Raw genomic sequence first — 56,225 nt, 5'->3', positions numbered from 1 at the left:
CCGTCGCCGGCCGGCACCGCACCGGCACCGGCCTGGTGGTGGCCGCCGCCGCGCTGCTGGTGGTGAGCGTGCTGATGTCGGTGCTGCTGCTCGTCCCGATCAACAACCGGAGCAAGACGTGGACCCCCGAGAACCGGCCCGCGGACTGGAAGGAGCAGCAGGACAGCTGGGACCGCTACCACTACGCCCGCGTGGCGGTCATCGTCGCCGCCTTCACCCTGCTGGTCACCGCCCTCGCCTGAGCCCGCGGGCCCTCAGCGCGTGATGGCCGCGGCGAGCGCTGCCCAGAGGACCTGGGGGTGGCGGATGTCGCTGTGAGCGCCCGAGAAGGGGGACTGGTCGGCGGCGATCACCGCGTCACTGTGCAGGCGGTAGAACTGCCCGGCCTGGAAGCCGTAGGCGGTGCCCGCGTCGAGCAGGTCGACCTGGTTGGCGCCGGCCTGCTGGAACCCGTCGTGGCCCATGCCGCCCCAGCGGTAGGTGAGGTCGGTGGCGCTCTCGGAGTCGCTGTGACTGAGCATCGAGGCGGCCGGGTACCACCAGCCGACCGCCCGGTCGGCCGCCGAGAAGGTGGACACCAGCGGGCCGGCCACCTGGGCCTGGGCGCCGGAGAGGAAGCCGCTGCGGGAGGTGTCGATCGGAAGCTGGGCGGCGAAGGAGAAGTGCGAGAAGGCGCCCTGGATCAGGGTGAGCGACCCGACCGGGGTGGCGGCGCCGGCCGGGAGGCCGGTCAGGGCGAAGGAGACCAGGCGGGCGCCGAAGCTGTGGCCCATCAGGTGCACCCGCACCCCGCCGCCGAGCCGCCCGAGCAGCGGCCCCAGGCCGCTTCGGCCGACCACCCCGGCGCGGTTCTTCATCTCGAAGTAGCTGGCCGTACGCAGCGCCTCCCGGGCACCGTGCCACAGGGTGGTGAACGGGTTCGGCAGGCCCTCGGCGTCCGAGCGGGTCTTGGCCAGGCCGGAGAGCGTGCCGAACACCTGGGCCGTCGGCCCGGTCAGCACCGCCTGCTCGCCGCTGTCCTCGGCCGCCAGCGGCGGGGAGGTGACCAGGGCGCCGATCAGCTGGTGGGCCTGCTGGAGCCCCGCCGCGTCCTGCGGCTGCTGGTCGAGCAGGGTGCCCAGCTGCTGCAGGCCGGCCCGCTGGGCCGGGGCGAAGGCGGGTGCCAGGGCGGTGGCCAGCTGGGCCCCGGTGGAGGGCGTGGCCGGGCCGGCCGGGGCGTCGTCCGGGAAGAGCAGGGAGGGCCAGTGCAGGCCGACCATGCCGGTGTGCGGCCGCAGCTCGGGCGCGAACTTGTCGATCTGCTCGGCGAGTTCGGTGAACATGTCCTGGTAGAGGCCGTCCGCGCTGTCGGTGGAGGTGTTCCAGCCGTGGGAGAGGAGGAACAGGTCGGTCAGCCCGGCGGTGGGCAGCGCCGCGGGCAGACCGCCGTCGTCGAGGAGGGCGCCGTCCGGGCCGAAAGTCAGCTGCCAGTAGGGGAGTCCGGCGATCGGGTCGGCCATCGTACTCACTTCCCAAGGGATCGGTCGGGCGCGCGGTCGGTGGGGGTCAGACGCTGGACATCACCCGCATCAGGTCGAGCAGGCCGTGGCCCTCCAGATAGCGGTCCCGGCCCAGCGAGGTGGCGTTCTCGCAGAACAGCCGCTTGATCTCGGCCGCCCGCCCCATGTACTCCGGACGGGCCGAGAGGAACGCCGCGATCGCGCCGGAGACGTGCGGCGCGGCCATCGAGGTGCCGCTCTCCTCGACGTACGCGGCGAGGGTCGCCGGATCGGCCTTCTCCGGCAGCAGGGAGGCGAGTTGGGCGCGGAGGCCGCCGGTCGCGCAGGAGGTGATGTGCTCGCCCGGGGCCAGCAGGTCGGGCTTGAGGCGGCCGTCCAGGGTCGGGCCCTTGGAGGAGCTGTAGGTGACGCCGAATTCGTGCGGGCGGTCCCGGTGGGTGGAGCCGACGGTGATCGCACCCTCCGCGTTGCCCGGGTCGGTGATGGTGGCCAGCACCGCGCGGGCGTCCGAACTCCCTTCGCCCGGCAGGGATTCACCCCCGAAGCCGCCGTTGCCCGCGCTCACCACGACCACCACACCGCTGCCCGCCAGCAGGTTCACCTCCCGGCAGAGCGGGCTGAGCCCGCAGGCGTAGTCGCGAGGATCCCACGGGCAGCCGAAGCTGAGGTTCACGCCGTGCACCTGCAGCATCCGCCCGCCGGTGTTGAGCGTCTCGCGCACGTAGTAGAGCGCCTCGATCACCGCGCTGGAGGAGGTCACCAGGCCCTCGTCGCGCTCGGCCAGCACCTTCAGGCTCACCAGCTGCGCCTGAGGCGCCATCCCGGCCAGCGTCCGCCCCGGCCCGAGCTCCCGGGCCACCCAGCTGGGCAGCCCGTCCGCGACCGTCTCCACGCTGCCGATCACCGGCCGGTACGCCTCGCCCAGGCTGCCCGCGATGATCCCCGCGACGTGCGTGCCGTGCCCGGCGCCGTCGGTGAGCGGGGCATCGGGCGGGGGAGTGCCGTCGGCGGCCAGCGGCGGGACCAGGCCGGTGAAGTCCCGGTGCAGCCGGGCGACCCGGCCGGTGAGGTTGCCCGCGGCGAAGTGCGGGTGGGCGCCGTCGATGCCGCTGTCCAGGACGGCCCAGACCACGCCCTCCCCGGTCGCGGCGTACGCGCGGCGGACGGCGTCGGCCTTGACGGTGGCGACCGAGCGGTCGATGTGCGCGTGCAGCGTGTAGTCGGGCCAGATCCGGAACAGGGTGTGCGGGCCCTGCCCGTCCGGGGCGCGGTCGGCGGCCAGCAGGCGCTGGATCTCCTCCGGGCCCAGCACGCAGAGCACATAGCTGGCGGCGAGCAGACGGGGCTCAGGCGGCGGACCGTCGGCGGGCTCGCCGAACACCCGGTGGTACAGGGCCAGGAAGTCCCGCCGGGTCTGCTCGGTGGAGGGGTCGCGGGCCAGGTCCATCTCGACCAGGACGGGGCTGCGGCCGTCCGGCCGCACGTGCACCACCCGGTTGCGCTGCGCGGGCGGCACGCCGGGCCGGAGCGCCGGGCTCACCGCGCAGAAGCCGCCGGCTTGGTGGTCGGGCGAGGTCATGGTGGTGGCCTCCCGCCGGGGACGCGGGTGTTCTCACCCTCCACGATGCGCCCCTTGGAGCGCCGAGGCATCCGGAGGGTAAATCCCTTTGCACGGGCCCGCACTGCGGCTCGACACTGTGGCCATGCTCGGATTCGTGCGCACCGACAACGAAGCCCTGGTCGCCGCCCTGGGTGACCCGCAACGGGCCGTTCCCGCCTACCGCGAGCTGCTGCGCCGGGGGGACGACGCGCTCGGCGCGATCCGCGCCGGCCTGGCCGACGGGCGCGCGGCCGTCCGGGAGGGCTGCTGCCGGCTGCTCGACCACCTGGTCGACACGGACTCGATGGACCTGCTGATCGCGATGGCCGAGGACCCCGACGCCACGGTGCGGACCGCCGCCTTCCACGCGCTGGCCTGCGACCGCTGCAAGGGCGACACCTGCGCCCCCGGTGCGGACCGGGTGCTGCAGCCCGGTCTGGTGCATCTCGCCTCCGATCCGGACCCGCAAGTCCGCTCGATGGCAGCGGAGTTGGTGGGCAAGTTCGTCCACACGGACGCGCGCGCGGAGGCCGCACTGGAGGAGAGCCGCCGCAGTGACCCGAGCCCGGCCGTCCGCAAGAAGTCCGGCTGGTACGCCCCGGGCGGGACGATCCACCGGCGCACCGCACCCTGACCCGGCTGTCGGCCCCCTCAGCCGCCGGCGCGTTCCGCGCGTACGGCCTCGGCGACTTCGAGTGCCCGGACGGGGTCGTAGACGGTCAGCTCCGCCTCCGGGGATGTCAGCGCGGCAGCCCGCGGCGTGTACCCGTAGGCGCGGACGCCGTGCCGGGCGGCCAGCTCGTCGACCGTGCTCACAGGAACCTGCCACCGGGTGGCCACCTCGGACGGCGTCCACCACTCGTCCGGGCAGAGGAGGTTCCGCTGGACCTCCGTCTGCAGCTCCACCGGGACACCGGCCGGGCCGAGTTGCTCGGTCAGCCAGCCGATCAGCAGGTCCGTACCGACCTCGGACAGCGGGGCGAAGAGTCCCGGCTCGCAGTCCACCCTGTCGCGGGACGCGTGCAGCACCACCTTGATCGAGGTTCGCCGGCCGAGCCTGAGCCGCTCGTGGACGACGACTCGCCGCAGATCGGCCACAGCCACGGTCGACGTCCGCAGGAAGCGTGCGACCACGAGCTGGGCCGCACTCCCCGAGGGGCGGAACTCGATCCACCGCACCATCGTGGCCGGCGCCGTGAACACCGTGCCCACGACCAGTAAGGCCACGGCCAGGGCCGTGAGCCCCAGGATCACCCAGAACAGGCCCCAGACGAAGCCGCTCCGGTAGAGCGCGGCGATCGCCAGCGCCGGCACCAGGAGCGGGGCCGCCACCCAGAGCGGGACCAGCGCGCTCGCGCCGAACGCATAGCCCAACTCCCGGAACCGCCCAGGGACGAACACCAGCCGTGCACCCGTCGGGGCTGTCTTCACAGCTCCCGCCAGCGAGTCCGCATCTCGGAGGGCCATGGGTCAAAGGTAGGCCGTGGCAGGGGAATTCGTAAGGGAGCCGACGTGCCCGCCCGGGCGCCTCCGGGCAGCTACGAGGATGCGGGGGCGTACTGGTACCTGAACTGGGAGGTGGCCGAAGCCGATTCCGAGGAAGTCCTGCACGCGGGGCCGAGCGCCGGCGGGCAGGGGTACGGCTGAGGCCCGGGGGCGTGGCGGCCCCCGGGCCTGCTACTGCTTACTGACGGTGCGTCAGGAGGCGTTGAGCGCGGTGTCGTCGATCACGAAGCTGGTCTGGAGGGAGGAGTCCTCCACGCCGTTGAACTTGATGGTGACGCTCTGGCCCGCGTAGGCGGAGAGGTCGAAGGCGCGCTGGGTGTAGCCGGTGGCCGCGTCCACGTTGGAGTAGGTCTTGAGCGCGGTGCCGTTGACGCTCACGGTGAGCTTGTCGTAGGCGGTGGTGCCGGTCTCGGCGGTGTCGATGTGGAGCCAGAAGCTCAGGGTCGCCTTGCAGCCGGCCGGGACGGTGACGGTCTGCGAGACGGTGTCGGTGTGGGCCGAGCCGTAGCCGTTCATCCAGGCCTTCCAGGAGCCGCTGTGGGCGGCCTCGGAGGAGCTGTTGTCGACGACGCCGGAGGTGGTGGTCCACGGCGAGGCGGTGCCGGTCTCGAAGCCCGCGTTGCCGAGCAGCTGGCCGCCACCGGTGCAGGTGCCGCCACCGCCGCCCGAGACGGTCCAGGTGAAGCTGGTGGAGCCGGTCTTGCCGGCGCTGTCCTTGGCGGTGGCCGTCACGTTGTAGGTGCCCGCGGTGGTGGCGGTGCCGGTGATCTTGCCCGAGGTGGAGATGGACAGGCCGGTGGGCAGGCCGCTGGCCGTCCAGGTCACGGTGCCGGTGCCGCCGGTCGAGGTGAGCTGGAGGTTGGCGGTGCCGTTCAGCGCGGTGGTCTGGTTGCCCGGGTTGGCCACCGTGACGCCACCGGCCGGCACCGAGCCGACGTTGACGCCCGCCCAGGCGGTCGCCACGGCGGTCGCCTCGGCGCCGCCCGCGCCGTACAGGTCGTTGGCCGCGTTGATGGTCGCGGTCCGCGCGGCGGCGTAGTCGGTGCTGGAGGTGAAGTAGGTGGTCAGCGCGCGGTACCAGATGGCCGCGGCCTTGTCCCGGCCGATGCCGGAGACCGAGATGTTGTTGACCGTCGGGGAGTTGTAGTTGACCCCGTTGATGGTCTTGGCGCCGCTGCCCTCCGAGAGGAGGTAGAAGAAGTGGTTCGCCACGCCCGAGGAGTAGTGCACGTCGAGGTTGCCGACGCCCGAGGACCAGGAGTCGGCCGAGCCGCCGTCCTTGGAGGGCTGGTCCATGTACCGCAGCGGCGTGCCGTTGCCGTTGAGGTCGATCTTCTCGCCGATCAGGTAGTCCGGCGTGTCGGCGGGCAGGTTGGCGTACCACTCCACCATGGTGCCCAGGATGTCCGAGGTGGCCTCGTTGAGGCCGCCGGACTCGCCCGAGTAGGTCAGGTTGGCGGTCGCGGCGGTGACGCCGTGCGTCATCTCGTGGCCGGCCACGTCGATCTCGGTGAGCGGGTGGGTGTCGCTGGCACCGTCACCGTAGGACATGCAGAAGCAGGAGTCGTCCCAGAACGCGTTGGTGTAGTTGGTGTCGTAGTGCACCCGGTTGAAGGCGCCGACACCGTCGTTGCGGATGCCGTTGCGGCCGAAGGTGTTCTTGTAGAAGTCCCAGGTGGCGGCGGTGCCGTACTGGGCGTCCACGGCGGCCGACTGGCGGTTGCTGACCTGGCCGTTGCCCCAGGTGGTGCCGGAGTTGGTGAAGATGGTGCCGTTGCCGGAGGTGCCGTTGTTCATGTCGACCGTGTACTGGTTGCCACGGCTCGGGTCCTTGAGCTGGCCACCGGTGGTGGTCAGCGGCACGGTGCCGACGAAGACGCCGTTGCCGGTGTCGGTCTCGATGCCCTCGACCTTGCGGAGCACCTGGCCGGAGTGCGCGTCGGTGATGACGTGCAGGCGGCTCGGGGTGCCGTCGTGCTGCTTGCCGGTGACCACGGTCTCCCAGGCGAGCTTCGGGGTGTTCTTGTCCATGAGGACGACCAGGCGGGGCGCGACGGCCACGTTCGAGCCGGACTCCTGGGCCAGGGCGGAGGCCTGGGCCTTCGGGGCGGCGAGCGCCGGGGTGGTGGAGACGCCGTTCAGCGAGGCGGTGCTGGCCCGGTCCACGCCCTTGACGCTGCCGTTGGCGGCCTGGTGCACCACCAGGTCGCCGCCGAGCACCGGCAGGCCGCCGTAGGTGCGCTCGTAGCGCAGGTGCGTGGTGCCGTTGGCGTCCTTGACGACATCCTTGGCGACCAGCTTCTCCTGGCTGCCGAGGCCGAGCTGCTGCGCGACGGCGGCGCTCTGCAGGCCCGCCTGGGAGAGCAGCTCGGCGTGGCTGGTGGCGACCGCGGCGCCGGCCAGCGACGGCGTGGCCGCCAGGGCGTGGGCGCTCATCGGGACGGCGGTGACCAGAAGCGCGGTGGAGGTGGCCAGTGCGGCCAGTGCGCCACGGGCGTGGGTGTAGCGGGACATGCGTCTCCTTACCGGCCGTTCGCGGGTTGGCGGACGGCCGGGGCTACCTGGCCGCGGGTAGCGGCGCAGTGGGGGCTTCCCGGGACGCGGTTGCGCGGCACGGGTGCGGTGCGATCGGGAGTTGAACTCCGCCGCCTCGCGGCCGGGGTGAGGGGCCCGGGCCGGTGCGGCAGTCGGAATATTGACAGGCAATGTCCAAGCCATGACAGGTAGAAGCTGGGGATTGGCTGAGAACGGCTGGGAACTCACTGTGTCCGACGCGTAGCGTCCAGCGACGGCCCTGACGTGCGGAGCTGTTCAAGACGGCCCGACCGTGGCCCGGTGGCGGGTGCGGGCGGGCCCGACGGCGTCCGGGGGACCGATCAGTTTCAGCCACCGGGGCGTTGACGGGTCATTCGGGGACGAATGTCCTTTTGGTGATTCCGTTCGCCGTTTTCCGTTGCCTGTTCTGTTTATGGAGACCGCACACACGCAACTCGCGTGGAGTAAAGGGATGGTTCGGCCTGCCGGTGATCCATTGTCCGGCGCACGACGGTCCACTAGCGTCTGCGCCAGTCTCACCAGGCACCACGCTCACGGCTCCCCCCACGCCGCCGTGCCCCTGGTACACCCCCACTGGAGGCAGTCCGTTGCGTACCCCCACGCCCGCGACCCGTAAGGCAGTCCTGGCCGTCGCCGGCTCCGCCGCGCTCGCGCTCTCGGCCCTGGCCACCGCCGCTCCGGCCGGTGCGCAGGCCACCCCGCACGTGTACTCCAAGGGCGGGACGTCCTGGGTCCGGGCCTGCGACACGCTCGCCAAGGGCGACACCATGGCCTGCAACGCGCTGAAGGTCGTCAGCAACAAGGGCGGCACCGTCCCCAACGCGACCCCCTCCGGCCTCGGCCCGGCCGACCTGCTCAGCGCCTACAACCTGCCCGCGAACGGCGGCGCCGGCCAGACCATCGCGATCGTGGACGCCTACGACGACCCGAACGCCGAGGCCGACATGAACGCCTACCGCGCGGCGTACGGCCTGCCGTCCTGCACCACCGCGAGCGGCTGCTTCAAGAAGCTCGACCAGAACGGCGGCACCAAGTACCCCAGGGCCAACAGCAGCTGGGCCGGCGAGATCTCGCTCGACCTGGACATGGTCTCGGCGGTCGCCCCCAACGCGCACATCATCCTGGTCGAGGCCTCGACCGCCTCCCAGACCAACCTCGGCACCGGCCTGAACACCGCCGTCGCCAAGGGCGCGAAGTTCGTCTCCAACAGCTACGGCGGCGGCGAGACCTCTTCGGACTCCAGCTACGACTCGACCTACTTCAACCACCCCGGCGTGGTCATCACCGTCTCGGCGGGCGACTCCGCATACGGCGCGCAGTACCCGGCGGCCTCCAAGTACGTCACCGCAGTCGGCGGCACCGCCCTCAAGCGCGACTCCAGCGCCCGTGGCTGGAACGAGTCGGTCTGGTACACCAACTCGACCGAGGGCACCGGCTCGGGCTGCTCCGCCTACGACGCCAAGCCCACCTGGCAGAAGGACACCGCCTGCGCCAAGCGCACCATCTCCGACGTCTCGGCGGTCGCCGACCCGGCCACCGGTGTCGCGGTCTACCAGACCTACGGCGGCTCCGGCTGGGCCGTCTACGGCGGCACCTCCGCCTCCTCGCCGATCATCGCCTCGGTCTACGCGCTGGCCGGCACCCCGTCCGCGGGCAGCTACCCCGCCTCCTTCCCCTACGCCCACACCGGCTCGCTGAACGACGTCACCACCGGCTCCAACGGCACCTGCTCCCCGGCCGCCCTCTGCACGGCCGAGGTCGGCTACGACGGCCCCACCGGCCTGGGCACCCCGAACGGGCTCGCCGCCTTCACCGGCTGACGGTTGCAGTCAACCTGCGAGTGCCCGCCCCCACCGGCTGTGGGGGCGGGCGCCCGGCGTTGACCGCCCTGGGCGTGCTCAGAGTGTGAACCGTGGTTCACATGCATGGATGAGAGCTCCGCAAACAGAGGTACGGCGACCGCTCGCGCAGGCGGCGGGTCAGCCGCGCCCGGCCCGCTTCGACGTCGTCCGCTCGCTCTGCTCGAGCCAGGTCAGGTACCAGCGCGCGAAGGTCACGGGCTGCTCCTGGTCGTCCAGGAGCGGGATGAGGTCCATGTCGTCCGTACGGTGGTCGGTCCAGATCCGGCCTCGCTCGGGCCCGGTGACGACCAGCCACTCACGCAGGGCGCAGCCGAGGTGGGCGAGCACGATCGCGCCCGCGGTCCGGTCGGGGGAGAACATGGTGCGACCCCAGTGCTCGTCCCACGTTTCCTCGGCCTCGTCGAAGGCCTCGGTCTCCGCGAAGTCCTCCTCCTCCGGGCGTTCCGCCAGGAGCTGCTCGACCTGCTCGGCGGCGGGGTGCCGCACCGGGAACGGCTCGGCCAGCCGGTGCAGGTCGGCGAGGTCGGCGCCGTCACCCTCCCACTGCCACCGGCCGTCGGTGCGCCGCACGGGGAAGACCCCGTACCCCGGCCCCGCGCCGCCGGCTCCGACCTGGAGCAGGAACTGCCGGTACTCCTCGGGCAGTTCGACACCGAGCCGGGCTTCGAGATCCGCCAGCTCCGCGGCGCCCAGCGGGTCGTCCAGCACGAAGCCGTGGCCCACCGAGCCGAACACCCGCGAGCTGCGGGCGTCCGCCCCGAGTGACTGCACGCGCTCGCGAATGCCGAGCCAGGTCGAGTTCTCCATGGCGCAGAGCCTAGGGGGCGGGCCTGACAGCGGGGCGCCCGAGGTGGGCAGGGGGAGACCCTGGTCGGAGGGCGCCCGGTGACGGGACGCCAGCCTGGGGCATGACTCAGTTCCGCGAGGCCGGGCCCGACGACTTCGAACAGATCATGCGCCTCTACCGGCAGCTGCATCCGGGCGACCCGGTGCTGCGCGACGGGTCCGACAGTGCGGCGTTCGCGCGGATCCTGGGCTCACCCGGTCTGCACCTGTTCGTCCTCGACGCCGATGGCGCCATCGTCGCCACGACGTACCTGAACCTGATCCCGAACCTCACCCGGTCGGCAGCGCCGTACGCGGTGATCGAGAACGTCGTCGTCGAGGAGACCCTGCGGGGCACCGGTCTGGGCAAGCAGATCATGGCCGGTGCGCTCCAAGCCGCATGGGACGCCGGCTGCTACAAGGCCATGCTGCAGACCGGCTCGCGCACGCCCGCCACGCACGCGTTCTACCGAGCGTGCGGCTTCTCGCCCGACGCCAAGACGGCGTACCTCGCTCGCCCGTCGTGACTCCCTGGTCCAGCAGCAGGAGCACGGGGCGCTGCGGCTGAGCGGATGCTCCGGCTCGCGCGGGAGGCGGTCCGGCTCGGGACCAACGTCGTGGTGGGTTGCGGGTGTTGGTCGCGGCACGAGCGGTCGGCAGTGCGATGGTTGGCGGAGGCCGAGGGGGCGGGGTTCCAGCTGGTCTACCTGCCGGTGGCCGGTGGCCGTCGTTCGGGTGAGCCCGACTCTGTCGGCCGGCTGGTCCGGGCGCCGAGCATGCTGGTACGTGTCAGTGCCCCGTGATTGACTCGTCTGCCGGAAGGACCGGACCGTTCGAGGCCCTGCTCACCGCGGCCCGGCACAGCCCTCGATGGACAAGGAAGGCGCGATGAAGCTTCTCCTCACCTCCGGCGGCGTCAGCAACCGGAGCATCCGCGACGCACTGGCCGACCTGCTGGGGAAGCCGATCGCCGAGTCCACCGCCTTGTGCATCCCCACGGCGATGTACGGCATGCCCGGGACCGCCGTCATGACGTGGCGGCAGATCGCCGGGCAGTCGCCCACCCCGATGGTCGAGTTGGGGTGGAAGTCGGTGGGGATGCTGGAGCTGGCCGCGCTGCCCAGCATCGCCGAGGAGCACTGGGTCCCCATGGTGCGGGAGACCGACGCGCTGCTGGTGTGCGGCGGGGACGTGCTCTACCTGAACCACTGGATGCGCACGTCCGGCCTGGCGGACCTGTTCCCCGCGCTGAGCGAGACGGTCTACGTGGGGCTCAGCGCGGGCAGTATGGTGATGGCCCCGCACGTCGGGGAGGAGTTCGTCGGCTGGCAGCCGGCCACGGGCGGCGACGCCGCGCTGGGCCTGGTCGGATTCTCGATCTTCCCGCACCTGGACAACGTGATGTGCCCGGACAACACCACGGCCCATGCCGAGGAATGGGCCGCGAAGGTGCCGGTGCCGGGGTACGCACTCGACGACCAGTCGGCCATCACGGTGGTGGACGGCGCCGTCGAGGTGGTCTCCGAGGGGAATTGGAGGTACTTCGACCGCTCCTGACGACGGCGCATCGTCGTCTTCCGCGGGAGAAACGCCGCGATGTACTGCCACGTTGTCGTCGACGGACAGCTCCAACTCCCCGGCGCGCGCATCGGCGGCTACCGGGAGTTGGACGGCGCCCGGAGCTCCCACGAGGAGGTCGGCTCGGCCGCGTAGTCGGGCAGGTCGACGCTGCTGACCCGCTTGCCCATCTCCAGCATCTTGTCGAGGATCCAGCGCCGGTTCAGCAGTCCGTTGCGCACCCGCAGCCCGGTCGAGGTGCCGGGCGCCAGGAACGGGCCGGTGCGGTCCCCGCCCTTCTGGCAGCCCTGGGCGTAGTCGCGCAGGGTGTGCTCGTAGCGGGCGAAAGCGGTGCGGTGGTCACCGCGGGCCCGGGCCAACTCGCCAGCCATGACGTATGCCGCCACTACCGCGGTGCCGGTTCCCATCCCGCCGATGGTGGCCCCACAGGCGGCGTCGCCGAGCAGTGCGATCCGACCGGTGGACCAGGCGGGGACGTCGGCCCGACTGATCGAGTCGAAGTAGAGCTCGGGGGCCTGTCCCAGGCTCTCCAGCAACCGGGGTACCTCCCAGCCGAGGCCTGCGAAGGCGTCCCGGATCAGCGCTTTCTGCTGCGACACGTCGTGGCGGTCGTAACGGAGTTCGGTCGAGGCGAAAACGAAGAAGGCGCCCGCCCGGCTCGGGTCCCGGTGGTCGGCGCCGACGGCAGCGAGCCGGCCGGGGACGTTGAGGCCGACCGAACCGGGAGGCAGGCCCAGGTAGTTGGGCAGCTTCCAGGTGGCCGCGTAGTAGCCGAGGTGGCGGACGTAGCGCTCCTCCGGGCCGAAGGCGAGCCGTCGGACATTGGAGTGCAGCCCGTCGGCGCCGATCACCAGATCGAACTCGCGTGGTGCGCCGTGCTGGAAGGTCACCCGGACGCCGGCGGACGTCTCTTCCAGGGCGGTGATCGAGTCGCCGAAGAGGTACTCGGTGCCTGGGAGGCTTCGCCGGTGCAGCACCTGGGCGAGCTCCCCGCGCGGGACCTCCACGTCCCCGCCCGCGAAGTCGGACGGCAGGTGGAGGATCTGACGGCCGCGCTGGTCGACGAAGGTTATCGGGCTGCCGCCGGTGTCGAGCGCGCGCAGCTCGTCGAGCACGCCCATCCGCTCCAGCACGGTCAGGTGGGTCTTGCCGCGGAAGTCGACCGCCTGGCCGCCGCCGCGTAGGGCGGGGGCCAGCTCGACGACGGTGGTCTCGAAGCCGTGCCGCCCCAGCCAGTAGGCAAGTGCGGGGCCGGCGATGCTCGCGCCCGAGATCAGGACTTTCGTGCTCACGTGAACCACTCCATCCGACGCTGTCGAATAACTGTGTCCGGTGGACACTGTTCATTGCTGTGTACGGTAGACGCAGTTAGGTCGCCTCGCAATGGGCAGCCGGAAACACGGGACGGAGCGGGAAATGGGCGAGGATGCGAACGAGGCGGTGCGGCTGCTCTGGGGGCCGCCTGCCAAGCCGTCCCGGGGACCGAAGCCCGCGCTGAGCCTGGCGCGGATCGCCGCTGCGGGCATCGAGATCGCGGATGCCGAGGGCCTCGGAGCCGTCTCGATGCAGAAGGTGGCAGGGCTGCTCGACTTCACCAAGATGTCGCTCTACCGCTATGTGCCCGGCAAGGCGGAGCTGGTCGCGCTCATGGTGGAGGTCGCGGTCGACGAACCACCGCAGGCCGTGGACGGGCTCGGATGGCGTGAGCAACTGGCGGCCTGGGCAGGGCAGCTGGCGAAGTCGTTCGCCGAGCACCCGTGGCTGCTCGACGCCACCGTCGGACCGCGGGTGATGGGCCCCAAGGAACTCGGCTGGCTGGAGCGGGTGGTCGCGGCCCTGGATGGCCACGGACTGACCGGCCACGAGCGCATGGACGCCGCGGTGCTGCTGGCCGGGCACGTCCGGGGCATCGCCGAGCAGGCCCGCGCGGCCCGGCCGGGCGGCTCGCCCGAGACGGAACTCCTGGCCATCCTCGGCCCCCTGGTGAACCGGCACGCAGACCGCTTCCCCGCACTCGCCGTGGCCATGGCCTCGCCGGACGGCCGGGACCAGGCGCTGGACTTCGGTCTGGAGCGCATCCTCGACGGTCTGGAGGCCCTGATCAGGCGCCGTACCGGACAACTCGGGGAGGATCAGCCGTAACCGGTCCACCCTCGGGTGCCAGGCGTCCCGTTGCCTTCTTCAGCCCCTTGATCGAGGCATTCATGGCCGAACGCAGCGGCGTCGCACTCATCGGGGCACGGTGATCAACCCCGCCCACCCCGTACCAAGAGGATTGACGGCTGGTACGTCGGGACCAGACGACCCGCGCGGAGCGTCCGAGGGACCGTCACCGAATCCCGGAAGGCGGATCAGCGCCAACAGTGGTCCGGCCACTCCCGTAAGCCCTGGTGCTACCGCTAGATTGAGCCGATGTGCGTCTCGGCGAAGCGAGCAGAGTTCTCCGGCACCACGCTCTACACCGGGCGTCGGTGCCACCCGCAGCACGGGGTGATCCACGTCCTGGGGTACCAGAACACGGCGGTGAATCTCTCCGACGGTGCCAACGCGATGCTGCTTCACCTGCCTGGTCGCTCCGTGGGCCCCGAGAACTTCCTCTCCGCGGGCGGCTGCGCCGACATCCTGTCCCGCATGGTGGACGCGGTCCGCCCGCCCAGGCCCCAGAGCAGGTCGCGGGCGGCGAGCACGCTACGTTCGGTCCAGGTGTTCGATCACGATATCTACACGGTGCTGCTCGCCGAGGACGCGACGCAGATCCCGGCCGCGCTGGCCCAGGTGCCCGCGCGCAAGCGCCCCAGCATCGATCCCGAGCTGATGCGGTTCTACGCCGACCACTACCCCGGGCACACCGTCGTGCTCTGCTGCTTCGACAACGCCGAGGCGAAGAAGGCCAGTCCGCTGCTGCTCTGGTACCGGCCCCTGGACCCGGACGTGCTCACCGCCCCGGCCCTGGACTGCCATACGGGCGGCGTACCGGCGACGGACACCCCCGTCGTGGTCGACCACTGGGTGCTCTTCGGTTCCGACGAAGCCCCGGCCGGCTGGGGCACCCCCGTGAACTACCCCGTCGGCATGCCCAGGCAGCTCTACGACTTCCTCCCCGACGCCGTGGTGGGCAGGTACTTCGGCTACGAGCCGTTGCCCAACGGCGACTTCGCCATTACGCACGAGGACCTCCTGGCCGGCAGCCTCGAGCGGATCCACCGGCTGCAACCGGTCCGCTGAGTACCCCGGCACCAGTTGGCCCTCTCCGACGGACAGTTGATCTCCCTGCGTGGTGTGCTGGTGACGCTGCTCAACCGGCTATGTCATCGCGTTGCAGGTGCATGGCATTGAAGGGCACTCCGGCCTTGGCCCGACCGGTCCGTTCGCACAGTGGCTGAGCCGGGAGCACGGCTGGTCGATGGCGTGCGGTTGGGCCAGGGCGATCACTCACCACGCCGAGGGTGAGTCGCCTCTGTCGGAGCTCTTCCGGTAGCTGGACGAGTGGCGGACGAGCACTGCGGCCGAGTGGACCGTGGCAACCGGCTCCTGACCTGACGGGCCACGGTGCTCCATCACGCGGCGAGGGTGCCGGGGTGCGGGCTGGGGCTGTTCGATGCGGGCCGGCCCGGCAGGGGGCTGCCGGGCCGGTGGGAAGGGTCAGTCTGTGGTACTCCGGCGTCTGCGGGTGAGGCGGCGTCGGCCGAAGAGTGCGGCGAGGCCTCCTAGGAGGAGGGCGGCGGAGGCGGTCGTGGTCAGCTCGAGGCTGTCCTCGCTGGTTCCCGTCTGTGCGAGCTCGGTGGGGCCGGGGTGGGTGGGGAGGGTGTGGTGGTGCGGGGTGGGGCGGGGTTGGTCCGCCGGGTGGGAGCACGATGCGCAGGGCAACGGGCGTTCGGCTGGCTGGCTGGCGGGTCCGGGAGGGCCAGCGGGGCCGGCGGGGCCGGGCGGCCCGGGAGGTCCGGGAGGTCCGGGCGGGCCGGGGATGCCGGCTACTGAGACGCCGGGAATGCCCTGAGGGCCGGCAGGGCCGGTTGGGCCCATCGGGCCTTGGAGTCCTGTGGCGCCGGTTGCTCCGGTGAGGCCGGTCGCACCCGTGGCGCCGGTAGCGCCGGTGGCTCCTGCAGTACCGGTAGCGCCCGTGGCACCGGCGGGGCCGACGGCTCCGGTTGCTCCCGTCGCTCCGACCGCTCCGGTGGCGCCAGCTGGGCCTGTTGCCCCAACCGCGCCTGTAGGCCCGGCGGTGCCGGTGCTTCCCGTGGCGCCGGTAGCGCCCGTGGCGCCTGCAGGGCCTGGGGCACCCGTAGCTCCTTGGGCCCCCGTCGCACCGGTGGCACCCATGGCGCCAACTGGCCCGGTTGCTCCCGTTGCGCCGGTTGCGCCTGTGGCCCCGGCTGCGCCGATGGCACCCGAGGCACCGGTCGCGCCTGTGGCTCCCGTCGGGCCGGTTACACCCGTCGCTCCAGTTGGCCCGGTCGCGCCAGTTGCTCCGGTCGCACCTGGTGTTCCAGTAGCACCAGTCGCGCCAGTTGCTCCGGTGGGCCCGGTCGCTCCCGTCACACCGACTGCTCCGGTGGTGCCTGTCGCTCCGGTTGCACCTGTTGCACCTGTTGCACCGGTCGCGCCCGTCGGTCCGGCGGCTCCCGTCGGGCCGGTCGAACCAGTTGCACCGGTTGCACCGGTGGATCCAGTCGGGCCCGTTGCCCCGTCAGCTCCCGTTGCGCCGGTGGCTCCTGTCGCTCCGGTTGCACCGGCTGGTCCGGTGGCTCCCGTCGGGCCGGTCGAACCACTGGCTCCGGTTGCACCGGTTGCACCGGTTGCACCGGTTGCGCCTGTGGCACCAACTGCGCCGGTCGCTCCAGTCGGGCCTGTCAGCCCGGTTGCACCAGAAGATCCGGTTGCGCCCGTCGGACCAGTGGCGCCGGTTGGCCCAATGGCGCCCGTTGCACCGACTGCTCCGGTAGCCCCTGTGGCTCCTGTCGCGCCTGTCAGGCCGGTGGCTCCTGTCGGGCCGGTCGCCCCTGTGGCCCCGGCTGTGCCCGTTGCACCGGTGATACCAGCTGCGCCAGTGGCGCCCGTCGGGCCAGTGGCCCCGGTGGCGCCGGTTGCGCCGGTGAGGCCGGTGGCTCCTGTCGGGCCGGTTGCGCCGGTGAGGCCGGTGGCTCCTGTCGGGCCGGTTGCGCCGGTGAGGCCGGTGGCTCCTGTCGGGCCGGTTGCGCCGGTGAGGCCGGTGGCTCCTGTCGGGCCGGTTGCGCCTGTTGCACCCGCCGCGCCGGTGGCGCCCGTCAAGCCGGTCGCACCCGTTGGACCAGTTGGACCTGTTGGCCCGGTCGGCCCAACGGCGCCCGTTGCGCCGACCGCTCCCGTAGCTCCCGTCGCCCCGGTGGCTCCCGTAGGGCCGGTGGCTCCCGTGGCTCCCGTGGGCCCCGTCGGGCCGACCGGGCCGATGAAGGTGGCTCCGGTTTGGTCGGCGGCGGCGGGGCCGTTGTTGGTGAGGTCGGGGTCGGGGGTGCTGGCGGTGACGGTGGCTTGGTTGACGGGGATGGTGGTGGTGGCGGCGGAGACGGTGCCGGTGACGGAGATCTGGACGGAGCTGCCGGAGGGGAGGGTGGGGACGGGGCAGGTCATCTGGGTGCCGCCGCCGCCCGTGAGGGTGGTGAGGGTGCAGGGGCCGCCGGTGCCCTGGGTGACGGTGGCGGTGGGGCTGAGGATGTTGGGCGGGATGCGGTCGCTGACGACGACGCCGTAGGAGGGGTCGGGGCCGTTGTTGGTGGCGGTGATGACCCAGGTGATGGCGCCGTTGGGGGTGATGTTCTTGGTGCTGAGCACCTTCTTGATGCTCAGGTCCGCGACCGGCGGGTTCTGGGTGACCCGGACGTTGGCGAGCAGCGGGCCGCAGGCGGTACTGGAGCGGGTCTCGTTGGAGGTGAAGCTGATGGTCGGGTTGTCCGTGCCGGCGGTGAAGGTGTAGACGCTGTCCTGCCAGTTGCCGTTGTCGAGCTTGGTGGTGCCCAGCGTCTTGAAGCTGGTGGGGGCGCCCCCGGTGCCGGAGACGGTGAAGGGCTGGCCGTTCGCCAGTTGGGTGGCGGTGCAGCCGTTCCAGGTGTTGGGGCTGTTGCCGAAGGTGACGGTGACGGTGGCGCCCTGCTTGACACCGGTGAGCTGCTGGCTCAGCGAGCTCGCGGAGGTGGTGTTGAGGTCGACCGCCTGCAGGCCGTCGGAGCGGTGGGCGAAGGCGGGCGAGTACACCTCGGTCGCCCCCGTCCAGCCGGTGGGGCCGTTGACGTAGGTGTACACCTGGTCGCCGCCGGAGACGACCGGGCTGGCGAACGTGCCGTTGACCACCCCCACGTCCTGGACCGGGCCGCTGCCGGCGTGGGTGAGCATGGGCCACGGCGTCGCCGCGGCGGCCACGAGGATGCCCACCAGGACGGCGCCGCGTGCCAGCCGCTTGTGTGACGACTGCCGCTGTCTTCCCATGCTGTCTCGCTTCCCCGGGAGGTATGGGAGGGTCGAGTGTCAGCAGAACCCGCCGGAGCCGGGCCCGCGATCTGAGCGGCCGTCAGCCGGGGCCGGGAGGGTGAACGGGAGCGCAGGCGTTGCGTCATCCGGTGGAACCGGGGAGTGGGCGGCCCCGGCCGGACCGGACGGATCGTCAGAATGGGCTGTATGCCCCGAGCATCCTGTTCGATGATCGTGAAGGACGAAGCCGCCACGCTGGCGGAAGTCCTGGCCGACGCCGCCGCCTTCTGTGACGAACTGGTGGTCGCCGACACCGGCAGTACGGACGGCACCCAGCGGATCGCCGCCGAGGCGGGCGCCGTGGTCGTCGAGGTGCCCTGGACGGACGACTTCGCCGCCGCCCGCAACGCGAGCCTGGCAGCCTGTACGGGCGACTGGGTGGTCTGGCTGGACGCCGACGACCGGGTGCCGCCCGCCGCGCAGCGGGCCTTCGCCGAGGTGATCGCCGGGCTCGGTGAGGATGTGGACGCCTTGGTGACGCCCTATCAGTACGGGTTCGACCCGACCGGGGAGCGGTGCACCTTCACCGTGCAGCGCGAACGCGTGCTGCGCCGTGCCGCCGGGCTGCGCTGGACGGGCGCGGTGCACGAAGCGGTCGACCTGGCGGCGGCCCGGGTGCGGGAGGTGCCGGAGCTGGTGGTGGAGCACCGCCGCACCGCCGAGCAGGCCGCCCGCGACCAGGGCCGGAACCTGCGCATCCTGGACGGGCTGTACGGGCGCGGCGACCGCACGCCCCGGACGCTGTTCTACCGGGCCAACGAGCTGCGCGACCATGCCCGGCACGCCGAGGCGGTGGCCGCCTACGACGAGGCGCTGGCCACCGAGCAGCCGGAGTGGGAGCGTTACTACTCGCTGCTGTCGCAGGCCGAGTCGCTGCTCGCGCTGGAGCGCTGCAGCGAGGCGGCGCAGGCGGCGCTGGCGGCCGTCCAGCTCGATCCGGGGCGGCCGGAGGCCTGGGTGGCGGCGGGAAAGGCCTACTACCAGCGGAAGTTGTGGGCCGAAGCGGTGCCGTTCTTCCAGGCCGCGACCACCGCGAACCGGCGCCCGGCCACCGGCTTCAGCCGGGAGACGGACTACCAGTGGGTGCCCTGGGACTTCCTCGCGGTCTGCCTGGGCAACAGCGGGCGCGCGGAGGAGGCGCTGCGGGCCGGGGCGGTGGCGCTGCGCGGCAATCCCGACCCGGAGCGGGTGCGGGGGAACCTCTCCTGGTTCGTGGAGACGCTGCCGGCCGCCGGGTAGGCGCTATGGCCTGTCGGCCAGCAGGTCGCGGAGGAGTTCGGCGAGGTGGCGGGCACGGCGGCCGCCCGCGAGTCCGGCGATCTGGGTGCGGCAGCTGAAGCCGTCGGCCAGGAGGAGGGTGGTCGGGTCGGCGGCGCGGACGGCCGGGAGGAGGCGGCGTTCGGCGGCGGCGACCGAGACCTCGTAATGCCCCTGCTCGAAGCCGAAGTTGCCCGCCAGCCCGCAGCAGCCCGAGTCGAGCTGCTCGTTGTCCAGGCCGAGCCGGGCGGTGACGCGGCGGTCCGCCTCGGTGCCGAGCACGGCGTGCTGGTGGCAGTGGACTTGGGTGAGGGAGCGGGCCGGGGCGGTCGGGAGGGGAACGCCGGTCTGGTCCAGGAGTTCGGCGAGGGTGCGGACCCGGCCCGGGAGGTCGCCGGCCGAGGGGCCGAGCAGGCGGGGGAGTTCCTCGCGGAGTGCCGCGGTGCAGCTCGGTTCGAGGCCGACGACCGGCAGGCCGGGTGGCAGGGCGCGCAGGCTGCGGCGCAACACCTGGCGGGCGGTGCCGAGTTGGCCGGTGGAGAGCCAGGTCAGGCCGCAGCAGACCGGCCCGGTGGGCAGGCGGACGGCGAAGCCGAGCTGCTCCAGGGCCTCGACGGCGGCCTGGGCGGGGGCCGGGTCGAGCAGGTTGGAGAAGGTGTCCGGCCAGAGCAGGACCGGGGTGGCGGAGGGGAGTTCGGGGTGAGCGGCCCGGTAGCGGCGGAACCAGTGGGTGAAGGTGTGGCCCGGCAGGGCGGGTACGGCGCGGCGTGGGTCGAGGCCGCCGAGGCGCGCCAGGAGGGGCGAGCGGACGGCCCGGTTCGCCAGGCCGGGGGCGAGGGCTGCCGCGCGTAGCCACAGGGGCAGCCAGCCGAGCGAGTAGTGCGAGCGGGGCCGCAGGCGCCGCCGGTAGTGCTGGTGCAGGAACTCGGTGCGGTAGGTGGCCATGTCGACGTGGACGGGGCAGTCGCTGGCGCAGCCCTTGCAGCCGAGGCAGAGGTCGAGCGCCTCGCGGACCTCCTCGGAGCGCCAGCCGTCGGGAACGAGCTCGCCGCGCAGCATCTCGGCGAGCAGCCGGGCCCGGCCCCGGGTGGAGTGCCGCTCCTCGCCGGTGACCATGTAACTCGGGCACATCACACCGGTGCTGGTGTCGATGCACTTGGCCACGCCCACACAGCGGTGCACGGCGGTGAGCAGGCTGCCGCCGTCCTGCTCGTACGGGAGGGCGAGCGGCAGCAAGTCCCTTCCGGGGAAGCGCAGATCGGCGTCGAGCGGGCGCGGGTCGACCAGGGTGCCGGGGTTGAGCAGGCCGGTCGGGTCCCAAGCGTGCTTGAAGCGGCCGAAGAGCTCGATCACGGCGGGCGGGTACATCCGGGGCAGCAGTTCGGCCCGGGCCTGGCCGTCGCCGTGCTCGCCGGAGAGCGAACCGCCGTGCGCCACCACGAGATCGGCGGCCTCGGTCATGAAGGCGCGGAACTCCGGCAGGCGCGCGGGGGTGGTGAGCGGGAAGCCGAGCCGCAGATGGACGCAGCCCTCGCCGAAGTGCCCGTACGGGACGCCGCGCAGGCCGTGGCGGCGCAGCAGGTCACGCAACTGGCGCAGGTAGGAGCCGAGTTGTTCGACCGGGACGGCCGAGTCCTCCCAGCCGGGCCAGGCCTGGCTGCCGTCCGGGAGGCGGGTGACGATCCCCGCGCCCGCCTCCCGGACGGCCCAGAGCTGGCGCTGCTCGGCCGGGTCGGTGACCAGGGCGGTGGTGGCGCCTGGTTCGCGGCGGACGGCGGCGGCGAGCGCCCGGGCGGCGTCGAGGGCCTCGGCGGGGGTGGCGCCGCCGGTCTCCAGGAAGAGCCAACAGCCGCCCTGGGGAAGGTGCGCCAGCGCGGGCGGCCGCCGGCCGGCGGCGATCAGGGCCTCGATCAGGTCGGTGGCCATGCCTTCGACGGTGAGCGGTCGCAGTGGCAGCAGGGCGGGGACGGCGTCGGCCGCCGCGGTCTCGTCCGGGTAGCCGGCGATCAGCAGGGCGCGGGCGGGCGGGGCCTCGACCAGCCGGACGGTGGCGCCGAGCAGCAGGGCGCAGGTGCCCTCGGTGCCGGTGAAGGCGCGGGCCAGGTCGTAGCCGTGCTCGGGGAGCAGCGCGTCGAGGGCGTAGCCCGAGGTACGGCGCGGGAGCCGGGGCATGCCGGTGCGCAGCTCGGTCAGGTGGGCGGCGGCGAGATCCTGCAGGGCTCGGTGCAACTCGCCTTCACCGCCCGGGCGTTGACGCAGGAGCGAGCGTTCGGCGGGCGTGGTCGGGCCGGTCAGGGTCAGTTCGGTGCCGTCGGCCTTCAGGACGTCCAGGGAGTGCAGGTTGTCGGAGGTGCGGCCCCAGGCGACGGAGTGGGCGCCGCAGGAGTCGTTGCCGATCATGCCGCCGAGGGTGCACCGGCTGTGGGTGGACGGGTCGGGCCCGAAGCGCAGCCCGTACGGCCGGGCGGCGGCCTGGAGGGAGTCGAGCACGACGCCCGGCTCGACCACGGCCGTGCGGGTGTCCGGGTCGACGGAGCGGACCAGGCCGAGGTGGCGGCGGAAGTCGAGCAGGACGGCGCCCGGCCCGATCGCCTGGCCGCCGACACTGGTGCCCGCGCCGCGCGCGACGACCGGCACGCCGCGCTCGCGGCAGACGGCGAGGGCGGCGTGGACGTCCGCCCGGTCGCGCGGGCCCACCACACCGAGCGGGACCTGCCGGTAGTTGGAGGCGTCCTGGCTGTGGACCGCGCGCTCGGCGGTGTCGAAGCGGACCTCGCCCCGGACGGCGGCGGCGAGCGCACGCTCGAGTTCGGTGCGGCGCTGCCGGGCTCGGCGGTCGATGGCCATACCGGGATCATCTCAGGACGGGGCGGCCGGAGGGCTGTTGGCGCCCCGGCGCGCCCGACTGCGGGACGGCGCGGTGCGGGGCGTGCCGGGGCGGTACCCGGCGGGATCCGGGCCGTAGTGGTGTGACATCCTTGCCGGGCATGAGAGATGATCTTCACCCCGCACCTGGCCAGACCCCTGCCCCGAGCGCGTACGTCTCCCGGCTGCCGATCGGCGAGCGGATCGAGCTCGCGGAGGGCACCATCGCGAGCTGGGGGAACTTCCCGTTCGAGGGCGATCTCCGGGTCAAGATCCTGCAGCCGCCCGTGCTGCCCGAGCCGCCCCGGCACGGTGAGGACGGACCGGGCAGCTGCGGTCAGTGCGCCCGGCCGGACGGTGAGTTCCTCTGGACCGACGAGCACTGGCGGCTCACCGGGATGGCCGAGCCCACCGGGGTGCCGGCCGTGCTGCTGCTCCAACCGCGCGCCCACCACGACCTGTTGGACCTGCCGCCCGAGCTGTCGGCCGGCCTCGGGCCGATGCTGCAGCGGGTCGAGAAGGCGGTGCTCTCGCTGGACGGCATCGCCCGGGTGCACGTCAGCAAGTGGGGCGACGGCGCCGCCCACCTGCACCTGTGGCTGACCGCCCGCCCCGAGGGGATGGTCCAGCTGCGCGGCACCTGCCTGGCGATCTGGGACGACGTGCTGCCCAGGCTCCCGGAGGAGGAGTGGCGCGAGAACGGACGCCGGATCGCGGCGGCGATGGCCGCCGGGGGCGGCACCGCGCACGTCTGACCCGGACGTCCTCGGCCGAGGGGTGGTCAGGCCGCGCGGCGGCTGACCGCTCCGCGGGCGATGTGGGAGAGCTTGGCGAGCTCGAAGGCGGCGTAGGCACCGCTGGCGAGCAGGGAGAACTTGACGCCCTCGCGGCCGTCCGGGCGGCGGAAGCCCTCGGGCAGGTAGGTGCGGTAGTGCTCGGCCGCGCGGTTGAAGAACTGCGGGCGCTCGGCGCGCGGCACGCAGCCGGCCAGGTCGAAGATGAACAGGTACTGCCGGATCATCCGGGTGAAGAGGTGGGAGAGCGCCTGGGCGGCCTCGGCCCCCGCCTCGTGCAGGAGCTCCTGGCTGCGCTCGTACTGGGTGAAGACGTCGAAGTGGCTGCTGCCGGGCGAACCGGTCGGGTGCACGGTGTGGCGACGGCGGATCCGCACGCACTCGCGGTCGAGCACGGCGACCCGCTGGGCGGCGAGCAGGGCCTGGTGGACCACCGGCAGCTCCTCGTACTGGCCGTCCGGGAATTCGGGCAGGCTCTCGCGGCGCAGCAGCCGGTCCCAGACCAGCGGCGGGGCGCCGAACAGCTCCGGGCGGGCCAGGCCGGGGCGGACCTCCGGGCCGGCGGCGGCCAGCAGCTGGGCCGCGCCGCCGGACCAGCTGCGGCCGCGGTGCTCGCGCGTGTGCCCGAAGAGCAGCACGTCGAGCTCGCCGGTCTCGGCGAGGCGGTCGGCGAGGGCCTGGAGGCTGTCCGGCTCGAGCAGGTGGTCGGCGTCGAGGAAGAGCAGGTAGTCGCCGGTGGCGCGGGCGGCCCCGGCGTTGCGGGCCCGGCCGATGCCGACGGCGGCGTTGAGACGGAGCACCTGGACCCGGGGGTCGCGCATCTCGTAGGCCTCGGCGAGCCGCTCCGGGCTGCCGGGGGAGCGGTCGACCACCAGCACGATCTCGAAGGCGCGGAAACTCTGCGACAGCAGGGAGTCCAGGCAGTCCTTGAGCTGATCCTGCGCATCGTAGGCGGGCAGGACCACGGAGATCAGCGGCTTGGGCGGCTTCACAACCGGGGGCGCGGGCGGGGTCGACGCGTGCGAGGGCATGGGCGGGAGGCTAGAAGGCGTGTACACGTCCGAGCAAAGCCCATAAATGCCATGAAATGCCTCAGAGCCGGTCAAATGGGCGGGAGTGTGCGCGATATCTTCACCAGGCGGTCACGGCGCGTGGTGTTGACAGTGGCCTGCCGGTCACCGGCGGTAGCCGGACGGACATAGGGGAGGGCGCCCGGGTACGCCGCAGGGGCGGCACCGGAGTGGTGCCGCCCCTGGGGCCGATCGCGGGGCGATCAGTACGCGCTGTGGGTCTGCCAGAAGGCCCAGGCGCCGCACGGGCTGCCGTAGGTCTCGTTCATGTACTGCAGGCCCCACTTGATCTGGGTGGCCGGGTTGGTGCGCCAGTCGGAGCCGGCCGAGGCCATCTTGTTGCCCGGCAGGGCCTGGACCAGGCCGTAGGCGCCGGAGCTCGGGTTGGTCGCGGTGACGTTCCAGCCGCTCTCGCGCTCGATGATGTTGTTGAAGCACTGGAGCTGACCGGCCGGCACGATCTGCGCGGCGATCTGCTGCGGGGTGCCGGTCGGCGCGGCGTTGAGCGCGGCACGCTGCTGCGAACGGGAGGCGGCGTCGGCGGCGGCCTTCGCGTCGGCCTTGGCCTTCGCGTCGGCGGCGGCCTTGGCGTCCGCGGCGGCCTTGGCGTCGGCCGCGGCCTTCGCATCGGCGGCAGCCTTCGCATCCGCGGCGGCCTTGGCGTCGGCGGCAGCCTTCGCGTCGGCGGCGGCCTTGGCGTCCGCGGCGGCCTTGGCGTCGGCCGAGGCCTTCGCATCGGCCAGGGCCTTGGCCTGGTCCTGGGCGAGCTTGGTGTCGGCGGCGGCCGAGCTGGCGGCGGCCGCCTGAGGCACGGCGGCGACGGCGGAGGGGGCGTCCTGCGGCAGGGCCAGCGCGAGGGTCGCGGAGCCTGCCACCGCGAGGGTGGCGACACCGGTGATCAGGGCGTTACGGCGGTTCTTGAGCAGCTGCATGGAGGGGGACAACCTCTTCTTCCGTCGAGCGGGGCCGCGTCGGGCACACGGGTATCGCGAAGCGTGTTCGTGGGAAACAGGCCCGCATGCCGTGTCGGACGGCCTTGGCACCCCGGCTGCGAAGCCGAGGCGGGCGGGAGAAGCGCGGACCGGGCCGGTGCACACCACACCGAACCGCCGCGCTGCCTTGCGACCTGGACATTCTTGGCAGACCCGCGCGGCGGGGGCAAAGCCCTCCGGTACTACTGCCGGTCGTAGTCACGGCAGAGCGCCCGGTGCGGGGCCAGGCGCTTCGGATCTCTATACCCGGGCCCGGCCGTGGCAAAACCTCCGGGCTCCACCGCGCCGAGGGCAGCCGTCTGACCTGCGCTCTTCGCGGTCACCGCCGCCCGCTCAACCGGTGGCGGCGGACGGCCTGCCCCGGCCGGACGGCGTTGGCGGAGGTCGGCCGGAGCCCGTCGACTATCCCCAGCAGTAGGTGCGCAATGCCGTGTGGGCGGCCTCACAGGAACCGGGCGCCGGGTTCGGCGGAGGGTGAGCGGGCGGACACGGCTCACGGCTCGTGGCGAGCGGCCGACCCGCCCCGTTCAGCCGCCGGACCGCCGTTGCAGGCCGCGCAGGTCGCGAAGGGTGCCCGCGCACACCGCCGCCAGGAGCAGCAGGCCCACGCCGGAACCGGTGCCGGGCGGGCGGGAGCCGTCACCGGTGGCCGAGCGGCCCGTAGGGTGGGCCGGACCGGAGTGATCAAGTGGACGAGGGGTGCGGGGGAATGAGCGGGATCAGGGGAGAGTTCCTGGCGGCGGCGCGGGTGGCGGTGGAGCTGCTGCGGGCACCGGAGGTGGCGGCGGCCTGGGAGCGGCCGAGTGTGCTGGCCCAGTTCCGGGTGAGCGGGCTGGCGGGCCATCTGGCCAACCAGGTGCTGGTGCTGCCCGGGTTGCTGGCCGCGCCGGTGCCGCAGTGCGAGACCGTCCCGGTGGTGGAGCACTACGCGCGGGCCTCCTGGGTGGACGCGCCGGTCGACTCCGAGGTCAACGTGATGATCCGCGAGGGTGGCGAGGAGCTGGCCGCCGGCGGGCCCCAGGCGCTGGCCGAGGAGACGGCGGCGGTGCTCGCCGAGCTGGCCGACCTGCTGCCGGGAGCGCCGGAGCGGCCGGTCCAGGGCCCCGGCTGGGGCTGGGCGCTCACCCTGGACGAGCTGCTGCTGACCAGGCTGATGGAACTGACCGTGCACGGCGACGACTTGGCGGTGAGCGTCGGTCTGCCCACGCCCGAGTTCCCGGCCGGCGCGGTCGAAGCCTCGATCGGTCTGCTGTCCCGGCTGGCCGTCCGCCGCCACGGCCCGGCGGCCGTACTCCGGGCCTTCACCCGGGCCGAGCGGGCCCCGGAGCGGATCACGGTCTTCTGATCCCGAGGTTTACGGGGTGGGGTCGGGTGGCGAGAGAAAGGGGATGACGAACGGTACGCGGGTGGGTGCGGTGACGGGTGTGGTGGTCGCCGAGGAGGTGCGGGAGGCGCTGGCGGCCCGGGTGCCGGTGGTGGCTCTGGAGTCGACGATCATCTCGCACGGGCTGCCGAGGCCACGGAACCTGGTGGTGGCACGGGAGTTGGAGGAGCTGGTGCGGGCCGGCGGGGCGGTGCCCGCGACGGTGGCCGTGCTTGACGGGGTGCCGCACGTCGGCCTCGGCAAGGAGGGCCTGGAGCGGATCGCCACCGATCCGGGGCTGCGCAAGTTCGGGTTCCGGGATCTGGCACCCGCCCTCGCGACCGGCGCGAGCGGTGCGACCACCGTCTCCGGCACGGCTTTCCTGGCCGCCCGCGCGGGAGTGCGGGTGTTCGCGACCGGCGGCCTCGGCGGGGTGCACCGGGAGTGGACCACCACGCAGGACGAGTCCGCCGACCTGGCGCTGCTCTCGCGGACCAGGATCACCGTGGTCTGCGCCGGAGTGAAGTCGATCCTGGACGTGCCGGCCACCCTGGAGCGGCTGGAGACCCTGGGCGTCGGCGTGCTGGGCTACCGCACCGCCACCTTCCCCGGCTTCTACCTGAGCAGTTCGGGCCGCCCGGTCGACTGGACGCTTCAGGAGCCCGGCCAGGTCGCCGCCGTGATGCGCGCCCAGGACGCCCTGGGCGGGCTCGAGTCGGCGCTGATCGTGGCCAACCCCGTACCGGAGCAGGAGCAGTTGGACCCGCAGCTGCACGACCGGGTGCTCGCCGAGGCGCTGGCGGCGGCCGAGCTGGCGGGAGTGCGGGGCCAGGCGCTGACCCCGTACCTGCTCGGGTACCTGGTGGACCACACCGAAGGCGCCTCCCTGGAGGCCAACTTGGCGGCGGTGCGGGGCAATGTCCGGCTCGCGGCGCAGATCGCCGCGCACTGGGCGGGCGGTGCGAGGTGAGCCCGCAGGCGCTGCTGCTGATAGGCACCGTGGTGACGGACGTGGTCGCCCGCCACCACGGTCCGCTCGCCCCGGGCACGGACACCCCCGCGCGGACCGAGCTGCGCCCGGGCGGGGCGGCGGCCAACGCGGCTGCCTGGGCGGCGCGTTCGGGCGAGGTGGAGGTGCGGCTACTGGCCCGGGTCGGCGCGGACTCGGCCGCCTGGCACCGGGCCGAGCTGACGGCCGCCGGGGTGCACCCGCACCTGGTGGTGGACCAGGAGCGGCCCACCGGGGTGGTGGTCTGCCTGGTGGACACGGAGGCCGAGCGGAGCTTCGTGACCGACTTCGGCGCGGCGGCGCAGCTCGGCCCGGCCGACCTGTCGCCCGAACTGCTGGCCGGCGCGGGCCATGTGCACCTCTCCGGCTATCTCCTCTTCTCGCCGCCCGGGCGGGAGTTGGCCGCCCGGGTGCTGGCCGCCGGGGTGCCGGTGAGCGTGGACCCGGCCTCGACCGCGTTCATCGAGCGGTTCGGCCTGGACGAATTCCGCGCCGTCGTACGGGCTGCGGGCCTGGTGCTGCCCAACCTGGACGAGGCGCGGCTGCTGGCCGGGGTCGCCGACCCGGGCCTGGCGGCCGAGCGGTTGAGCACGGTGCACGGCGAGGCGGTGGTGACCGTGGGGGCGGCGGGCGCGGTGGTGGCGCGGGCCGGGAGGGTGCTCGGCCGGGTGCCGGGCGTCCCGGTCGAGGCGGTGGACAGCACGGGTGCCGGCGACGCCTTCACCGGCGCCTTCCTGGCGGCCCGGCTGGCCGGGGCGGGGCCGCTGGAGGCGGCGGAGGCAGGCTGTGCGGCGGGTGCGGCGGCGGTGACGTTGGTGGGGGGACGGCCGCTGCGCCCGGCAGGCCTGCCGGGCGCAGGTAGGACGGGTGTACGGTCTGGTGACCAGACCCGCCCAGGCGCCGAGTGAGAGTGGACCCGTGACCGCGAACCACACCAACGTCCTGATCATCGGCGCCGGCCTCTCCGGCATCGGCGTCGCCTGCCGGCTGCGCCGGGAGCTGCCGGACCGGGAGTTCGCGATCCTGGAGCGCCGCGAGAACATCGGCGGCACCTGGGACCTGTTCCGCTACCCCGGCGTCCGCTCCGACTCCGACATGTTCTCCTTCGGCTACGAGTTCCGCCCCTGGGACGGGCTCAAGGTGCTCGCCGACGGCGAGTCGATCCGCGGCTACGTCGCGGCCACGGCGGCCGAGTACGGCATCGACCGGGAGATCCGGTTCGGGCGCAGGGTGGTGGCCGCCGACTGGTCCGGCGAGCGGCAGCAGTGGACGGTGACCGTGCTGCGGGAGGAGAGCGGGGACAGCGAGACCTGGACCTGCGAGTTCCTGGTCACCTGCACCGGCTACTACGACTACGACCGGGGCCACCTGCCCGACTTCCCCGGGGTCGAGAGTTACGGCGGCACGCTGATCCACCCGCAGCACTGGCCGGCGGACTTCGACCACACCGGCAAGCGCGTGGTGGTGATAGGCAGCGGCGCCACCGCCGTGACCGTCGTCCCGGCGATGGCGGAGGCGGCCGAGCACGTCACGATGCTGCAGCGCTCGCCGTCGTACGTCTTCTCGCTGCCCTCGGTCGACCGGCTCACCGCGCTGCAGCGGAAGGTCCTGCCCGCGCCCTTCGTCCACCGGATGACCAGGCGGCGCAACATCAAGGTGCAGCGGGCCCTGTTCAAGGCCGCCCGGCGCTACCCGCGGCTGGTGCGCGGGGTGCTGCTGGCCGGGGTGCGGCGCCGGCTCGGCGCCGGGTTCGACATGAGCCACTTCAGCCCGAAGTACGACCCCTGGGACGAGCGGCTGTGCGCCGTCCCCGACGGCGACCTGTTCGAGGCGCTGCGGGCGGGCCGGGCCTCCGTGGTCACCGACACCGTCGAGACCTTCACCGCCACCGGCATCCGGCTCGGCTCCGGGCGGGAGCTGGCAGCGGACGTCGTGGTCACCGCCACCGGGCTCAACCTGCAGGCGCTGGGCGGAGCTTCGGTCAGCGTCGACGGGCAGCCGCGGGACTTGCACGAGGTCTGCACCTACAAGAGCGTGCTGCTCGAGGGCATCCCCAACCTGGCCTGGGTCTTCGGCTACACCAACGCGTCCTGGACCCTGAAGGTCGACATCGCCGCCGTCTACCTGGTGCGGCTGCTGAAGCACATGGACCGGACCGGCCAGGCGGTGGCCGTGCCCGTGGACCGGGGCGCGAACGCGACCGAGGCCGGCGTGGTGGACGAGCTGTCCTCGGGGTACATCCGGCGGGCCAAGGACATCATGCCGCGCCAGGGGCGGGACTTCCCGTGGCGGATGGTGATGGACTACCAGCACGACAAGAAGGTGCTGCTGACCGAGCCGGTCGCGGACGGCATCCTCGAATTCGGTGCGCGGCGGCCGTAGCGGTCAGTGCCCGTACGGGGGCTCGAAGCAGCCGGTCTCCGGGTACAGGCCGTTGACCGAGACCGCGTAGTTGGACGGCTGGACGAACGCCGAGACGCAGGTGTCCTCGTGCACCCGCAGCCCGATCCGGGCGCCCGGCGGGGTCACGTAGCGGTCCGTCTCGTAGCGGGCGGACATCGCCTGCACGGTGAGGTTCCCGCCCAGGCGCTCGCCCTTGGAGCCGGTCCGCTCCTCCTGGTACCCGAGGCCGGTCAGGGCCGCCTTGACGGCCTCCGGGGTCCACTTCTGCTGCTGCCAGAGCTGCCCCAGCACCGGCTCGATCCGGTCGGCCTCCCGGCGGGCGTCCGCCGCGTTCGCCGTGGAGATCTCGCCCGGGCGGCGGTAGGCGAGGTTGTCCCCGTTGTGCGGCGCGCCGTCCCCCGCACCCGGCTCCACGTACGGCGAGGCACCGAGCGGGCTCGGGGCGGCCGTGTCCGGCGAGGCGCCGAGGAGGCTCGGGGCGGCCGTGAAGCTCGGCGGAGCGATGGCGGCCGGGCCGGTGGTGCTGCGGGTGCCACAGGAGGTGAGGAAGAGCGCCGAGGCGAGCAGCAGGGCGGTGGCTGCCAGCGGGCGGCGGAGCGGAGTCGGCATGGTAAAGACTCTGCCAGGTCACCGAGCGTGAGCACGGCCGGGGTCAGGCCGGGTTGTGCAGCAGCAGGTCGTGGCCGAGCGGGGTCAGTTCGTGGCGGACCTGGCGGCCCTCGCGCTCGGTGGTGATGATCCCGGCCACCCGGAGCGCGGTGGCGTGCTCGGAGGCGCTGCCGGGGCTCAGCCCGACCCGGTCGGCGAGCTGGGCGGTGGTGCACGGGCCGTGGCCGACCGCCCGAAGGGAGCGGGCTCGGGAGGGGCCGAGCAGGAGGGCGAGGCCGTCGACAGCGGCCGCGGGTGGCTGCGGGCGGGAGCAGCCCGGGTACATGAGGACCACGGCGCCGTCGTCCTGCTCCATGGCGGTGAGCGTGTTGAGGAAGAGGTTGGGGCGCAGCTCCACGCCCCGGCCGCCGAGCTGCCAGCGGGCGTCCCAGACGGTGGCGAGGCGCAGCACCTCGTCGCCCTGCCAGTGCGCCCCGGGCTGCAGGCCCGTCAGCATGCTGCCGGTCCCGTTCTCGGCGGCACCTCGTGCGCGCTGTGCGACGTCGGCGCCGAGCCGGTGCCGGATGTCGGACCAGTCCGGCGCGAGGCAGGACCGGAAGACCGCCCGGGCGGCCTCGGCGACCGGGCGCAGCGCCTGGGCGCCCTGCTCACGCAGGTCCTGGACGATCCGGGGCAGGCCGGGGCCGTCGCCGTAGAAGGCGAGGTCGGCGCGGATGCGGCCGTCAGGAAGTGCGAGCATGGCGTCGAGCTCGTCGTCCAGCCCCCGGCTGTCCGGGCCGCTCCGGCTGGAGAGGAAGTCGGGGATGCCCTCCGGGCTGGCGTTGACCAGGTCCAGCAGGGGTGCGGCCCTGAGTGGTATCTGCGGGCGGACCCGCCGCCACCAGCGCTCGCGCCGGAGCGAGCCGCTCACGCAGTGGTGCTCGGCACTGGCCAGGCCGCCGAGCAACTGGTCCATCGCCGAGACGGTGAAGGTGGTCCGCGCCATGTCGGCCACCCCGAAGCGCAGTTCGAGCATCCCGACTCCGATCGCTCACACGTCCAGGGCGGGTCGATCATGCCTGGCGCCGGGCGGTTTGGCCAGTATTCGGCGAGGACCGAATAGCTCGGCCGCGCGCCGGGCCGCTGCCAGGATCGCGGTACGCGCCGCCCGCGCACTTCGGCGGAAGTCCGGGTGGCGCACTTCGATCAGCCGCACAACGGGGAGAAACCCATGAAGCTTCGCAACCCGCTCGGCCGCACGCTCGGCCTGGCCACCGCCACCACGGCGCTGGCCGCGGCCGCCACGGTGGCCGGCGTCGGCACCGCAAGCGCCCACCCGGGCGACAACGTCTGCCGCTACGCCCCGGTCACCGTGCAGGGTTACAGCCTGCTGCCGTGCGTCTACCAGGACAGCAGCGGCTACCTGCACGGCAAGGTGATCGCGACCGGCGGCTCCACCGACGTCTACCTCCACGTCCAGATCGGCTACCGGTGCGGGACTTCGGGCCCGGTGAACTGGACGCCCGGCACTGACACCCAGATCAAGATCTGGCCGGGCGGCGCGACCCTCTACACCTACCCGAGCGGTGGCGTCGGTGCGTTCCCGGGGTGCCAGGAGTTCTCCAAGACCTGGGTGGTCAACAACAACAACGCCTACGGGGACGTCGAGGCCGGTCCGATCTACATGTGATCCCTGGTGCGGGTGGTGGTCTCACGGGGGACCACCACCCGCACCTTCGGTCAGGCCGTCCGGAGCCGGGCCGCGGAGCGGGTGAGCCGGACGGCGGCCAGGACGGGGAGCGCGAAGCCCGCGAGGAAGGCGGCCAGGACGGCCGTGGGCGTGAGGCCGACGGGGGAGAGGGTGAAGGCCGCCGCGAGCACGGGCAGGACGACGAGCGGCGAGGCGAAGAAGAGGGCCGCCCGGATCTTCTCGGGGCGCGGCCACTGCGGGGACTTCCACAGCCGCCACAGCGCCGTGCCGGCCGCAGCCAGGGCGAGCAGCGGCCCGAGGGCCGGGACGGCGAGCAGCGGCAGTGGGAGCAGGGCGAGCAGCACGGTCAGCCTGGTGCGCCCGGGGCTCTCCGGCTCGGGCAGCGGCTGCCCGGCCTCGGCCAGGGCGGCGTCGGCGACCCGGCGCGGGTCGCCCAGCTGGTCGAGCACCAGGCGGACGGCGGTCTCGTCGGCGGCGTCGGTGTCCGCCAGGGCGGAGTCGATGTGCTCGGCGAGGTCGGCGAGGAGCTCGCGGCGGTGCTCGGCGGGCAGGGGAGCGGTGTGCCGCTCGACGGTGTCGAGGTAGGCGCGGACCAGCGGGTGGGTGGTGCTCATGGGGTCTCCCCAGGTGCGAGGACGTGGTCGACGGCCACGCGGAAGGCGGGCCAGAGGGTGGTGAACTCCGCCAGGGCGGCACGGCCCTCGGCGGTCAGGGTGTAGTAGCGGCGGGACGGCCCGCTGGCCGAGTCACGCAGGAAGGTGTCGGCCAGCCCGGCGCGGCGCAGGCGGGAGAGCAGCGGGTAGATGGTGCCCTGACTGGTGGCCAGGGCATGGAAGCGCCCGAGCTCCTGGAGCAGCTCCACGCCGTAACGGGGACCGTCCCGGAGCAGGGCGAGCACGCAGTACTCGAGCACACCCTTGCGCAGCTGGGTGGCGATCGCGCCGTCCGCCGGTGCGGGGCCACCCCCCTTGTCGGTCGGGTCGTGGTCGGTCATGCCAGGTACCATGCACAGCAAGGTAGCAGGCGGAGCCGGAATCTCCAGCGTCGCACCGGGCAGGATCCGGTGCCCGATCGGGCGGCACGCGCAGGGCGACCGGCATGACTGACCGGATGAGCGGTCAGCTGGGCGTGGCGAGCTTCGTACCGATCGCAGGGCGGGCGGCATGACCGAAACCTGATTGCGCGACAGGTCGGGAATCTGGGATCTTGCCCGAATGGTCCATGCTCTCGAACGTCTGGTCGTCCGGCACACCCTCCGCCTGCCCGCCCCCGGCGGGCCGGCCGGGCGGGGTGAGACGGCCGCGCGGCAGCTGGACGTCGCGCTGCTGTCGGTGGGGTTCAAGCTCTCCGGGGAGCTGCTCCGGTGGCTGTCGGGGCTGGCCGAGGAGGCCGTGGCCGAGGTGGGCGCGCGCACCCTGGCCACCGTCCGGGAGCTGGTCGGCGACCACGTCGGGCACAACGCGTACTTCATCGACTTCCCGCTCAACGTGCCGAGCAGCGAGCAGTTCTGGGCGGAGTGCATCGCCAAGGCCCTGGCCGACGACGGGGCGCGCGAGCCGGTCCTCGCCCAGCTGGGCGCCGGGGTGGTCGACCTGCTGACCCTGCCCGCCTACGGGCGCTACCAGCACAGCCACCAGGACCTGCTCGCCGCCCAGCCGGAGTTGGTCGCCGCCGCCGGGGACAGGCTGACGGTGCTGCACCTCGGCGGGCCCCTCGCCGAGGAGGTGACCGCGCTCTACCTGGCGCTGGCCGGCAGCAGCACCCCGCTCGGCGAGGCGGGCCTCGCCGACCTGGGCGTGCTCGCGGGCGAGTGCGTGGCAGGGCCGCAGCCCGAGGCGGTCCCGGTGCGGGAGAGCCGCGCCGTGGTCAACCTCGCCCGGCTCGGGCACGGCGCGCCGCTGCTGGCCGACACCGTCACCGACGTGCTGCGCCTGGCCTGCGCGCTGTCGGAGGGCGACGTGACGCTGGTGACGCCGACCCGCTTCCGTGCCCTGCCCCGGCGCACCCGCCGCGCGCTGCTGGCCGCGCTGGACGCGGTGATCGCCGCCGCACCCGCCAGGCTCGCGGACGTCAACGCGCACCGCGAGGCCTTCAAGCGCCTCGGCGAGCGGCTGCACCCGCACGAGTACCCGCACTGGCCGCACGCCGCCGAGGTGTTCGCCGTGGCGCGCGGGGAGCAGGTGGCCCGCTCCTTCGACAGCCTGCTGGAGGAGCTGCTCGAGGGCGGTGAACTGGACCGGGCCGTCGATCAGTTGGCCGCCGCACCCGGGCGGCTGCTGCGCGCGGTGGACCGGCTGCTGCGCCGGTGCGAGAGCGAGGAGCAGTACGGGACCGTGCTGGCCGCCGTCGAGCGTGCCGCGCCTCGGGCAGCCGGGCGGGTGCTGCTGGCCGTCCGCGAGCACCTGCAGAACCGCTGGTTCGCCAGCCGCAGCGCGGAGCGGGTCTTCGTCAACCAGCGCGGCCGCGCGTGGGTGAGCCGGGACGACCGGCCGCCGCTGCCATCGGTGGTGCGGGAGCGGCTGACGGCCGTCCTCGACGCCGAGCTGCGCAGCCGACTCCCCTCCGTCGAGCGGATGTTGGTGGACCCGGCGATCCTGGACGTCGCGCTGCCGCTGAGCGGCCGGGCCACCACCGGCGGCTTCGGCGTGCTGCCCCGGGGCTCGTACCTGCCGGTGGAGGGGGAGCTGCTGCGGTTCTTCGTGTACTGGAAGCAGAGCAGCCGCGACACCGACTTCGACCTCTCGGGGCTGATGCTGGACGACAAGTACCGGACGGTCTCCTGGCTCTCGTACACCGATCTGCAGCGGGCGGAGGGCGAGCACTCGGGGGACATCACCGAAGCACCGGACGGTGCCTCGGAGTTCATCAACCTGCGGCTCGGGGCGGTGACCGGCGACTACATCGTGCCGCAGGTCAACATCTACTCCGGGGAGGGCTTCGAGGAGGTCGAGGAGTCGTTCTTCGGCTTCATGCTGCGTGAGAGCGAGCAGCTCGGGCGGCCGTTCGAGGCGCGGACGGTGCGGATGAAGTCGGAGCTGCGCGGGCCCGGGCGGGTGGCGCTGCCGCTGGTCTTCGCGCGGGTGGGGGACGACTGGTACGCGAAGTGGCTGCACTTCTACCTGAAGGGCTACCCGAGCGGCAACCGGGTGGAGAACAACCGGGTCTCGGTGGCGCAGCTGGTGCAGGGCGTGGTCGAGCGGCAGTATCTGACGGTGCGGTACCTGACGGGGATGGCGGGGGCGCAGGAGTGGGACGGTGTGACGCTGCCCGAGGGCCCGGTCACCTTCGTCGGCCTGGCGCGCCCCGAGGGGCTGCACCCCGACTCGGTGGTGATCACCCCGGAAAACCTGCGTGACCTGGTCCCGGCCTAGCTGCTAGGTTCTGGTCCGGGCGAGGCCATGGACGGGCTTCCTTCTCACCAATCCTTGAAACTAGTCCGTCCGCTCTCCTCCCCGCTGACACACGCCGGGTTGCCGTACAGGCAGCCCGGCGTCGTCGCGTTTCAGGGGCTGTGCACCAGGTCGGTGATGCCACGGAGGGCCAGGCGGATCGGGTCGGCGGCGTCCGGGGCGAGGACGACGGCCGGGCGGTGGCCGCTCTCGGTGAGGTCGGCCCAGGTGCGGTGGAAGGAGCTGCCGGGGGCGGTGGACGAGCGTGGGGCGGTGGGGTCGAGGACCAGGGCTGTGGTGCGCGGCGGGGGTGTCTGCTCGAACTCCGAGGCCATGGCCGCCAGGGCGCGGGCGGCCGGCTTGAGGGTGCGGTCATTGGTCAGCAGGCCGAGGCCGTACTCGAGTTCGGGGAAGTCGGCGAGTTCGCGGGAGACGTCGTGCGAGCACCACCAGGTGATGCCGAACAGGTCCGGGCAGTCCAGGGCGGCGCGGACGGTGGCCTCGGTGAACTCGGCGGCGTGCTCGGGCGGTACGTGCGGGGCCGGGGCGCCGACCTCCTGGAGCCAGACCTGGCGGCCCGGCCGGTCGGCCCAGGCGCGGGCCAGTTCGACCAGGTAGGCCGCGTGGGTGCGGGTGGCGCTCGCGGCGTGGCCGTAGCGCTGGGCGGTGCCGTTGAAGACCCAGGAGTGCACGGTGGTGACGTCGCCGAGCCGGGCCGCGTGAGCAGGGGTGAAGGGGTGCCCGTCCTGGTACCAGGCGGCGTCGTACTCGGCGTGGGTGTGCAGCCGCCCCGGCGCGGCCTCGGCGCAGACGGCGAGCAGCTCGCCCAGCCAGGCGGCGGCCTGCTCGGGGGAGCAGCGGTCCGGGTCGGGGTGGGGTCCGTCGGAGAACTGGTTCACCTCGTTGCCGAGGGTCAGCCCCAGGAAGTTCGGGCGGTCGGCGAGCGCGTTGCCGAGGGCGTGCAGGTAGGCGCGTTGGCCGGCCAGGGCCTCGGGGTGGGTGAAGAGGTTGCGGCGGTGCCAGGTGGTGAGCCAGGCGGGGATGAAGTCGAAGCTGGAGAGGTGGCCCTGGAGGGCGTCCACGGCGACGTCGAGGCCGCGTTCGGCCGCCGCGTCGACCAGTCGGCCGAGCTGGTCCAGGGCCTGCGGGCGGATCAGGGTGCGGTTGGGCTGGAAGAGCGGCCAGAGGGCGAAGACCCGCAGGTGGTCGAGGTGGAGCGGGGCGAGCGAGTCGAGGTCGCGGCGGACCGAGTCGAGGTCGAAGTCGAGCCAGTGGTGGAACCAGCCCTTGGTGGGCGTGTAGTTGACGCCGAGACGGGGCACGGCTGGCCTCCTCGAGGGAAGGGCCCGCGCCTGGGCAAGGCGCGGGCCCGGGTGGGTCAGCCGCAGTCGGTGACGCGGTCCAGGGTCACGTACCCGTGGTCGGCGGCCAGCTGGTGGTCGTAGCAACTCCCGTCGGCCGAGCGGCCGGTGTAGTGCTCGGTGGCGCTGCCGTCGGCCTGGACGAGTGTGCCGGCCTGGCGCTCGAGGACGCCCTGGGCGGTGAGCCGGTCGTCGGTGGAGTCCAGGGCCCGCCAGTGCTGCCCCTGCTGGGCGGTGGTGCTCAGGTGGCGGGCCACGGTCGCCTGGCCGCGGACCAGGTAGCTGTCGGCAGCGGTGCCTGGGACGTACTCGCTGGTGATGTCGATCGGGTAGGACCAGTTGCTGCGGGTCACCTCGGGGTGGGCGTGGCCGCGGCTCACCGTGGTCTGCAGCCAGCCGCTGTCGCGCTGCGAACTGACCTGCTTGGCACCGCCGTTGCTGATGGTGTCCAGGTTGGTGTACTCGCCGTGGCGGTCGAGCCGGGTGGTGATCCGGCCGCGCGAGGTGTCCACGTAGCCGCTGACCGTCCAGTCGCGGGAGGCCGTGGCGGAGATCAGGTCACTGCCGTCCGCCTGGGTGGCCGTGGTGGTGGCCAGCTGCGGGGCGGGCTGCACGGTGTCGACGGTCACCGCGCCCGAAGTCTGGTGCAGCAGCGGGTCGGTGGAGAGGAAGAGGCTGCCGTCGAGGGTCCACAGGTCGGCGATCCCGGCGGGCGGCAGCAGGGTGACGGTGTGCGGCTTGCCGTCCGTGAGGGTGCCCGCGAACGGGGTCAGGTCGAGGTCGTAGGGGAGGGTGCGGAAGGCGTCGATGCCGGGGATCGGCCGCCACATCAGCGGGCTGATGCCACCGGTGTAGATCGCGGGGAAGGGCTGCACGGTGCCGGCCGGGCGGCCGTCCACCTGCACCTGGATCTCCCGGTAGGTGCCGCCGCCGCAGAGCCCTTCGTCGGCGTGGGCCGCCGCGTAGTCGTCGGGCACGTTGGCGTACCAGAACTCCTCGCAGCCGCCGCCGCGGGCGTAGACCTGGAGGTGGGCTCCGGTGAGGTTGCGGGGGAAGGAGAGGGTGGAGGTGGCGGACTGGCCCTTGCCGAGGCTCCACCAGCCGGGGGCGGTGGTGGACTGGGAGACCGGGAGCACCTGGTCGGCCGTGGCGGCGGCCGGGTGGTGGCGGTCGGCCTGGTAGTAGGTGATCGTCATCGTCATGTGGAAGACGCCGGTGTAGGTGGAGTTGACCAGGTTGCCGAGGTCGACCACCAGCGGCTGCGGGGTGCGCAGCAGCGGGGAGAAGGCGGTGAGGTCGGTGTCCACGTGCCACTTGATGCCGTCCGGGTCCGGCTCGGGGGTGGAGGTGCGCAGCACCTCGGCGCCGCCGATCCACACCCCCGCGAGCCGGTCGTACTGGCGGCCGGCCACGCTGCCGGACCAGTCGAGCACCACCTTGGACCACGGACCGGGGCAGTCCGGCGGCGGGGTGAGGGTCGAAGTGAACGGCTGGCCGAAGGAGTTGGCGAAGTCGTGCTGCATCGCGGTGACGGTGCAGTGCGGGGTGTCCGGGCGGCTGACCGGGGGCAGCGCGGTGACCGGGTCGGCGTAGTTGGTCTCGACCTTGCCTGCCAGGGCTGCGGAGTGGGGTTGTGCGGCGGCGGCCGGGGTGACCGGCAGGGCGAGGGCCAGTGCGGCGGTGGCGAGGGCCAACCGACGTAGCAGCTTGGGGGCTTGCACATGTGCTCCTGGTGAGAGGGTTAACCGGTGACGGTGATGCCGTCCGGGACGTTGCCGACCGTGACCGGGGCGCCGGGGGTGCCGGTGGCCGGATCGACGGGCCGGATGTCGTTGGAGCCGGAGTCCACGGCCCACAGGGTGCGCCCGTCCGGTGCGAAGGCGAGTGCGTAGGTACCGCCGCCGGTGGGGATCAGCGCTCCGGCGGTGCTGCTCGCGGTGTCCACGGGCACCACCCCGCCGGATCCGCTCGCCGCCACGTACGCGGTGCGGCCGTCCGGGGAGACGCTCACGTACTCCGGCCCCGAGCCGACCGGCACGGTGGCCGTCACCTGGTGGGTGGCGGTGTCGAGCACCGAGACGGTGCCGGAGCCGTTGTTGCCGACGTAGGCCCGGCGGCCGTCCGGGGTGAAGGCCACCCCGAAGGGGGCGGCGCCGACCGGCACGGTGTGGCTGACCGTGCGGGTGGCGAGGTCGACCACGCTGACCGTGCCGTCGGCCTGGTCGGCGACCCACAGTTCGGTGCCCGCCGGGTTGACGCGCAGCCGCTCGGGTTGGCCGCCGACCTTGACCGGAGCCCCCACGGCCAAGGTCGACGTGTCGATGGGGTGGACCGTGCCGTCGCCGAAGTCGCTGACCCAGACGGTGCGTTGGTCGGGCGTCGCGGCCACGTCCGCCGCGACCGCGCCGGTCTTCACCGTCGCGGTGACGGCGTTGGTGGTGAGGTCGACGACGGTCACGTCGTTGGTGTTGTTGTTCGCGACGAACAGGCGCCCGGCGGCGGTGGTCATCCCGTCGGGGCCGCTGCCGACACTGATCGGCGGCCCGGCGTTGTGCGTCCGGGTGTCGACCGGAGTGACAGTGTTGTCACTGTAGTTGGAGACGTAGGCGGTCGGAATGGACTGGCCTGGAGTCGCCAAGGTCACCAGCAGACGGGTGCGGGCGAGCACGGCTCCGGCGGGGGTGCGGGCGGTGAGGGCGAGCTGGTAGTAGCCGGTGGGGGTGTCGGGGGCGGCGGTGAGGGTGAGCGCCGTGGTGGCGGTGGCGCCTGCGGAGGCAGTGACGGTGCCGCTGCCGGGGCTCGCGGTGAGACCGGCCGGGGTGGTGGACTGCCAGGTGACGGTGGCGGGTTCGGCGCCGAGCGCGTTGTCGACCTTGACGGCGACGGTGGCCGTGCCGCCCGGGGCGAGCCGGGTCTGGCCGGGGTCGACGGCCAGGGCCGCGCGGGTGGTCGGCGGGAAGACGGGCTTGCCCGAGCCGAAGGAGGGCGGCGCGCCGTCCGGGCCGCTGCCCCAGGCGTGGTCGGGGGCGGCGCCGAGGGTGAAGTCGAGCCGGCGGACGTGGTCGAGGTCGACCCAGCTGCGGGTCGAGGCGCGGCCGTCCACGCTCAGGTGCTGGACGTAGGTCTGTCCCGCGCCGGCCGCCGTGACGGTCAACTCCCGTCCGTGCGGACCGTGCAGGGTGGCACGGGGGAAGAGCGGGCTGCCGAGCACCAGCAGCGGCACACCCGGGGTCTGCGGGTAGAGGCCGAGTGCTGACCAGACGTACCAGGAGCTCATCGCGCCCAGGTCGTCGTTGCCGGGCTCGCCGCCGGGGCCGAGCACGTACAGGGAGTCCATGATCCTGCGGACGGTCTGCTGGGTCTGCCAGGGCCGGTGCAGGGAGTTGTAGACCCAGGGGGTGCCGAAGGCCGGTTCGTTGCCCTGCCAGTGGTACGGCAGGTCGGGGCCGGCGTTGAGCTGACCGAAGTACGCGTCGAGCTTGGCGGCGGCCGCCGAGTCGCCGCCGAGGCCGTCGGCCAGGCCGCGCAGGTTCTGCGGCACCATCCAGGTGTACTGGGCGGCGTTGCCCTCCTGGAAGCCGCTCTGGCCGAAGCCGCCGGTGGTGGCCACCGGGTCACCGGGCGGGAAGGCGCCGTCCGCGTCGCGCGGGCGGACGTAGCCGGTGGCGGTGTCGAAGAGGTTGGCCCAGTTCTGTGAGCGCCGCTGGAAGCGGTCGGCCACGGCCCGGTCGCCGAGGGCGGTGGCCAGGCGGCCGACCGAGAAGTCCGCGAGGGCGTACTCGAGCGTCTCGGAGGCGCCGTTGGGCACCGGGCTGATCGAGTCGGAGCCGACGTTGGGCACGTAGCCGGTCTTGATGTAGTCGGCGCCGTGCGGCCGTTCGACGTACCAGCCCTGGCCGGGTGAGCCGGTGCCCTCGGCGCCGTGCACCATGGTGCGCAGGGCCTTGGCGGCGTCGAAGCCGCGGGCGCCGAAGGCGTAGGCCCCGGCGAGCACCGGGTCGGCCGCGTCGCCGTTCATCACGCCCGTGTAGCCGTTGGCGACGGGCCACTTGGGCAGCCAGCCGCCCTGGTCGGCGTCGTTCAGGAGCGAGGTGGCGAGGTCGCTGGTCTCGTCCGGGGCGAGCAGGGCGATCAGCGGGATCTGGGAGCGGTAGACGTCCCAGCCGGAGAGGTTGGCGTACTGGGCGTGGCCGGGCGCGGCGGTGTGCACGGCACCGTCGAAGCCGGGGTAGCGGCCGTCGGCGTCGCTGAACAGGTTGGGGTGCAGCAGGCAGTGGTAGAGCGCGGTGTAGAAGGTGGCCTGCTGGGTGCGGGAGCCGCCGGCGACGGTGATCCGGCGCAGGTAGTCGTTCCAGCTCCGGTGCGCCTGGTCTGCGACCTTGGCGACGTTCCAACTGCGGGCTTCGGAAGCGAGGTTGGCCTCGGCTCCGGCGGTGCTGACGTAGCTGACCGCCGTCTGCATCCCGACCGCCGGGTCGGTGCGGGCGTCGAAGCCGACCCAGCCGCCCTGGGCCCAGCTGCCGGAGCTGGTGAACGGGCGGTCGAAGCGGGCGGCGAAGTAGACGGTGTAGGTGTCGGGCTGCCCGCAGAAGTGGCCGCTGGTGACGGAGCCGGTGATCTCCCGGTCACCGACCAGCTGGAAGTGCGCGTCCGCTCCGCCGCTCTGGCTGGCGGCGGTCTTGACCAGCAGGCGGGCCTGGTCGGTGGCGGGGAAGGTGAACCGGCCCAGGCCGGTGCGGCGGGTGACGGTCAGTTCGGTGCGGACGCCGCCGGCGGTCACGGCGTAGGAGCCGGGGTGGGCGGTCTCGGAGGCGTGGTCGAAGGGCGCGGTGGCCGTGCTCGGGTCGGTGGGGAGCGGGCCGGCGAGCGGGAGGACCGGGAAGTCCCCCGCGACGGCGCAGCCCGGGCCGGAGAGGTGGGTCAGGCTGAAGCCGGTGATCGTGTGGTCATTGATGTCGTAGCCGCCGCCGGGGGGCTTGGACGGGGTGTCCGGGCTCCACTGGAGCATGCCGAAGGGCAGGTCGGCGCCGGGGAAGGTGTCGACCTGGCCGACCACGGCGCCGCCGCTGCCGGTGCCCGCGAAGGGGTCGACCAGGGCGGCGGGGTCGGTGACGGGGGCCGGTGCGGCGGCCTCGGCGGCCAGCGCGGTCGGGGCGGCGGTGAGGGTGAGGACGGCGGCGAGGAGGAGGGCTCGGAGGCGGGGCACGCGGCGGTCCCTTCGGGACGCGGGAGCAGGGAGGAGAGGTGGGTCGGCGGGCGGCTGCGGGTGGGTGCGTGGCTGGGCGCGCTTGCTTTTCAATGTCACTGCCCCGCGCCCCTGGGGTGCTGCCCCTGAGGTGGCTGGCGCAGCCCCGGGCTCAGCAGTCGGCGCGGTAGAGGAAGTGGGCCAGGTTCGGGTCGTGCAGGTTGTCGCGGGTGATGCTGGCCAGGTTGGTCCGGATCGGGTCGGTGACGGGCTTCTTGCCGATGGCGTTGGCGAGTTGGTCGACGGCCTGCTGGCCGATGCCGTACGGGTCCTGCGAGATGAGGGCGTCCACCGCGCCGCTCTCCAGGGCCTGCACCTGCTGCGGGCCGGCGTCGAAGGAGACCACCTTGACCTTGCCCTGGCGGCCGGCGTTCTTCAGGCCGGTGGCAACGCCCTCGCCGGTCTGGGAGTTGGCGGTGAAGATCCCGGTGATGCCGGGGTGGGCGGCGAGTTCGTCGCCGACGGCGGAGGCGGCGCCCTGGGCGGTGTCGCCGACCTGGCGGACGTCGTCCACCTTGAGGCCCGGGTACTTGGCGGCGAGCTGCTGCTTGAAGCCGTCGATGCGGGAGTTGGTGGTGGTCGTGGTGAGGTCCGGGGTGAGGACGGCGATCTCGCCGGTGCCGCCGAGGAGCTGGGCCATGGTGTCGGCGGCCCGGGTGCCGCCCTGGGCGTTGTCGGAGGAGATGTGGGTGACGCCGAGCGAGGTGTCGGTGAGCGAGGTGTCGACGATGGCGACCTTGGCGCCCGCGCTCTGCAGCGTCTTGACCGGGGTGGCCAGCGAGTTGGGGTCGACCGGGGAGATCAGCACGCCGCTCGGGCGGCCCGCGGTGACGCTGTTGACCGAGCTGACCTGCTCGGGGACGCTCCAGTTGGCCGAGCCGGTGGCGGTGAAGGAGAAGCCGAGCTTCTTGGCCTCGGCGCTCGCCCCGCACTTCATGGTGATGTAGAAGGGGTCGCCGGTCTTGCCCGCGACGAAGGCGATGCTGGTGCCGGAGCCGCCGCCCGCGGAGCTGGAACAGGCGGCGGTGAGCACGGCGAGGGAGAGGACGGCGGCGGAGAGGTACCTTCTGCGCACGGTGGTTGCGGTCCTTTCGGCGAGCGGGGGTGGGGGAGGGTCAGCGTTGGCGACGGCGCCGGCGCAGCTGGTCGGACCAGACGGCGAGCACCAGGACGGCGCCGACGGCGACGGTCTGCCAGAAGGACTGCACCTGCAGGATGGTGAAGCCGCTCTGCAGCACGGCGGGGATGAACACCCCGATCACGGTGCCGATCACCGAGCCGCTGCCGCCGAACAGGCTGGTGCCGCCGAGCACGACGGCGGCGATCGCGTTCAGGTTGTCCTGGGTGCCGCTGGTGAGCGTGGTGCTGCTGAAGTGGGCCAGGTTGAGCACCCCGGCCAGGCCCGCGAGCAGGCCGGAGAGCGCGTACACCTTGACCAGGTGGCGGTCGACCCGGATGCCGACCCGCTGGGCGGCCTCGGTGTTGGAGCCGACCGCCAGGGTGTAGCGGCCGAAGCGGGTGAGGGCGAGGGTGGCGGCCGCGCCCGCCGCGACCAGGACGGCGATGACCACCAGCCAGGGGATGCCGAGCAGGCTGCCGCTGCCGAGCGAGTCGGTGAGCCTGGTCGGCACGTCGCCCTCGTCCACGCCGTGGGTGAGGATCTGCGCGATGCCGAGCGCCATGCCGAGGGTGCCCAGGGTGACGATCAGCGGTGGCACCTTGGCCTTGGCCACCAGCAGCCCGTTGAGTGCTCCCCAGCCGAGCCCGGCGCCCGCGCCCGCCGCCGCGCCGGCCGCGATCACGCCCCAGCCGGACTGCGGGCCGGTGCCGAGCGCGCCCATCACCTTGGCCGAGACGACGCCGGAGAAGATCAGCACCGAGCCGACCGAGAGGTCGATCCCGGCGGTGACGATGACGAAGGTCTGGCCGACGGCGAGCAGCACCAGGATGGCGGACTCGGTGGCGATGCTGCGCAGCTCGAAGACGGTGGCGAAGGCGTTCGGCCGTAGCGCGGAGAAGACCGCCACCAGGGCGAGCAGCACCAGGAAGGTCCAGAGGGTGTTCTGGCCGCGGGTGCGGCGCAGCAGCGCGCGCAGGACGGTCACGGCGTGTCTCCTTCCTCGTGGGTGAGCGCGCCGGTCATGGCGGCCACCAGCTCCTCCAGGGAGGTCTGCGCGGCGGTGAACCGGGCCACCCGGCGGCCGAGCCGCAGCACCTCCACCCGGTCGGCCACGGAGAGCACCTCGGGCATGTTGTGGCTGATCAGCACCACCGAGACGCCCCGGTCGCGGACCCGGCGGATCAGGTCGAGCACCCGCTCGCGCTGGACCACACCGAGGGCGGCGGTGGGCTCGTCCATGAAGACCACCCGGGAGGCCCAGGCCACCGAGCGGGCGATCGCCACGCTCTGCCGCTGGCCGCCGGAGAGGGTGGCCACGGGGGCGTCCAACTCCTTGAGTTCGACGCCGAGTTCGGCGAATGCCTGGACGGCCCGGCGGCGCATGGCCCGCTTGTCGAGCACGCCGAGGGCGCCGAGCAGGCCGCCGCGCAGCTGCTCGCGGCCGAGGAAGAGGTTCGCCGCCGCGTCGAGGTCGGCGGCGAGCGCGAGGTCCTGGTAGACCGTCTCGATCCCGGCGGCCTGGGCCTCGCGCGGGCCGGCGAAGCCGACCGGGTGTCCGTCGAGGAGGATCTCGCCGGCGTCCGGGGTGATGGCCCCGACCAGGGTCTTGACCAGGGTGGACTTGCCTGCGCCGTTGTCGCCGACCAGGGCGACCACCTCGCCGGGGTGGACGGTGAAGGCGGCGCCGTCGAGCGCCTGGACCTGGCCGAAGGTCTTCACCAACCCGGTTGCGGCCAGCAGGGGTTCGGGCACCGGTCTCCTCCCGCCAGGAGTCGTCGGGACAACGTTGTCGCGGTTGGCATGTACTCACGGAGCGTTGGGTGCTGTCAAGGCCTGCGACCGCAACTCATGTCGCAGAAGTACCGGACGGCAGAAGGTTTTTGATTCCGGCTCCGGGGATACGTCGCTATTCGGCGCGACAACGTTGTCCGACCGGCGGGAGGAGGCCGAAGTGGCGGGCAGGCCGACGATGAAGGACGTGGCGGCGGTGGCCGGGGTGGGGCTCAAGACCGTCTCCCGGGTGGTCAACGGCGAGCCGGGGGTGCGGGAGGAGACCGCCGAGCGGGTCCGCAAGGCCGTGGAGCAGCTGGACTTCCGGGCCAACGACGGCGCCAGACTGCTCCGGCAGGGGCGGCGCACCAGCAGTGTCGGACTGATCGTCGAGGACGTCGCCGATCCGTTCTACTCCACGCTGACCCGTGCGGTGGAGGAGGTCGCCCGGGCGCACGGCGCGCTGCTGTTCAGCGGCTCCTCGGCCCAGGACCCGGAGCGGGAGCGGCAGTTGGCGCTGGCCTTCGGCGCGCGCCGGGTGGACGGACTGCTGGTGGTGCCGACCGCGGCCGACCACGGGTACCTGGCGGGGGAGACGGCCGCGGGCACGGTGGTGGTGGCCGTGGATCGGCCGCTGGCCGGGCCGGAGGTGGACACCGTGCTCTGCGACAACGAGGGCGGCAGCCGCTCCGGCGTCGAGCACCTGCTGCGCCAAGGGCACCGCCGGATCGGGTACTTGGGCGATGCGCCGGGCATCTTCACGGCGGCGGAGCGGCTGCGCGGCTACCAGCGGGCGATGGCCGCGGCCGGGTGCGAGAGCAGACCTGAGTGGGTCTCGATGGGCCGCCCCGACGCGCTGGGCGTGCGGCTCGCGCTGGAGCGGATGCTGGCCGGGCGCTGGCCGGTGACGGCGCTGATGTGCGGCAACAACCGCACCAGCGTGGCGGTGCTGCGCGAGTTGGCCGGCCGCGAACGGCGGCCGGCCCTGGTCGGCTTCGACGACTTCGAGCTGGCCGACCTGCTGCCGGTGCCGGTCACCGTGGTGGCCCAGGACGCCGGCCGGCTCGGGTGGACGGCGGCCGAGCTGCTGTTCCGCCGCCTGGCGGGCGAGCGGGGGGCGGCGCAGCGGATCGTGCTGCCGACCAGGCTGGTGATCCGGGGCAGCGGCGAGGCGGCGCCGTGAGAGAGGGGCGGGCCCTGACGCTGGGGGACGTCAGGGCCCTGGGCAGAGGGCTCTCGGGTGTCAGTTGAGCGGGGACCAGCCCTGGGTCTGGGCGCCGCTCGCCGGGTTGGTGGTGACGGTGGTGGTGCGGGCGGTGCCCGGGGTGTCGAGCACCAGGCCGGTGGCGCGGTTGGTGATGGCGATCGCGCCGGTCGCCGTGGACTGGGTGAGCGTCCACTTCTGGTACGCGCTGTTCGGGTCGAAGGCGTTCTGCACGGTCACCGCGCCGCCGGCCGATCCCGGGCCGGTCAGGGTGCCCGCGATCTGGGTGCCGGTGTAGCAGCGGTCGAAGATCCGTACGGTGCCGTCGCCGTTCGGGGCGAACTGCCACTGCTCGGAGGTGTGGGTGGCGTCCCAGGTGTTGATGTCCGCCACGCCGCCCGCGGGGGCGCTGCAGGTGCCCGCGACCTCGAGGGCCAGGCCGCCGCTGCCGCCGTTGGTCAGGCCGTGGAACCTGCCGTCGCCGACCAGTGCGGGGGTGACGGTGGCGGGAGCTGCGCTGAGCCGGTAGAAGGCCACGGCGTGCGGGGCCAGGGTGGCGCTGACGGTGCCGGTCACCGTGCCGGTGGCCTTGGTCCACAGCTCCTTGGACTGGTAGGAGGAGGCGGTCAGGCCGAGCGCGCCGAGGCTGGTCGAGACGGTCCGGCTGTTGGCGCCGTCCTGGTTGACCAGCAGTACGGCCGTGTCACCGTTCGCCAGCTTGCGCTTGAGGACCACCGGCGCGGTGTTGCCCGGGTTCGGCGCGGAGCCGACCAGGGTGGCCGGGGTGCCGAGGGAGTCCTGGTCGACCGCGATCATGTCGGTGTTCTTGTACAGCGCCAGCGCCGAGGCGGTCAGGCCGGTCGACCAGGTGACCCCGCCCGAGGTGTGCTGGGAGGCGGCGGCGGTGCGCAGGTCGGCGCCGGAGATGAGCGGGGCGGCCATCATCGACAGGATGGACAGCTCGGTGGCCGACTCGGTGTCGGTGAAGGGCTGGTGGCAGCTGCAGGTGTCGGTGACGCCCCACTTGCCGTACGGGTCCTGCCAGCCGGCGAAGAGCATGTCCAGGTCGTTCCAGTTCCCCGGGTGCGCGTTGTCCGGGTACTGCAGGGCCGTCTGCAGCTGGCCGTTGTACAGCACACCGCCCAGGTCGCTGCCGCGGTCGCCGCCGATCCGGCAGAGGTTGGCCACCTGGCCGCACCAGACACCGGTCGGGGCGTAGCCGGGGGCGTTGTACTGCGGGGTGCCGGCGGCCTGGACGACAGAGTCGCCGCGGGCCGGGTCGTCGGCGTTCAGCAGGTACGGCACGCCGGTGTGCACGGGCTGGGCGGAGACGCTCATGGTCACCCTGCCCTTGCCCTGGCGGGCCGAGGCGGCGTCCAGCTGCTGCTGGAAGGCCTGCACCCGGGCGTACATCGACCGGGTGAGCTCCTGGCCCTCGCCCTGGGTGCCGTAGTTGTGGCCGTCCGGGCCGGTGATCGGGCCGCCGTACGGGCAGTCGTCGTACTTCACGAAGTCGACGCCCCAGGAGACGAAGTCGTCCGCGTCCACGGCCTCGTGGCCCAGGCTGCCGGGGTGGCCCTGGCAGGTGGTGTAGGTGTCGGTGCCGTAGAGGCCGAACTTCATACCCTTGCTGTGGGCGTACCAGCTCAGGTACTGGATGCCGTTGACGGCCTGGCCGTTCACCACCTGGTCGGGGAAGTTGCGCGGGTCCGGCGTGAGGTGGCCCGAGGTGGGGTCGCTGCCGGTGCCGTCCAGGCCGCTGACCGGGTGGCCCGAGCCGTCGTAGAGCTGCATCGCGCCGTAGGAGTTCTTGACGATGCCGGTGCTCTGGCCGGAGCGGTGGTCCAGTGACCAGCCGTCGTCGATGGTCACGGTGTCGTAGCCGGCCGCGAGCAGGCCGTTGGCCGTCATGTAGTCGATGGTGTCGACCACCTGCTGCTGGGTGACGCCGGTGCCGAGGCTGTTCCAGGAGTTCCAGCCCATCGGCGGGGTGAGCGCCTTGCCGTTGTTCAGCGGCGGGGTGGCCGCGTGGGCGGCGGTGACGCCGAGCGGGGCGATGGTGAGCAGTGCGGTGCTCGCCACGAGCGCGACGGTGCGGCGCAGCGCTCCGCGGGCGTGCGGGGGCCGGGACAGGGCCATGGGTGGGGGATGCCTTCCGTAGGGCGAACCGGGCGCGAGGGGGTGCCCGGCTCCGCCATGTTGAGAATTATTTGATTCTGTTTGAATCTGTCAATGGCCTGGGTGGACAACTTGGCGTGGCCGGTGCACCCACTGGCCACTCCGGGGTCACCCGGGGGACGATGAAGCCATGGCCCGGACGAAGGCCCGACGCTTCACGGCCCGCAGCCTCGCGGGCCAGGTGTTCGCGCTGCAGGTCCTCGTGGTGGTGCTGCTGGTGCTGGCGGCCGTGCTCGCCCTCTTCCTGCAGTCGCGCCGGGACAGCACCGAGGAGGCCACCAGCCGCTCGGTCGCTGTCGCCCAGACCTTCGCCGACTCGCCCGGGACGGCCGCCGCGCTGCGCGCGCCGGACCCGACGGCCGTGCTCCAGCCCAGCGCCGAGGCGGCCCGCCGGGACTCGGGTGTCGACTTCGTCGTGGTGATCAACACCGACGGCATCCGGTACACCCACCCGCTGCCCGACCGGATCGGCAAGAAGTTCGTCGGTAACTACCAGCCCGCGCTGCAGGGGCAGGTGGTCACCGAGCACGTCAACGGCACGATCGGCCCGCTCGTGCAGGCGATCGTGCCCGTCCGGGACGGCAGCGGCGCGATCGTCGGGGCCGTCTCGGCGGGCATCACGATCAGCAAGGTCAGCGGTGTGGTCGAGCGCCAGCTCCCGCTGCTGCTCGGCGCCGCCGCCGCGGCGCTGGCACTGGCCACCGTCGGTGCCGCACTGGCCAGCCGGCGGCTGCTGCACCAGACCCACGGGCTCGGCCCGGCCGAGATGACGCGGATGTACGAGCACCACGACGCGGTGCTGCACGCCGTCCGCGAGGGCGTGCTGATCCTCGCCGCCGACGGCACCCTGCTGCTCGCCAACGACGAGGCCCGCCGCCTGCTCGACCTGCCCGCCGACGCCGAGGGCCGGCCGGTCGCCGGGCTCGGCCTGGACCGGGCGGCCACCGAACTGCTCGCCTCCGGCCGGGTGGTCAGCGACGAGGTGCTGCCCGCCGGGGCCCGCCAGCTGGTGGTCAGCACCCGCCCCACCGACCGCGCGGGCGGCCCGCCCGGCACCGTCGCCACCCTGCGCGACGCCACCGAACTGCACGTGCTCACCGCCCATGCCGAGGCAGCCCGCCGACGGCTCACCCTGCTGTACGAGGCCAGCGTCGGCATCGGTACCACCCTGGACGTGACCAGGACGGCCGAGGAGCTGGCCGAGGTCGCCGTCCCCGGCTTCGCCGACCACGTCACCGTCGACCTCGCCGAGCCGGTGCTGCGCGGCGAGGAGCCGGCGCCCGGGCCCGACACCCCGATGCGGCGGGTCGCCAAAGGCGGCATCGACGACTCCGTGCCGCTCTACCCGGTCGGCGAACGGATCACCATCCTCCCCGCCACGCCGCAGGCCTGGAACCTCGGCACCGGGCGGGCCGGGCTGCAGAGCGACCTGGGCACCTCCGCGGACTGGCAGAGCCAGGACCCGGAGCGGGCCAGGCAGGTGCTCGAGCACGGCGTCCATTCGGTGGTGCGGGTGCCGCTGCTGGCCCGGGGCGTGCAGCTGGGCCTGGCCAAGTTCTGGCGCTCGGCCCGCCCCGAGGCCTTCGACCAGGACGACCTCTCGCTTGCCGAGGAGATCACTGCCCGGGCCGCCGTCTGCATCGACAACGCCCGCCGCTACAGCCGCGAGCACGCGACGGCCGTCGCCCTGCAGCGCAGCCTGCTGCCCGGCGCGCTGCCCGAGCAGAGCGCCGTCGAGGCCGCCTACCGCTACCTGCCCGCCCAGGCGGGGGTCGGCGGGGACTGGTTCGACGTGATCCCGCTGCCCGGCGCCCGGGTCGCCCTGGTGGTCGGCGACGTGGTCGGCCACGGCCTGCACGCCGCCGCCACCATGGGGCGGCTGCGCACCGCCGTGCACAACTTCGCCACCCTCGACCTGCCGCCCGACGAGCTGCTCGGCCACCTGGACGAGCTGGTGGCCCGGATCGACCAGGAGCGGGAGGGCGACGGCGTGGTGGAGGTGACCGGCGCGAGCTGCCTGTACGCCGTCTACGACCCGGTCTCGCTGCGCTGCTCGGTGGCCAGGGCCGGTCACCCGCCGCCCGCCGTGGTGCACCCCGACGGCACGGTCAGCTACCCCGAGCTGCCCGCCGGGCCGCCGCTCGGGGTCGGCGGGATGCCGTTCGCCGCCGGGGAGTTGACGCTGGAGCCGGGCAGCCGGCTGGTGCTCTACACCGACGGCCTGGTGGAGGACCGCGGCCGGGACATCGACGAAGGCCTCGCCCTGCTGGCGGCCGCCCTGCAGGCGGCCGGGCCGGCCGAACCGGAGGAGACCTGCACGGCCGTGCTGGCCGCGATGATCCCGGGCGGCTCGGCGGACGACGTCGCCCTGCTGGTCGCCCGGACCAGGGCGCTGCCGCGCTCCCAGGTGGCCGAGTGGAGCGTCCCGGCCGAGGCCTCGGCGGTGGCCGGGGTGCGGGCCACCGTCGCGGCGCAGCTGGCGAGTTGGGGCCTGGAGGAGCTCGCCTTCAGCACCGAACTGATCCTCAGCGAGCTGGTCACCAACGCGATCCGCTACGGCAGCGAGCCGATCCGGGTCCGCCTGCTGCTCGACCGCGGCCTGATCTGCGAGGTCTCCGACTCCAGCGGCACCTCCCCCCACCTGCGCTACGCGGCCGCCACCGACGAAGGCGGCCGCGGGCTCTTCCTGGTCGCCCAGTGCTCCGAACACTGGGGCACCCGCTACACCGAGACGGGCAAGGTCATCTGGGCCGAACAGCACCTCCAGGGGGGCTGACCCGGTCGATCCGCTCCAGGATCCGCTCCCGCAGGCCGGGGGGCGCCTGCTCGTCGCCGCAGGCGCGCGAGAGCAGGCGGCGCACCGCCGGCTCGGCTTCGTCGTCCGGGCCGGGCCCGGACGGCACGTCGTTGAGTCCCATCGTCGTCACGTGCACCGAAAGGCCGCCGCGCGGGGCGAAATTCCTGACTGGTCAAGGGAATTGGGGCGGGCCGGCGGTTGCTGTTCTCTGGTCGTCAACTGCCACCGGGACTTACCATGTCGGTGGACGAACGAGGGGGGTGCCCTTTGGCGGGCGGGGGTTCGGAGCAGGGGCGGCGGCTGGAGAGCGGGATCGCCTGGGCGCTGCGGAACTCGGACGGGGTCATCGCGCTGTTCGGGGCGCTGACGGTGGGGCTGCTCGACGTGTTCGGCGGGGGGCTCGGTGACAACGTGGTCTCGGGTGCCACGCTGCTGGTGCTGGCGGCGTTGGTGTACGGGTCGCTGGCCGAGCGGCGGCGGCGGATCAGTGACATCCGGGAGGCCACCGCCGGGGCCCGGCAGGCGCTGGACAGTCTCACCTCGGTGCGTGAACTGGCCGGTCTGGAGCTGGAGAAGGCCCTGGCGCGGGCCCGGCAGGACACCGACCGGTGGGTGTTCAAGGGCGGGACGGGCACCTACCTGCGGGCCGTCACCCTGCCCGAGTGCGTCCAGGAGGCGCAGCGCCGCCGCCGCTCGCTCACCGTGAAGATCGACATCGTGCACCCCGGCGACGAACGGGCCTGCGCCGCCTACTCGCGGTTCCGGGAGACCTTCGGATCCCGGCCGGACGGCGCCCGGCCGGGCGGCTGGAGCGTGGAGCGGACGCGCAAGGAGTCCTACGCCACGGTGTTCGCCGCCGCCTGGTACCGCCAGCGGCTCGACACCTTGGAGATCGACGTCCACCTCTCCTCGGTCGTCCCGACCCTGCGCTTCGACCTGTCCGCGTCCTGCCTGGTCATCACCCAGGACGACCCGCGCCGGGTCAGCCTGTACGTCGAGCGGGGGCGCCCGCTCTACGACTACTACGTCACCGAGCTGCACCACTACCGGGAGCAGGCGGTCAAGGTCGACCTGCGGGACACCGAGCCGCTCGGCGACGACCCGACGGTGGAGGAGGCCAGGCGGCTCTTCGAGCAGCTCGGACTGCCGCTGCCCGCCGCGTTCTCGGACCGGGACGTCGGCGACATCATCGACAGGGCGCTGCACGCGGAGAACCCGTACCGCAGGTAGCAGCCGGAGGGAGGAGAGGATGCACCGCTCCACGGATCCACCCCGGCACGGCGACGGCGTACCCCGCGCGGGCCTGTTCACGACGCTCGACCAGGCGGCCGGGGAGGCCGAGGCCTCGCCCGCGCTGGACGGGCTGGTCGGCGGCATCCTGGCCGAGGTCGCCTCGGGAGCACGGCCGGTACGGGCGGTCGCCCACCCGCTGGGGTTCTTCTGCCTGCCGGTGCTGCGCGACGGTGCCCTCGGCGTCTGCGTACACGTCTTCGGCTCGCACGTCGAGCGACGCCCGGCCCGTACGGTGTGCGAGATCCACTGCCACAGCTGGGAGTTGAAGAGCAGCGTGCTGTACGGCCGGGTCGGCAACCTGCGGGGAGGCGTGCGCGAGGACCAGGCGCGCCCGACCCACCGTGCGTTCCGGGTGCACAGCTCGGACGGCACCGACGACATCCGGCCGACCGCCCGGCTGGTGCGCTGGGTCCCGCTGGGGGAGCGCAGCATCGGCCGGGGGGAGACGTACACCGTCGCGGCCGGGGAGTTCCACGCCACCGTGCTGCCGGGGGGTGCGCCCGCCGCCACCGTGGTGCTCGGCCGGTCCGTACCCGGCCTGCCGGACATCGTCCTCGGGCCGCTGGACGGGGTGGCCCGGCAGGAGACGCGGCGGCAGTGCGGCGCGGCCCGGACGGCCCGGATCGCCGAAGCGGCGGCAAGGAGGCTCGGTGAACACCCCATCGGCTGAGTTCGCGGGCACCGGATTCGAGCAGGAGTGCCGGGCGGCGGTCGAGATCGCCGAGGAGGCGGGTGCGCTGCTGCGGGCACGCTTCGGGAGCGGCATCCGGGTGGACAGCAAGGGTGCGGACGGTGATGTGGTCACCGAACTCGACCTCCTGGCGGAAGAGTTGATCGTCCAGCGGCTGGGCAAGCTGTTCCCCGGCGACCGGATCCTGGCCGAGGAGGGCGGGGTGGTGGCCGGCGGCACGCCGGCCGGCCGGACGTGGCTGGTCGACCCGCTGGACGGCAGCAACAACGTGGCCATCGGCCTGCCCGCCTACGGGGTGGGCATCGGGCTGTGCGTCGGGGACGAGCCGGTGCTCGGCGTGGTGCACGACCCGGTGACCGGGCGGACGTGGCGGGCGGTCCGCCGCGGCGGCGCCTTCGGCCCGGGCGGCCGGCTGCACGGGCCACCCGGGCCGCCTCCCCCGGCGGGGCCGGTGCTCGCCTGGACCCAGGGGCACGGGGTGCCGCGCGAGGACCTGGCCTGCCGCGGGCTCAGGGAGCGGCTGGAGCAGGGCTCGCGGCGGGTGCTGCAGCTCTGGGCGCCGCTGGTCAGCTGGGCGATGCTCGCCCGGGGCGACATCGACGGGTTCGTCGGGTACCGCGCGGAGGAGATCGACCTCCCCGCCGGGTACCTGCTGGCGGTCGAGGCGGGCCTGGACGTCCGGCGGCCGGACGGCGTGCCCTACCGGGGGCGGATCGGGGAGCGGGACTCCGACCGGACCTTCGTCGCCGGGCGGCCGGAGCTGATGCCGTTCCTGCTCGACGCCGTCGCCCGGGTGCGAGGGGGCTGAGCGGGGTCGGGGCGGTGGTTCAGGCCGGCGTCTCAGGTCAGCGTCTCAGACCGGCGTTTCAGGTCGGTGTCTCAGGTCAGCGCGAGTGCCGCCGTGGCCAGGGCGACGCCACCCACGGCGAGCACCGCGCTGGTCGCGGCCACGCCGCGCAGCGGCACCCGCAGGCCGAAGGAGCGGCAGCGCTCGTACCAGAGCAGGGTGGCCAGCGAGGCCCACGGGGTGACCAGCGGGCCGATGTTGGTGCCGATCAGCAGGGCCAGCAGCTGCTGGTGGTTGCCGGCCGGCACCGCCGCCTCCCCGGCCAGGTAGACCGGCAGGTTGTTGAGCAGGTTGGACAGGCCCGCGCCGACCGCCGAGGCTCGGAACATGCCGAGCACCCCGCCGTCCGCGCCGATCGCCGCGGCCAGCAGCCGGTGCAGCCCGTGCGCGTCCACCGTCTGCACCACCAGGAACATCCCCGGCACCATCACCAGCAGCCGCCACGGCACCAGCGAGGGCCGCAGCACCTCCGGGCGGCGGACGGCGAAGGCCGCCACCGCCGCCAGCGCGGCCGTGCCCGAGGACACCCAGAGCGGCACGCCCGTCAGCAGCGTCGCGAGCAGGAAGCCGACGCAGGCCAGCCCGCAGACCCGGAACAGCAGCGGATCACCCGGGTGGCGCACCGGCGGCGGCAGGTAGCCGTCCGCGCCCCGGCGCCCGCGCCGCCAGTAGAACCCCCAGAGGCAGGCCATCGTCACCAGCAGAGCCGCCGCCTGCGGCGCCCACATCACCCCGGCCAGGCCGGCGGGGGAGAGCGCGACCCGCTCGGCGGCCAGCAGGTTGGTCAGGTTGGAGACCGGCAGCAGCAGGCTCGCGGTGTTGGCCAGCCAGACCGTGGTCATCGCCAGCGGCAGCGGCGCGATCCCCACCCGGGCCGCCAGCGCCAGCATCACCGGGGTCAGCAGCACGGCGGTGGTGTCCAGGTTGAGGGTCATCGTGGTGACGGCCGCGAACGCCACGCAGAGTAGGAAGAGTCTCGGGTAGCTGCCCCGGCCGGCCCGGGCCACCCCGGTCGCCACCACGTCGAACACCCCGGCGGTGCTGGTGAGTTCGGCCAGCACGATGACCGTGCCGAGAAAGGCGATCAGCGGCGCGATCCGGGCACCCACCTCGCCCGCCGAGGCGGCGGGCAGCAGACCGGTGGCGAGGAAGAGCAGACCGCAGGTCAGCAGCGCCGCGGCCGTCCAGTCCAGGGGGTGCAGACGCCGGACGACCGGCCAGGTGGCAGACACGCCCGCCAGGGTCGCACACGCTCCGTCCCGAGTCGAGCCCGGCCCTCGGGCCCCGGGCGGTGGTTTACCGACCGCCGAACGGTCACAAGCTCTCTCCCATGGGGGCTTTGGACGCGAACCCGGGTGGCCCCGGGCCGATCGACTTCTTCATCAGCTACTCGCCGGCCGACGAACGCTGGGCGGCCTGGATCGCCTGGACTCTCGAGGAGGCCGGCTACCGCGCCTTCCTGCAGGCCTGGGACTTCGTGCCGGGCACCAACTTCGTGGACTTCATGGACCGGGGCGTCACCGACTCCGCCGCCACCATCGCCCTGCTCTCACGCAACTACGAGCGCTCCCGGTTCGGCCGGATGGAGTGGCAGGCCGCGCTGCGCGCCGACCCGGACGCCCCCGAGCGGCGGCTGCTGACCGTCCGGATCGAGGACATCCCGGTGGACGGTCTGCTCGCCACCCTCACCTACATCGACCTGGTGGGCATCGCCGAGCCCGCCCGGGCCCGCGAACTGCTGCTCGCCCGGGTGGTGCAGGCCATCGACGGCCGGGCCCGCCCCGACCTGCGGCCCCGCTACCCCGGCGGGCCCGGCGGCCCGCCCGCCGGCCCCGCCCAGCCGCAGGTGCCCGCCGCCCGCCCGGTCGGCGGGACGGGCTGGGCCGGGCGCCGCCGCCCGGCCGCCCCGCCCGAGTACCCCTCGGCCGACGCGCGCACCGGCGAGCGCGACGGCGTCAGCCTGCTGCACCTGGCGGGCCTCGCCTTCGGCCGCGGCAGCGACCCGGCCGAACTGCAGGCCGCCGTCTGGGGCGACCTGGTGGAGCTGGCCGACGCCGGCGCACCCACCCCCGAACTGGTCGTCGTCACCGGAGACCTGACCGCCTCCGGCAGCCCCCGCGAGTGCGAGCAGGCCCTGGGCTTCCTCACCGGCCTGCGCTCGCTGTTGGGCCTGGAGCCGCACCGGGTGGCCATCGTGCCCGGCGGGCAGGACGTCAGCCAGGCCGCCTCCCGCGCCTACTTCAGCACCTGCGAGGCCGACGAACTGCGGCCCGTCCCGCCGTACTGGCCCAAGTGGCGCCACTACGCCCGGCTGTTCCAGGACTTCTACCAGGGCCTCGGCCTGGTCTTCG

General features: G+C 73.4%; 45 protein-coding genes and 1 pseudogene (2 of these 46 cut by a window edge). 23 read left to right on the top strand and 23 right to left on the bottom strand.

Annotated features, from left to right (window positions below; all coding sequences use genetic code 11):
* Window positions 1-242, top strand: the 3' portion of a protein-coding gene (locus ABT095_RS14015; RefSeq protein ID WP_350529614.1) for an anthrone oxygenase family protein. It extends 205 nt beyond the left edge of the window; the window shows 242 of its 447 coding nt (coding positions 206-447); the start codon falls outside the window, past its left edge; it ends in the stop codon at window positions 240-242.
* Window positions 243-254: 12 nt separating this feature from the next.
* On the opposite strand, the gene ABT095_RS14010 is transcribed toward ABT095_RS14015, so the two are convergent.
* Both ABT095_RS14010 and ABT095_RS14005 read right to left on the bottom strand, forming a co-directional pair.
* Window positions 255-1,499 (bottom strand): serine-threonine protein kinase, encoded by a 1,245-nt coding sequence (locus tag ABT095_RS14010; RefSeq protein ID WP_350529613.1) that lies wholly within the window; start codon window positions 1,497-1,499, stop codon window positions 255-257.
* 46 nt (window positions 1,500-1,545) lie between these two features.
* The gene (locus ABT095_RS14005; protein ID WP_350529612.1) at window positions 1,546-3,078 is read right to left on the bottom strand and encodes a S8 family peptidase; all 1,533 of its coding nucleotides are present in this window, start codon (window positions 3,076-3,078) and stop codon (window positions 1,546-1,548) included.
* 124 nt (window positions 3,079-3,202) lie between these two features.
* Here ABT095_RS14005 and ABT095_RS14000 point away from each other — a divergent pair, with 124 nt between their 5' ends.
* Window positions 3,203-3,733 carry a HEAT repeat domain-containing protein gene (locus ABT095_RS14000; RefSeq protein WP_350529611.1) on the top strand — a complete coding sequence of 177 codons (531 nt, stop codon included), beginning with the start codon at window positions 3,203-3,205 and terminating at the stop codon, window positions 3,731-3,733.
* A gap of 17 nt (window positions 3,734-3,750) precedes the next feature.
* On the opposite strand, the gene ABT095_RS13995 is transcribed toward ABT095_RS14000, so the two are convergent.
* Window positions 3,751-4,566, bottom strand: coding sequence for a hypothetical protein (locus tag ABT095_RS13995; protein ID WP_350529610.1), 816 nt, complete (start codon window positions 4,564-4,566; stop codon window positions 3,751-3,753).
* Window positions 4,567-4,611: 45 nt separating this feature from the next.
* Between ABT095_RS13995 and ABT095_RS13990 the strand changes: the two genes are divergently transcribed.
* Window positions 4,612-4,746 carry a hypothetical protein gene (locus ABT095_RS13990; protein ID WP_350529609.1) on the top strand — a complete coding sequence of 45 codons (135 nt, stop codon included), beginning with the start codon at window positions 4,612-4,614 and terminating at the stop codon, window positions 4,744-4,746.
* A 51-nt stretch (window positions 4,747-4,797) separates the two neighbouring features.
* On the opposite strand, the gene ABT095_RS13985 is transcribed toward ABT095_RS13990, so the two are convergent.
* Entirely contained in the window at window positions 4,798-7,119 is a 2,322-nt protein-coding gene (locus ABT095_RS13985; RefSeq protein WP_350529608.1) for a M4 family metallopeptidase, read from the bottom strand.
* A gap of 629 nt (window positions 7,120-7,748) precedes the next feature.
* Here ABT095_RS13985 and ABT095_RS13980 point away from each other — a divergent pair.
* Entirely contained in the window at window positions 7,749-8,981 is a 1,233-nt protein-coding gene (locus ABT095_RS13980) for a S53 family peptidase (protein WP_350529607.1), read from the top strand.
* A 159-nt stretch (window positions 8,982-9,140) separates the two neighbouring features.
* Here the strand turns inward: ABT095_RS13980 and ABT095_RS13975 are convergent, their stop codons facing one another.
* Window positions 9,141-9,830, bottom strand: coding sequence for an SMI1/KNR4 family protein (locus ABT095_RS13975; RefSeq protein WP_350529606.1), 690 nt, complete (start codon window positions 9,828-9,830; stop codon window positions 9,141-9,143).
* A 101-nt stretch (window positions 9,831-9,931) separates the two neighbouring features.
* Between ABT095_RS13975 and ABT095_RS13970 the strand changes: the two genes are divergently transcribed.
* From ABT095_RS13970 to ABT095_RS13960, 3 genes and pseudogenes are all read left to right on the top strand, one after another.
* Complete coding sequence (locus tag ABT095_RS13970) at window positions 9,932-10,375, top strand: GNAT family N-acetyltransferase (RefSeq protein ID WP_350529605.1); 444 nt, start codon at window positions 9,932-9,934, stop codon at window positions 10,373-10,375.
* 45 nt (window positions 10,376-10,420) lie between these two features.
* Window positions 10,421-10,564 (top strand): annotated as a pseudogene (locus ABT095_RS13965) (AAA family ATPase); the annotation flags it as partial.
* A 172-nt stretch (window positions 10,565-10,736) separates the two neighbouring features.
* Window positions 10,737-11,405, top strand: a complete 669-nt coding sequence (locus tag ABT095_RS13960; protein WP_350529604.1) for a Type 1 glutamine amidotransferase-like domain-containing protein — start codon at window positions 10,737-10,739, stop codon at window positions 11,403-11,405.
* Between the two features lie 98 nt (window positions 11,406-11,503).
* Here the strand turns inward: ABT095_RS13960 and ABT095_RS13955 are convergent, their stop codons facing one another.
* Window positions 11,504-12,718, bottom strand: coding sequence for an FAD-dependent monooxygenase (locus ABT095_RS13955; protein ID WP_350529603.1), 1,215 nt, complete (start codon window positions 12,716-12,718; stop codon window positions 11,504-11,506).
* Between the two features lie 124 nt (window positions 12,719-12,842).
* Here ABT095_RS13955 and ABT095_RS13950 point away from each other — a divergent pair, with 124 nt between their 5' ends.
* Together ABT095_RS13950 and ABT095_RS13945 are read left to right on the top strand one after the other, a co-directional pair.
* Window positions 12,843-13,568, top strand: a complete 726-nt coding sequence (locus tag ABT095_RS13950) for a TetR/AcrR family transcriptional regulator C-terminal domain-containing protein (RefSeq protein WP_350529602.1) — start codon at window positions 12,843-12,845, stop codon at window positions 13,566-13,568.
* A 270-nt stretch (window positions 13,569-13,838) separates the two neighbouring features.
* Window positions 13,839-14,651, top strand: coding sequence for a hypothetical protein (locus ABT095_RS13945; RefSeq protein WP_350529601.1), 813 nt, complete (start codon window positions 13,839-13,841; stop codon window positions 14,649-14,651).
* A 417-nt stretch (window positions 14,652-15,068) separates the two neighbouring features.
* On the opposite strand, the gene ABT095_RS13940 is transcribed toward ABT095_RS13945, so the two are convergent.
* Window positions 15,069-17,792, bottom strand: coding sequence for a DUF642 domain-containing protein (locus ABT095_RS13940; protein ID WP_350529652.1), 2,724 nt, complete (start codon window positions 17,790-17,792; stop codon window positions 15,069-15,071).
* A gap of 282 nt (window positions 17,793-18,074) precedes the next feature.
* Between ABT095_RS13940 and ABT095_RS13935 the strand changes: the two genes are divergently transcribed.
* Complete coding sequence (locus ABT095_RS13935; RefSeq protein WP_350529600.1) at window positions 18,075-19,166, top strand: glycosyltransferase; 1,092 nt, start codon at window positions 18,075-18,077, stop codon at window positions 19,164-19,166.
* Between the two features lie 3 nt (window positions 19,167-19,169).
* Here the strand turns inward: ABT095_RS13935 and ABT095_RS13930 are convergent, their stop codons facing one another.
* Complete coding sequence (locus ABT095_RS13930) at window positions 19,170-22,031, bottom strand: FAD-binding and (Fe-S)-binding domain-containing protein (RefSeq protein ID WP_350529599.1); 2,862 nt, start codon at window positions 22,029-22,031, stop codon at window positions 19,170-19,172.
* A 140-nt stretch (window positions 22,032-22,171) separates the two neighbouring features.
* Here ABT095_RS13930 and ABT095_RS13925 point away from each other — a divergent pair, with 140 nt between their 5' ends.
* Window positions 22,172-22,804 carry an HIT family protein gene (locus tag ABT095_RS13925; RefSeq protein ID WP_350529598.1) on the top strand — a complete coding sequence of 211 codons (633 nt, stop codon included), beginning with the start codon at window positions 22,172-22,174 and terminating at the stop codon, window positions 22,802-22,804.
* 26 nt (window positions 22,805-22,830) lie between these two features.
* Here the strand turns inward: ABT095_RS13925 and ABT095_RS13920 are convergent, their stop codons facing one another.
* Window positions 22,831-23,874, bottom strand: a complete 1,044-nt coding sequence (locus ABT095_RS13920) for a glycosyltransferase family 2 protein (RefSeq protein WP_350529597.1) — start codon at window positions 23,872-23,874, stop codon at window positions 22,831-22,833.
* A 242-nt stretch (window positions 23,875-24,116) separates the two neighbouring features.
* Window positions 24,117-24,845, bottom strand: coding sequence for an aggregation-promoting factor C-terminal-like domain-containing protein (locus tag ABT095_RS13915; protein ID WP_350529596.1), 729 nt, complete (start codon window positions 24,843-24,845; stop codon window positions 24,117-24,119).
* Between the two features lie 769 nt (window positions 24,846-25,614).
* On the opposite strand from ABT095_RS13915, the gene ABT095_RS13910 reads away from it, so the two are divergent.
* From ABT095_RS13910 to ABT095_RS13895, 4 genes are read left to right on the top strand one after another with little or no spacing between them, the layout of a single operon-like run.
* Window positions 25,615-26,250, top strand: coding sequence for a maleylpyruvate isomerase N-terminal domain-containing protein (locus ABT095_RS13910; RefSeq protein ID WP_350529595.1), 636 nt, complete (start codon window positions 25,615-25,617; stop codon window positions 26,248-26,250).
* A gap of 43 nt (window positions 26,251-26,293) precedes the next feature.
* Window positions 26,294-27,238, top strand: coding sequence for a pseudouridine-5'-phosphate glycosidase (locus tag ABT095_RS13905; RefSeq protein ID WP_350529594.1), 945 nt, complete (start codon window positions 26,294-26,296; stop codon window positions 27,236-27,238).
* Window positions 27,235-28,185, top strand: a complete 951-nt coding sequence (locus ABT095_RS13900; protein ID WP_350529593.1) for a carbohydrate kinase family protein — start codon at window positions 27,235-27,237, stop codon at window positions 28,183-28,185. Before ABT095_RS13905 ends, ABT095_RS13900 begins: the two co-directional genes overlap by 4 nt.
* A gap of 10 nt (window positions 28,186-28,195) precedes the next feature.
* Complete coding sequence (locus ABT095_RS13895) at window positions 28,196-29,659, top strand: flavin-containing monooxygenase (RefSeq protein ID WP_350529592.1); 1,464 nt, start codon at window positions 28,196-28,198, stop codon at window positions 29,657-29,659.
* Window positions 29,660-29,662: 3 nt separating this feature from the next.
* Here ABT095_RS13895 and ABT095_RS13890 read toward each other — a convergent pair whose 3' ends face one another.
* Together ABT095_RS13890 and ABT095_RS13885 are read right to left on the bottom strand one after the other, a co-directional pair.
* The gene (locus tag ABT095_RS13890; RefSeq protein ID WP_350529591.1) at window positions 29,663-30,289 is read right to left on the bottom strand and encodes a hypothetical protein; all 627 of its coding nucleotides are present in this window, start codon (window positions 30,287-30,289) and stop codon (window positions 29,663-29,665) included.
* Between the two features lie 43 nt (window positions 30,290-30,332).
* A complete protein-coding gene (locus tag ABT095_RS13885) occupies window positions 30,333-31,304 on the bottom strand; it encodes an ArsR/SmtB family transcription factor (RefSeq protein WP_350529590.1) in 972 nt (323 codons plus the stop codon).
* A 195-nt stretch (window positions 31,305-31,499) separates the two neighbouring features.
* On the opposite strand from ABT095_RS13885, the gene ABT095_RS13880 reads away from it, so the two are divergent.
* Complete coding sequence (locus ABT095_RS13880) at window positions 31,500-31,958, top strand: hypothetical protein (protein ID WP_350529589.1); 459 nt, start codon at window positions 31,500-31,502, stop codon at window positions 31,956-31,958.
* A 50-nt stretch (window positions 31,959-32,008) separates the two neighbouring features.
* Here the strand turns inward: ABT095_RS13880 and ABT095_RS13875 are convergent, their stop codons facing one another.
* Window positions 32,009-32,593 carry an HAAS signaling domain-containing protein gene (locus tag ABT095_RS13875; protein WP_350529588.1) on the bottom strand — a complete coding sequence of 195 codons (585 nt, stop codon included), beginning with the start codon at window positions 32,591-32,593 and terminating at the stop codon, window positions 32,009-32,011.
* On the bottom strand, window positions 32,590-32,973 hold the full coding sequence (locus tag ABT095_RS13870; RefSeq protein ID WP_350529587.1) for a PadR family transcriptional regulator: 384 nt from the start codon (window positions 32,971-32,973) through the stop codon (window positions 32,590-32,592). The genes ABT095_RS13875 and ABT095_RS13870 overlap by 4 nt, the downstream gene beginning before the upstream one ends.
* A gap of 220 nt (window positions 32,974-33,193) precedes the next feature.
* On the opposite strand from ABT095_RS13870, the gene ABT095_RS13865 reads away from it, so the two are divergent.
* Complete coding sequence (locus ABT095_RS13865) at window positions 33,194-35,350, top strand: TerD family protein (RefSeq protein ID WP_350529586.1); 2,157 nt, start codon at window positions 33,194-33,196, stop codon at window positions 35,348-35,350.
* Window positions 35,351-35,481: 131 nt separating this feature from the next.
* Here the strand turns inward: ABT095_RS13865 and ABT095_RS13860 are convergent, their stop codons facing one another.
* The 6 genes from ABT095_RS13860 to ABT095_RS13835 all read right to left on the bottom strand — a co-directional run bounded on the left by ABT095_RS13860 (window position 35,482) and on the right by ABT095_RS13835 (window position 44,846).
* Window positions 35,482-36,690, bottom strand: a complete 1,209-nt coding sequence (locus ABT095_RS13860) for a glycoside hydrolase 5 family protein (RefSeq protein WP_350529585.1) — start codon at window positions 36,688-36,690, stop codon at window positions 35,482-35,484.
* 56 nt (window positions 36,691-36,746) lie between these two features.
* Window positions 36,747-38,450: a peptide-N4-asparagine amidase gene (locus tag ABT095_RS13855; RefSeq protein ID WP_350529584.1), complete on the bottom strand. Its 1,704-nt coding sequence runs from the start codon at window positions 38,448-38,450 to the stop codon at window positions 36,747-36,749.
* A 20-nt stretch (window positions 38,451-38,470) separates the two neighbouring features.
* A complete protein-coding gene (locus ABT095_RS13850) occupies window positions 38,471-41,935 on the bottom strand; it encodes a GH92 family glycosyl hydrolase (RefSeq protein ID WP_350529583.1) in 3,465 nt (1,154 codons plus the stop codon).
* Window positions 41,936-42,086: 151 nt separating this feature from the next.
* A complete protein-coding gene (locus ABT095_RS13845) occupies window positions 42,087-43,049 on the bottom strand; it encodes an ABC transporter substrate-binding protein (protein ID WP_350529582.1) in 963 nt (320 codons plus the stop codon).
* A gap of 40 nt (window positions 43,050-43,089) precedes the next feature.
* Window positions 43,090-44,079 (bottom strand): ABC transporter permease, encoded by a 990-nt coding sequence (locus ABT095_RS13840; RefSeq protein ID WP_350529581.1) that lies wholly within the window; start codon window positions 44,077-44,079, stop codon window positions 43,090-43,092.
* The gene (locus ABT095_RS13835) at window positions 44,076-44,846 is read right to left on the bottom strand and encodes an ATP-binding cassette domain-containing protein (RefSeq protein ID WP_350529580.1); all 771 of its coding nucleotides are present in this window, start codon (window positions 44,844-44,846) and stop codon (window positions 44,076-44,078) included. The genes ABT095_RS13840 and ABT095_RS13835 overlap by 4 nt, the downstream gene beginning before the upstream one ends.
* A gap of 217 nt (window positions 44,847-45,063) precedes the next feature.
* Here ABT095_RS13835 and ABT095_RS13830 point away from each other — a divergent pair, with 217 nt between their 5' ends.
* Window positions 45,064-46,047 carry a LacI family DNA-binding transcriptional regulator gene (locus ABT095_RS13830; protein WP_350529651.1) on the top strand — a complete coding sequence of 328 codons (984 nt, stop codon included), beginning with the start codon at window positions 45,064-45,066 and terminating at the stop codon, window positions 46,045-46,047.
* A 60-nt stretch (window positions 46,048-46,107) separates the two neighbouring features.
* Here the strand turns inward: ABT095_RS13830 and ABT095_RS13825 are convergent, their stop codons facing one another.
* Window positions 46,108-48,207 (bottom strand): alpha-galactosidase, encoded by a 2,100-nt coding sequence (locus ABT095_RS13825; protein WP_350529579.1) that lies wholly within the window; start codon window positions 48,205-48,207, stop codon window positions 46,108-46,110.
* Window positions 48,208-48,376: 169 nt separating this feature from the next.
* On the opposite strand from ABT095_RS13825, the gene ABT095_RS13820 reads away from it, so the two are divergent.
* On the top strand, window positions 48,377-51,022 hold the full coding sequence (locus ABT095_RS13820; RefSeq protein WP_350529578.1) for a SpoIIE family protein phosphatase: 2,646 nt from the start codon (window positions 48,377-48,379) through the stop codon (window positions 51,020-51,022).
* Here ABT095_RS13820 and ABT095_RS13815 read toward each other — a convergent pair.
* A complete protein-coding gene (locus tag ABT095_RS13815) occupies window positions 50,988-51,164 on the bottom strand; it encodes a hypothetical protein (RefSeq protein ID WP_350529577.1) in 177 nt (58 codons plus the stop codon). The two genes, ABT095_RS13820 and ABT095_RS13815, sit on opposite strands and share 35 nt — an antisense overlap.
* Before the next feature lie 122 nt (window positions 51,165-51,286).
* Here ABT095_RS13815 and ABT095_RS13810 point away from each other — a divergent pair, with 122 nt between their 5' ends.
* From ABT095_RS13810 to ABT095_RS13800, 3 genes are read left to right on the top strand one after another with little or no spacing between them, the layout of a single operon-like run.
* Window positions 51,287-52,273, top strand: a complete 987-nt coding sequence (locus ABT095_RS13810; protein WP_350529576.1) for a hypothetical protein — start codon at window positions 51,287-51,289, stop codon at window positions 52,271-52,273.
* A gap of 19 nt (window positions 52,274-52,292) precedes the next feature.
* Window positions 52,293-53,006 carry a hypothetical protein gene (locus ABT095_RS13805; RefSeq protein WP_350529575.1) on the top strand — a complete coding sequence of 238 codons (714 nt, stop codon included), beginning with the start codon at window positions 52,293-52,295 and terminating at the stop codon, window positions 53,004-53,006.
* A complete protein-coding gene (locus ABT095_RS13800) occupies window positions 52,987-53,835 on the top strand; it encodes an inositol monophosphatase family protein (protein WP_350529574.1) in 849 nt (282 codons plus the stop codon). Before ABT095_RS13805 ends, ABT095_RS13800 begins: the two co-directional genes overlap by 20 nt.
* A 71-nt stretch (window positions 53,836-53,906) precedes the next feature.
* Here ABT095_RS13800 and ABT095_RS13795 read toward each other — a convergent pair whose 3' ends face one another.
* The gene (locus tag ABT095_RS13795; RefSeq protein ID WP_350529573.1) at window positions 53,907-55,106 is read right to left on the bottom strand and encodes an ArsB/NhaD family transporter; all 1,200 of its coding nucleotides are present in this window, start codon (window positions 55,104-55,106) and stop codon (window positions 53,907-53,909) included.
* Window positions 55,107-55,204: 98 nt separating this feature from the next.
* On the opposite strand from ABT095_RS13795, the gene ABT095_RS13790 reads away from it, so the two are divergent.
* A protein-coding gene (locus tag ABT095_RS13790; RefSeq protein WP_350529572.1) for a WD40 domain-containing protein crosses the window boundary here: on the top strand, window positions 55,205-56,225 show its 5' portion. Its footprint extends 4,862 nt past the window's final position; the window shows 1,021 of its 5,883 coding nt (coding positions 1-1,021); it begins with the start codon at window positions 55,205-55,207; the stop codon falls past the right edge of the window.

It is taken from the genome of Kitasatospora sp. NPDC002227 (assembly GCF_040296285.1).
Taxonomy (GTDB): domain Bacteria; phylum Actinomycetota; class Actinomycetes; order Streptomycetales; family Streptomycetaceae; genus Kitasatospora.
The sequence above is the reverse complement of the archived record's forward strand: the minus strand, read 5'-3'. Positions and strand labels throughout refer to the sequence as shown.

Excerpts from the sequence above, each read along its gene's own strand:
- ABT095_RS13865 (WP_350529586.1), top strand. The coding sequence starts at position 33,194 with ATGGTCCATGCTCTCGAACGTCTGGTCGTCCGGCACACCCTCCGCCTG.
- ABT095_RS13905 (WP_350529594.1), top strand. The coding sequence starts at position 26,294 with ATGACGAACGGTACGCGGGTGGGTGCGGTGACGGGTGTGGTGGTCGCC.
- ABT095_RS13920 (WP_350529597.1), bottom strand. The coding sequence starts at position 23,874 with ATGCCCTCGCACGCGTCGACCCCGCCCGCGCCCCCGGTTGTGAAGCCG.
- ABT095_RS13885 (WP_350529590.1), bottom strand. The coding sequence starts at position 31,304 with ATGCTCGAACTGCGCTTCGGGGTGGCCGACATGGCGCGGACCACCTTC.
- ABT095_RS13890 (WP_350529591.1), bottom strand. The coding sequence starts at position 30,289 with ATGCCGACTCCGCTCCGCCGCCCGCTGGCAGCCACCGCCCTGCTGCTC.
- ABT095_RS13975 (WP_350529606.1), bottom strand. The coding sequence starts at position 9,830 with ATGGAGAACTCGACCTGGCTCGGCATTCGCGAGCGCGTGCAGTCACTC.
- ABT095_RS13915 (WP_350529596.1), bottom strand. The coding sequence starts at position 24,845 with ATGCAGCTGCTCAAGAACCGCCGTAACGCCCTGATCACCGGTGTCGCC.
- ABT095_RS13910 (WP_350529595.1), top strand. The coding sequence starts at position 25,615 with ATGAGCGGGATCAGGGGAGAGTTCCTGGCGGCGGCGCGGGTGGCGGTG.
- ABT095_RS13815 (WP_350529577.1), bottom strand. The coding sequence starts at position 51,164 with ATGGGACTCAACGACGTGCCGTCCGGGCCCGGCCCGGACGACGAAGCC.
- ABT095_RS13985 (WP_350529608.1), bottom strand. The coding sequence starts at position 7,119 with ATGTCCCGCTACACCCACGCCCGTGGCGCACTGGCCGCACTGGCCACC.
- ABT095_RS13805 (WP_350529575.1), top strand. The coding sequence starts at position 52,293 with ATGCACCGCTCCACGGATCCACCCCGGCACGGCGACGGCGTACCCCGC.
- ABT095_RS13880 (WP_350529589.1), top strand. The coding sequence starts at position 31,500 with ATGAAGCTTCGCAACCCGCTCGGCCGCACGCTCGGCCTGGCCACCGCC.
- ABT095_RS13925 (WP_350529598.1), top strand. The coding sequence starts at position 22,172 with ATGAGAGATGATCTTCACCCCGCACCTGGCCAGACCCCTGCCCCGAGC.
- ABT095_RS13870 (WP_350529587.1), bottom strand. The coding sequence starts at position 32,973 with ATGACCGACCACGACCCGACCGACAAGGGGGGTGGCCCCGCACCGGCG.
- ABT095_RS13950 (WP_350529602.1), top strand. The coding sequence starts at position 12,843 with ATGGGCGAGGATGCGAACGAGGCGGTGCGGCTGCTCTGGGGGCCGCCT.
- ABT095_RS13830 (WP_350529651.1), top strand. The coding sequence starts at position 45,064 with ATGAAGGACGTGGCGGCGGTGGCCGGGGTGGGGCTCAAGACCGTCTCC.
- ABT095_RS13825 (WP_350529579.1), bottom strand. The coding sequence starts at position 48,207 with ATGGCCCTGTCCCGGCCCCCGCACGCCCGCGGAGCGCTGCGCCGCACC.
- ABT095_RS13970 (WP_350529605.1), top strand. The coding sequence starts at position 9,932 with ATGACTCAGTTCCGCGAGGCCGGGCCCGACGACTTCGAACAGATCATG.
- ABT095_RS14010 (WP_350529613.1), bottom strand. The coding sequence starts at position 1,499 with ATGGCCGACCCGATCGCCGGACTCCCCTACTGGCAGCTGACTTTCGGC.
- ABT095_RS13945 (WP_350529601.1), top strand. The coding sequence starts at position 13,839 with ATGTGCGTCTCGGCGAAGCGAGCAGAGTTCTCCGGCACCACGCTCTAC.
- ABT095_RS13935 (WP_350529600.1), top strand. The coding sequence starts at position 18,075 with ATGCCCCGAGCATCCTGTTCGATGATCGTGAAGGACGAAGCCGCCACG.
- ABT095_RS13930 (WP_350529599.1), bottom strand. The coding sequence starts at position 22,031 with ATGGCCATCGACCGCCGAGCCCGGCAGCGCCGCACCGAACTCGAGCGT.
- ABT095_RS13940 (WP_350529652.1), bottom strand. The coding sequence starts at position 17,792 with ATGCTCACCCACGCCGGCAGCGGCCCGGTCCAGGACGTGGGGGTGGTC.
- ABT095_RS14000 (WP_350529611.1), top strand. The coding sequence starts at position 3,203 with ATGCTCGGATTCGTGCGCACCGACAACGAAGCCCTGGTCGCCGCCCTG.
- ABT095_RS13960 (WP_350529604.1), top strand. The coding sequence starts at position 10,737 with ATGAAGCTTCTCCTCACCTCCGGCGGCGTCAGCAACCGGAGCATCCGC.
- ABT095_RS13820 (WP_350529578.1), top strand. The coding sequence starts at position 48,377 with ATGGCCCGGACGAAGGCCCGACGCTTCACGGCCCGCAGCCTCGCGGGC.
- ABT095_RS13995 (WP_350529610.1), bottom strand. The coding sequence starts at position 4,566 with ATGGCCCTCCGAGATGCGGACTCGCTGGCGGGAGCTGTGAAGACAGCC.
- ABT095_RS13875 (WP_350529588.1), bottom strand. The coding sequence starts at position 32,593 with ATGAGCACCACCCACCCGCTGGTCCGCGCCTACCTCGACACCGTCGAG.
- ABT095_RS14005 (WP_350529612.1), bottom strand. The coding sequence starts at position 3,078 with ATGACCTCGCCCGACCACCAAGCCGGCGGCTTCTGCGCGGTGAGCCCG.